This is a genomic window from Saccharothrix ecbatanensis (genome assembly GCF_014205015.1).
Lineage (GTDB): Bacteria > Actinomycetota > Actinomycetes > Mycobacteriales > Pseudonocardiaceae > Actinosynnema > Actinosynnema ecbatanense.
Map to the genome: position 1 here is coordinate 1,489,280 of NZ_JACHMO010000001.1, position 56,992 is coordinate 1,546,271.

Genomic DNA, 56,992 nt, shown 5'->3' on the forward strand with positions numbered 1-56,992 from the left:
GGCGCTGCACCTGTACCCGGTGTTGTGGGCGCGGATGCGGGGCGCTTCGGACCTGGCCGGGGACCGGACTCCGCTCGACGTGGCGCGGCTCGACCGCTTCCTGGTGGACTACGTGCGGCTGATCGGCGGGGACGGCGCACCGTTGGTGCAGGGCCGGAGCCTGATCTACCGGTTCGCGGCGGCGGCGCCGTTGTGGGCGGGTGCGGTGGCGGGCGTCACGTCGACCTCGCCGGGTCTGCTGCGCCGTGCGGCGTCCGGGATGGTGGCGCACTTCGCCGACCGGGGCGCGCCCGACGAACGCGGCTTGCTGACCATCGGCTGGTACGACGAGTGGCTCGCGTTGGCGCAGGCCTACTCGGGGCCGGCCTCGCCGTACTGGGCCGCGAAGGGGATGCTCGGACTCGCGCTCCCCGCCGACCATCCCGTGTGGACGGCGGCCGAGGAGCCCTTGCCGGTGGAGCGCGCGGACGGGACGTGGATCGCGTCCCCACCCGGCTGGCTGATCTCGTCCACCCGTGCCGACGGTCTGGTGCGGGTCGTGAACCACGGCACCGACCACGCTGTCGTCGGCGCGCAGGTCGGCGACTCGCCGCTGTACACACGGCTGGCCTACTCGACCGCCACCGCGCCGCTGTTGTCGGAACGGGCGTGGACGTCGCCGTTGGACCAGTCGGTGGTCCTGCTGGACGCGGCGGGCGTCGCCACACACCGTGCGGGCATGCGGACGCTGTCCGTGTCGCAGGTGGGGGACGCCGTAGTCGGCGCCTCCGTCGCTTGTGCCCACTGGCTCGAGGCGGCACCGGGACAACGCGACCACGGCTCCGGACGTCAGGGCGTGGCGCGGGACGTTGCCATGGTCACCACCGTCTCGATCCTGCGCGGGCCGTGGGAAGTGCGGTGTGTCCGGCTGGACCCCCTACCCGACGCCCCGGACGCGTTGCGTGAAGCGACCGCGCTCCGGATCGGCGGCTGGCCCGTGGCCGGCGATCCCACCGTGACGACTGAGCCGGGCCGGGCCGAGGCACGGTCGGGAGTGCTGCGCTCGGTGCTGGTCCCCGGCCCCGGCCTGCACCGGATCGGCGTCCACACCGAGCCCGACGCGAGCCCTCTGGGCCCGAACACCGCCACCCCGTGGGCGGCAGGCGAGGTGACGCCCGGCAAGTGGACCGCCGTGGCGATCGGCCTCGACGCAGGCGGCCAGCCCGGCACGTCCCCGGCCATCCACCTGGTCCAGGAAGCCGTCACGGTCACCTGGCCGGACAGCACCTCCACCACGACCAACCTGCCGACCGGATAACCCGCGTTCCACTAGCGTGCGGGACGTGGCGCGTGTTCACGACATCGTCTTCGACAGCAGGCACCCGGCGTCACTGGCCCGCTTCTGGGCCGCGGTCCTGGACGGCTACCGCGTGGCGCCGTACGACGACGAGGAGTTGCGCCGCCTGAAGGAGAAGGGGATCGAGGACCCCGAGGACGACCCCACGGTGCTGGTGGAGGCCGGCCCCGGCCGCCCGCGTTATTTCTTCGTGCTGGTGCCCGAGGACAAGATCGCCAAGAACCGCGTCCACCTGGACTTGACCGCCGACGACCCGGCCGCCGAAGTCGCCCGCTTGGTGCAGCTCGGCGCGGTCGCCGTGCGGGAGTACGACGGCTGGGTGCAGATGGCCGATCCCGAGGGCAACGAGTTCTGCGTCCTGCGCTGATACCCGATTGGCCCAGCCCAACGACCCCGGCAGGACCTCCACCGACCATCCACGCCTATTGCGGCCCTCGGAGACGTGCCAAGTTGCCGGTGACCGGCAAGGAACTCGTCGCCGGACCGGCCGGGTGGGCACGTTGTCGCGCCACCGCCAACCGAGGAGCATGGGGATAGGCCCGGAGCGTGGCGTCGAGCGGTCGACTTGCCACGGAGGGAGCGTGCCGTGGACAGCTGGCTGGTGTGGCTGCTGCTGGGATTGTTCCTCGGCGCGGCCGAGTTGTTCGTGTTGACGGCGGCGCTGGGCGTGCTCGGCGGGGCCGCGCTGATCACGTCAGGTGTCGCCGCGGTCGGGCTCCCCGCGCCGGTCCAGTTCGTGGTGTTCACGTTGGCTTCGGTCCTCGGCCTCGTGCTGCTCCGCCCGCTCGCCCGTGACCACCTGCGCAAGCCGCAGACCGTGCGGTTCGGCGTGGACGCCCTGGTGGGCGAGTCCGGCTACGTGGTGAGCGAGGTGTCGCGGCACGGTGGCCGGGTGCGCATCGCCGGGGAGGAGTGGACGGCACGGCCGTTCGACGACAGCCTCGTGATCCCCGAGGGCGCCACCGTCGATGTCATGCGGATCAGCGGCAGCACCGCGTTCGTCTACCCCGGGGAGTGACTCGTGGAATCCTTGATCGCCGGTCTGGTCTTCGCCCTGTTCGTGATCGCCATCGTGCTGATGGCGGTGCGGATCGTCCCGCAGGCGCGAGCCCGCAACGTCGAACGGCTCGGCCGGTTCCAGCGCACGCTCCAACCGGGCCTGAACGTCGTCATCCCGTTCATCGACCGCGTCCACCCGGCCATCGACCTGCGTGAACAGGTCGTCTCCTTCCAGCCGCAACCGGTCATCACCGAGGACAACCTCGTGGTGGAGATCGACACCGTGCTGTACTTCCAGGTCACCGACCCCCGCGCGGCGTTCTACGAGATCGCCAGCTACCTCCAGGCGGTCGAGCAGTTGACCGTCACCACCCTGCGCAACGTGGTCGGCTCGATGGACCTGGAACGCACCCTCACCTCCCGCGACACGATCAACAGCCAGCTGCGCGGCGTGCTCGACGACGCCACCGGTCGCTGGGGCCTGCGCGTCAACCGGGTCGAGATCAAGGCCATCGACCCGCCTCGGTCCATCAAGGACGCGATGGAGAAGCAGATGCGCGCCGAACGGGACAAGCGCGCCGCGATCCTCAACGCCGAGGGCCAGCGGCAGTCGCAGATCCTCACCGCCGAGGGCGACAAGCAGGCGGCCGTGCTGCGCGCGGAGGGGCAGCGGGCGGCGGAGATCCTGAAGGCGGAAGGCCAGTCGCGGGCGATCGACCAGGTGTTCCAGGCGGTCCACCGCAACGACCCCGACCCGAAGCTGCTGGCCTACCAGTACCTCCAGATGCTGCCGCAGTTGGCGCAGGGGCCCGGCAACACGTTCTGGGTGATCCCGAGCGAGGTCACGTCCGCGCTGGAAGGCGTGTCCCGTGCCTTCACCGAGGCGTTGCCGAAGATCGCGCCGACCGCGTCGAGCGCCGCCACCGACGAGGCGGCGGCCAAGGCGGCCGAGGACGCGGCCCGTGCCGCCGCGGCCGCTGCCGAGGCGGTCGCCGACGCCGAGATCGAGGGCAGCGTGCTCGACGGCCGCCCCAGGACCACGATCGTCTGACCATTCCCCGTCACGGGGCGGTTCCCAGTCGGGGGACCGATTCCACCGCACCGGAGCACAGCCCACCGAGGCGTGCTCCGGTGCGTGCTCTCAGCCTTGCTCCAGCTTGCCGGGCTGCTGTTGTTCCTGCTGCCCGGTGGGCAGGTTGTCCGGCGGTTCCACGCTCAGCGCCTTGGCCACCGGCACGTCGGTCGAGGAGTGCAGCACGATCGACAACGCGATCGTGATGGCGACGAGGTCGAACACGTGATCACCCGACGGTATGCCCGCCTGGAGTGCCAGCAGCACGTAGACGACCGACGCGAACCCCTTGGGGCCGAACCACGCCGCGACCCACCGCTCCCGTGGCGGCAAGGTCGTGCGCAGCAGGGAGAGCATCATCGCGGCCGGCCGCACCAGCAGGATCGCGATCAGGGCGACCGCCCAGTCACCCCACGTCAGGTGGGAGATCCGGTCCGGCGTGATGAGCGCCCCGAACACCAGCAACGCGGCGAACTTCGTGGTCTCCGAGAGCAGGTCGCCGAAGTGCTCGAAGCTCTCCGCGGTGACCCGGTCCATCGTCGCCAGGGCCGACCCGGCGGCGAACGCGGCCAGGTAGGGGTTCGCGTGCGTCAGGTGGCAGGTCGCGTAGACGATCACGCCGATCGCCAACGGCCCCAACGCCTGGAGCCGGGGTTCCGCGGTGAGGATCCGCAACCGCCACGCCAACGTCACCGCGGCGGCGATCGCGACGCCGAACACCAACCCGAGGACGAGTTCCAGCCCGATGGTGGCGAAATCCGTGTCCGAGCCGGTCGCGGTGGCCAGGAAGATCAGCACGAACGGCAGCGCGAGACCGTCGTTCAGCCCGGACTCGACGTTGAGCAGGCGGCGCAACCGCATCGGCACATCGGTCCGCCCGACGATCGCCGAGGCGAACACCGGGTCGGTGGGGGAGAGGATCGCGCCGATCAGGAACGACGTGGTCCAGTCGAGACCGGCCAGGTAGTGCGCGGGCAGCGCGATCCCGACCATGGTCAGCGGCATCGCCAGGCCGAGGGCCCGACCCGACAGCCGCCACCCTTCCCGCAACGCCCGCACGTTCGCGCGCTGGCCGTCGGTGAACAGCACGGTGAACAGGGCAAGATCGGCCAGCCCGGTGACGAACACCCCGTCCGACGGGATGTCAACCAGCCCGAAGCCGCCCTGCCCGACCAGCGCTCCCGCCACGAGGAACATCAGCGCTGTGGACAGCACCGTGCGCGCGGCGAGGCCGGAGAGGGACACACTGAGGAGCAACACCAGCCCGAAGGCCAATACGAGCGCCATCTACCCGATCCTGTCGTCGGCGATACGGCCCCCCGCATCGCAAAGGGCGTGCCGACCAGACTTCCCGGCGCTCCGGGCGCAAGGTTGCCGTATCAGAGCCTTTTTCGCAATCCAGCCCGTCGCAAGTGGACGTCGATCACCGGAAGTGCCCGACCGGTAGGCGCAGCCACACGTCGGGCGGACCGGTGATCGCGCGGCCGTCCGCGGGGCCGTACGAGGCCTCCAGCTCACGCCGACCTTCCCGAGATGTCGCCGGACTCCAACCGCGCCACGAACGCGTCCACGTCCGGCGCCGGATCCTGCCGCAGGTCGAACGTGAGGCGTTCGCCGGAGCCGTCGTCGCCGATGATCGCGATGCCGGGATGAGCGGCCACGTTCGCCTCCACCGTCTCCAGTGGCGTGTAGAGGGTGACGAAGGTGTCGCCCAGCCAACCGCTGCGGAACCACGACTCGCCCTGGAGGTAACGCCGCCACGCCACCGGCAGCGGACGGCCGAGTTCGGCCTCCGCACGGTCGAACTCCGCGTCCGCCACCGGACCCCGGTACTCGGCCTCGCACACGATCGGGCCGACGATGTTCGCGTTGAACTCGTCCAGGTCCTCGGCGGGCACCCAGTGCTCCAACACCTCACGCCCGCCGGCCTGCTGCACCGGGTACCGGGCGAGGAAGTCGCGCCGCACGCTGAACCGGGTGACGAACCCGACGCCCTTGGCGGGCACGTTCCACTCGCGCGCGATCTTGGTGGCGTACCAGCGGTTCGCCACCGGGTAGAAGATCGGCTGGTCGGGCAGTCGCGGTGGCCACGCCCGCCACCGCGACGCCGCGACCAGGTCCAGTTCCGCCTGTCCGGTCGGTCGCCAGAGGTCCACCAAGTCCATGGCGGACAGGGTAGGGGGTACCACCGAACAGTCCAGCGCGTTTCGGCTCAGCCCACTTCGACACCCACCGGCATCCCGGTGACGGTCTGCCCGGTGGCGGACGCGATGGCCGCCGCCGCCGGTGGGTAGGCCAGTTCGCCCAGCCCGCCGATCGGCGCGTCCGACGGCACGATCACCACGTCGATGTCCGGCGCACGGTCGATCCGAGCCCACGCGTAGTCGCGGAACGACGACTGCACGACCCGACCGTCCCGCACGGTGATCTGCGCGCCGGACACGGTCGACACCGCGTCCATCACCGCGCCCTCGACCTGGGCCCGCACCCCGGACAGGTGCAGCGCCGGACCCACGTCGACGGCCGCCGTGACCCTGCGGACCCGGCCCTCGGAACTGTCCGCGATCACCGCGATCACGGACCCGTAGTCGTCGTGGCACGCCACTCCACGGCTGAAGCCCGGCCGCACGGAGCCGGCCCGCGCCGCCGCCGCGTCGAGTGCCCGTCGCAGCCGTGAGTCGGCGGGCAGCAGCCGACGCCGCAGGTCGACCTGGTCGAGCCCGGCACGTTGCCCCAACGCGCTGAGGAAGTTCTCCTCGGCGTACTGGAAGTGCCCGGCGTAGACCGCGCGCCAGAAGCCGGTGCGCAACGGCGCCGGCCGCAGGGCCACGTCCAGCTTCCCCGGCACCGAGTACGGGAAGTGGTCGCCGTTGTACTTGACGATGTCCGGGTTCTCGAAGAACGGCAGGACGGTCAGCGGCCAGGTCGCGATCCCGTGCGCCCGCCACGTCGGCACACCCGAAGCGTCCACCACGGCGGACAGCCGGTGCACGGACATCGGCCGGTACGAGTCGTGCCGCATGTCGTCGTCACGGGTCCACAGCACGCTCACCGGCGCGCCCGCTGCCCGGGAACACGCGATCGCCTCCAGCACCGGGTCGAAGTCGATCCGCCGGCCGAACGCGCCGCCGGTCAACGTCGGCTCGACCCGCACGTTCGCCGGGTCGAGCGCCAACTGCCCGGCCAGCACCGTCCGCAGGCTGCCCGGGTCCTGCGTGGGCGTCCACACGGTCAGACCGGTCGCGGTCAGGTGCGCGGTCGAGTTCATCGGTTCCATCGGCGCGTGCGCCAGCAACGGCAGCCGGTAGACGGCCTCGAACGCCACCGGACCGGGCGCCGTCGGCACGGCGGGCAGCGCGGATTCCAACTCGGCCAACCACACCCGGCTGTCTGCGTCCGGCGTGCCGCCACGCCACGTCACGCGCAGCGCCTCGCGCCCCCGCAACGCCTCCGGCATCGACCGCGCGATCACCGCGACACCGCCCTGACCTTCCGTCACCGGGGCGAGCGTCGTCACCGCGACCACACCGGGTACCGCCCGCGCCGCGCTGTCGTCCACCGTGTCGACCACCGCTCCGATCCACTGTGGACGGAGGATCACGGCGACCAGCGCGCCCGCCGGACGGGTGTCGATGCCGTACCGGGCCTTGCCGGTCACGATCGCCTTCGCGTCCACCCGTCCGGCGTGGGAGCGGCCCAGCAGCCGCCACTGCTCGCGAGGGGTCAGCGTCACCGGCACGGTCGCCGGGTCCAACGCCGCCGCGTCCCGCACCAGGCTCCTGTACCGCAACGCCCGACGCCCGTGGCGGACCATGCCGTCCCTCGCGGTGCACTCCGCTACCGGAACACCCCACCGCTTGGCCGCCGCCGCGACGAGCAGGCAGCGGGCGGTCGCGGCGGCCGTGCGGATGGGTTCGGTGAGCTGTCGGGCGGAGAACGAGCTGCCCACGCCCTGCTGCCCGAACCGCTCCGTGTCACCGTGGGCCTGCTCCAACCGGACGTCGTCCAGCCCGACCGCCAGCTCTTCGGCGACCAGCAGGGCCACCATCGTCCGCACGCCCTGACCGGAGTCCGGCTTCGGCACGGTCGCCGTGACCCGGCCGCGGTCGTCCAGCCGCACGAACACGTTGGGCGCGAACTCCCCGGCCGCTTCGGAGGAAGCCGGCAGTGCGATCGGCGCCGACACGACCAACACGCCCCCGAGGAACGTCCGGCGGTTCACTGCCTACCTCGCTTCAATTGTGCGGCGCGCTTCACGGCCGCACGCACCCGCGTGTACGTCCCACACCGGCACACGTTGTCCCGCAAGGCGGCGTCGATCGCCGCGTCGTCCGGATCCGGGTCGACCGCGAGCAGCGCGACCGTCGACATGATCTGACCCGGCTGGCAGTAGCCGCACTGCGCGACGTCCAGCTCCAGCCACGCCTGCTGCACCGGGTGGTCGCCGTCCTCGGACAGCCCTTCGATGGTCGTGACGCGCCTACCCTGGGCCTCGGCCACCGTGGTCACGCAAGGCCGCGCCGCCTGACCGTCCACAAGGGACGTACAGGCCCCGCACGCGCCCACACCGCAGCCGTACTTCGGTCCGAGCAACCCCAGTTGTTCCCGTAACGCCCACAGCAGTGGTGTCTCCGCGGGCAGATCCACCTCGCGCCGCTCGCCGTTGACGTGCAAACGATATCGCCCCACTACGGCCCCCCTCGGTCCGCTCTCATCGTGGCGGACCGGTAGCCGTCCGGCAATCAGTCGTTCATGGGCTCGACGAAGGCACTGGTTCGGCCAACAGGCGGTTGCGACGTGCCGCACGACTCCCGCACGGTCAGGCTCGGCCACAGGGTCACCCGGTGCACCGGCCGGTCCAGCGGATCGGCGACCCGGGCCAGGGCCAACTGCGCGGCCAGCGCGCCGAGCCGGTGCTTCTGCGGCCGGACGGCGGTCAACGGCGGGTCGGACGCGGCGGCCACCTCGTCGTCGTACGACACCACCGCCAGGTCGCCCGGCACGTCCAACCCCCGGTCGCGGGCGCGTTCCAGCAGGCCGATGGCCTCACGGTCGGCGTGCACCAGCAACGCCCGCACTCCCGCCCGCACGCACCGGTCCAACACGTCGTCGCACGCCTCCGCCCACCCCGCCGTCCCGTACGGCGGCACGTCCAGCGCCGGCACCCCGCCCGACGACAGGTCAAGTGACGTCAACGCCGCCGACCACCCGTCCCGGATCGCCGCCCGGTGCGGACTGAGGCGCGACAGCACCAGACCGACATCGCGGTGCCCCAACGTCGCCAGGTGCCGCACGGCCAGTCCCGCGCCCAACGCGTGGTCGGTGACGGCGGCGTCCAGCCCGATCGTCGGCAACTCCGCCGGCGGCATCCGCTCGATCAGCACGACCGGCGCGCTCAACCCGCTCAGCCAGCGCAGCAGGTCGATCCCGGCGGCCCCGGTGGTGCTCGGCGCGACCAGCAGGGCCTGCACACCGCGTTCGAGCAGCTTCACCACCTGCCGCCGGTCCTCGGCCGCGTCGTAGCAGGACGTGCGCAGCGCCAACCGCCCGCCCGCGGCCGTGACGGCGGCCTGCGCGCCCTGGATCACGGCCGGCCAGTAGTACTCCTCGGACGGCGCGACCATGCCCACCAGCGTGTGCGCCGACCTGGGTGAAGGCGGCGGATCGCCGTGGTGCGGCATGGTGATGCCGCCGTGCACCCGGGAGACCAGGCCACGGTCGGCCAGCGCGGTCACGTCCCGGCGGACCGTCACCGCCGTCACGCCCAACTGGTCCACCAGATCCGCCAAACGGACCACCCCGTGCGCCCTCACCGCCGCGAGGATCAGTTCACGCCGCTGCGCCGCCAATCGCATTTTCGGTTCCGATCGACTTTGATCGATTCTGTTTGTTTCGTTGACCCGGAACTATGCCACGGACTGGGGTGGTCCTCATCACTCCACTGGAGGGATAGGCGATGAGGCCGCAGTCGGACGAGGAGAGCTCCATGGACTCACAGGGGAAGGTCACCCGAAGGACGCTGTTCACCGCGGCCGGGGTCACGGTCGCGGCCGGCGCCCTCGGCACCGGTGTGGCGGGGGCCGACGCGACCGTGGGTGTCGACCCGAACGCCGACCAGGGCGCGTGGGAGGGCTGGGGCACGTCGCTCGCGTGGTGGGCCAACGTGTTCGGCGACCGGGACGACTTCGCCGACCTGTTCTTCACCACCAAGACGGTGACGTACAACGGCGTCGCCCTGCCGGGTCTGGGCATGAACATCGCCCGCTACAACCTCGGCGCGTCCAGCTGGAACGCCATCGGCAACGCGCGCATGGTGGCCTCGCCGAACATCCCCCGGTTCAAGCAGATCGAGGGCTTCTGGCAGGACTGGAACAACGAGGACCCGGCCTCGTCCGCGTGGAACTGGAACGCCGACGCCAAGCAGCGCGCCGCCCTCGTCAAGGCGACCCAGCGCGGCGCGATCAGCGAGCTGTTCGCGAACTCTCCGATGTGGTGGATGTGTCTGAACCACAACCCGTCCGGCGCGGCGGACGCGGGCAACAACCTCCAGCCGTGGAACCACCGCCAGCACGCCCTCCACCTGGCCGCCACCGCACGCCGGGCCCGTGACCAGTGGGGCGTGAACTTCCGGACCGTCGACCCGTTCAACGAGCCGTCCTCGCCCTACTGGAAAGCCGATGGCAAGCAGGAGGGCTGCGGCATCGATGCCACCACGCAACGCAGCCTCCTGGCCCACATGCGCACCGAACTGGACCGGCAGGGCTTGGGCGGCGTGATGGTCTCGGCGTCCGACGAGACCAGCTACGACCTCGCCCGCACCACCTGGAACAGCTTCGACTCCGGCACCAAGGCGTTGGTGCGCCAGGTGAACGTGCACGGCTACCAGGGACTCAACGGCCGGCGCGACCTCCTGGGCAACGACGTCCGCGCGGCGGGCAAGATCCTCTGGAACTCCGAGCACGGCGACAGCGACGGTTCCGGCATGAACACGGCCCGCTGCCTGCTGATGGACTTCCGCTGGCTCAAGCCCACGGCCTGGTGCTACTGGCAGGTGATGGACCCGACCGCCGGCTGGGGCCTCATCCGGTACGACGGCAGCACCCTGCGTGCGGGCGCCGTGGAGACGAAGCTGTACGTGCTGGCGCAGTTCACCCGGCACATCCGGCCCGGGATGCGGATCATCAACACCGGTGTGGGCTACGCGGTCGCCGCGTACGACTCCGCCGCCCGGAAGCTCGTGATCGTGGCGGCCAACGTCGGCGCGGCGCAGACGTTGACGTTCGACCTGTCGCGGTTCGGCCAGGTGCCGGACGGCGTGGTGACCCGGTGGTCGACGCTCACGTCGGGCTCGGGGGACCGGTACACGCGGCGTCAGGACCTGCGGACGGCCGGCAAGCTCGTCCGCGTGCCGTTCGCGGCGGGCGCGGTGCAGACCATCGAGATCGAAGGAGTGGTCCGATGAGGGCGTCGTTGGTAGCCGTGGTCGCGCTCGCCGCGTCCCTGATCCAGCCCGGGGTCGCGAACGCGGGGCCGGGCGTCACGCTGCTGTCCGACACGGTGCTGGACCAGTCGGCGCTGTACTTCGTGTCGTATGACGGGCTGGTCAACAACAACGCGTTCCAGGACGCGATGGTGACGTACAACGGCCACCAGTACGCGGCCTGGTACACGTCCAGCCGGAACGCGGTGGTGGCGCGGCGGGCGTTGGGCGGTAGCTGGGAGAAGGCCGTCCTGCCGCACCGGCTGAGCACCAACGACTCGCACAACGTGATCTCGCTGGGGATCTCGCCGCAGGACGGCACGCTGCACGTCGCGATGGACACGCACAACACGCGGCTGTACTACTCGAAGTCCGTCGCAGGGCTCGCGTCGCAGCCGGGTTCGCACCAGTGGTCGTCGTCGGTTTTCGGTTCCGTGCAGCGGACTCTGGGCGGCGTCGAGCTGGGCAACATGACGTACCCCCAGTTCGTCGTGACGCCCGAGGGCGCCTTGCAGTTCAGCTACCGGACCGGCGGGTCGGGCAACGGCGTGAACGAGCTGGCCGAGTACACGGGTGGCGCGTGGCGGCGGCTGGGCGCGTGGTCGTCGGCGACGGGCAACTACCGGGCGCCGAACGGGGTCGTGTCCACGACTCGCAACATGTACCTGCACGGCCTCACCTACGACCGGCGTGGACGGTTGCACGTCGCGTTCACGTGGCGTGAGGGCAACGCGGGAATGCTGTGCAACTCCGGTGGCCTGACCAACCACGAGACCGGTTACGTCTACAGCGATGACCGGGGACGGACCTGGCGCAACGCGGCCGGCAGCGTCGTCGGCAACACCGGTGGCACGAGGGTGTCGGTGAACTCGCCGGGCCTGGTGGCGGACCCGCTGGACCCGAACCACGGTCTGATGAACCAGGAGGGGCAGGCCGCCGACTCCACCGGCACACCGCACGTGGTGATCAGCTACGTGCCGGGCAGGTTCACGCAGTGCGTGTCGAACTACTCGCAGCAGCGCACGCAGTACGGCCGGACGTTCCACGTCGTGCGGAACTCGAACGGCACGTGGACCAAGCGCGAGGTGCCCGTGGCGCCAGGCAGCACCCAGCGCACCAAACTCGTCTTCGACCGCTCCGACAACGCCTACCTGGTGATGCCGCGCGGCCGGATCGTGTCGGCCAGCAAAGCCAGCGGGTGGACCGACTGGACCCTCGTCTTCGACCGGTCGTCGATGAACGCGTTCGGCGAGGTCAACGTCGACACGTCCCGGATGGCGGCCGACGGAGTCCTGTCGGTGCAGTACCAACAACGCTCCAGCGGCACCACACCGTCACCGATCCGGGTAGCCGACTTCCGGCTCGGCTGACGGGACGGGCCGGCCGCGCTGATCCGTCACGAAGGCTCTTCGTCGGGGCGGATCAGCTCGGGCAGCCCGGCCGCGCGCCGTGCCCGCACCACGTACGCGACATGGCGCTCGGGATTCTCCCGGTACTTCCGGCACCGCTCGATCATGTCGAGCCACCAGAGGTTCCAGTCGGCCTGCTCGGCAGGCATGCCGGACGGCCGGTTGAACGGCAACTCGTTCGGCCCCCGGAAGTCCACCTCGTGTGACACCTCGCGGTCCATCTGGCCGGTGAAATCGCGCCAGTTGGACTCGGTGTCGCGCAAGGTCATCCCGCCGTGCTCGTCCCGGCGGACGTCGAGCCCCATCGTGCGGGCGCTCTCCGACCTGTCCACGATCGCCCGGAGCCACGCCCACCTGCCCACGCCGCAAAGGCTAACGGGCCGGGCACGCCGCTGTCACGGTCGTACCGCGGCTCTGCTCCTGTGAGTGGTGGCCGACGAGACGACCTCATCGGCCGGCTGCCCGGTTCTTGATCCTGCCGACGGGGTCCGACAACTCGTCCGCGACGAGGCGCTCCAGCAGTGGCACGGCCGCCGCAGGCTCCGGCAACTGGAGCATCTCCTCCCGCACCCGTTCGGCCGCCTTCCGGTAACCCGGATCGGCCAACACCTCCGTCACCGCCGCACGCACGTCCCGCGGCGTCACGGTGACCGGGTGCAGTTCCTTCCCCACCCCGAGCCGCACGCACTGCTCGGCGTTGTGCGGCTGGTCCGCGCCCATCGGCAGCAGCACCGTCGGCAGCCCGTGCGCCAGCGCGCCGATGACGCTGCCCGACCCGCCGTGCGAGATCACCAGGTCGCAGCGCGGCAGCACCTCGGACTGCGGTAGGTAACGGGCGACGCGCACCCCTGGCCGCTGCTCGCCGAACTCGGCCGGATCGATGTGCCTGCCGACCGTGGCGATCACGTCGACCGGCAGGTCGCTCAGCCCGGCCAGCACGCGGGCGAACAGGTCGCCGGACTCGGTGTTGAACACCGTGCCCAAGGTGAAGTAGACCGTGGGCGACTCCGACCTGGCCCGCGGACCGACCGGCGGGCGGATCGGGAAAGCGGTGTGCGGCAACGGGAACGCGGGATCGCGGAAGCTGGGCGGGAACGGCGAGAGCACCAGGTGCCGGTGCAGCATGGCCAGGTTGGGGTCGGGGGACAGGCCGTGCTCGGCGCGCAACTCGGCGATCGCCTCGCCGATCACCGCCGGCCGCACGAACGAACCCGACGCGATCACCTGCGCGTTCGCGTACGGCAGTCCCAGCTTCTCGGCGGCGAGCACGCTGCCGAAGTCCGTCTCCTCGCAGACCACGACATCCGGCCGCCACTCGCCGAACAGGCCCAGGTACAGCGGCAGGCGGTGGGCGGCCCCGTGGCGGACGAAGCCGTCACGCAGGTCGCGCTCCTCCCGTTCCCGGTCGGGCGCCAGCAGGGGACGGCGTTCCGGGACCTCGTCGCCTCCGTCACCCACCGCGAACGCGGTGAACCCGGCCGCCTCGATCGCCTGCCGCAGAGCCGGACCGGCCGCGAACGCGACCGTGTGACCGGCGGTGGCAACGGCCGACGCGAGCGGGATCAGCGGTTGGAAGTGGCCCAGCCCACCGGCGAACGTCAACAGCACGCGCATCGCGTCACCCTATCGATCCGTCCCGCCGGCTCACATCAGCAGCGTGGCCAGGGTGTCGACCACCTCGGTGATCACGGCCGGCTCGCGCAGGGTGCGTGACCACAGCGCGGACTCCGCAGCCCGCGCCTGCGTCCACCGACGAACCCGTTCACGGTCCACCTCGGCAGCCTCCGCGAACTCCGCGATCCGCCGTTCCACCGCCGTGCTCAGGTCGGCTTCGCCCATGACCGCGAACCAGTCGCCACGCAGGAGGGGGAGCAGTTCGAACGCCGGGTCACCGACCAGCCCGGTCGGATCGACGGCACGCAACCCGTCGTCGTCGCACATGATGTTGCCGAAGTGCAGGTCGCCGTGCACCAGGACGCCCTGATCGACCGTGAGGTCACGGGCATTGGCAACGGCGGCGTCGACCACTCGCGCCGGCAACGGTGAGCCCAGCCGCGCGGCGTGCGCGGGCACGTCCACCGCCCACTCCAGCGCCTTGTCGGCCAACGAAAACACACCGGGCGGCGCGGCGATCGCCAGTCGACGGGCGAGTCGGCCGACCGCGGTGAACGGCGCGGACGGAGGCTCCGCCAAGGGCCGCAACCGCTCCAGCAGCATGGCGGACCGGCTGTCGTCGCGTTCCAGCAGACGCACCGCGCCGTTGCCGTTCCACGCCGCCAGCGCCACCGGTTCCGCCGCGTTGCGGGACAGCGGGAACCCGAGCTTCAGCACGGCCTCGGACCCGTCCGCGCGGACGACCGGGATCACCACGCCGACGAAGCCGTGCATCGTCGGCCCGGACACCGTGCAGGACCACCGGTCCAGGAACTCCGCGGCCGACGCGGGCAGCGACTCGACCCACTCCCGGCCCGCCGCGCCCTCACGGCTGATCGTCGCCTCGGCGAACGCCGCCGGAACGGTCACCCCGCTCATGCCGTGCGCGCGATGCGGAACCCCACATCATCGATCTTGAACGTCGGGTGGCTGCGCCGGCGGACGGACGCGCGGCAGCTCCAGTGCTCGTCGAACCACCCGCCGCCGCGCAGCACCCGGTAGATGCCCTTGACCTCGAAGTCGTGCATGTCCCAGCACCACTCCCACACGTTGCCCAGCATGTCGTGCAGGCCCCACGCGTTGGGCCGCTTCCCGCCGACCTCGTGGACGTGCTCGTCCGAGTTGGCGCGATACCAGCCGATGTCGTCCAGCGGGCCGTAGCGCGGCTCCGTCGTGCCGGCGCGGCACGCGTGCTCCCACTCGGCCTCGGTCGGCAGCCGGTACCCGTCGGCGGACACGTCCCACTCGACGTCGTCGGCATCGACCCGGTACGCGGGCGTCAGACCCTCAAGGCCCGACAGGGCGTTGCAGAACCGGACCGCGTCGAACCACGACACGCCGTCCACGGGCAACCGGTCGCCGTGCGCGGCGCTCGGCCGTTCGCCGGTGACCTCCGCGTAGCGCGTCTGGGTCACCGGGTGGGTGGCGAGGGCGAACGGTGCGACGTCGACCGACCAGGTGCGCTGGGCGCCTCGGTGGGTGAGCGTCACCCGTCCTGGCGGGACGGTGATCATGGCCCGCTCAGTATCCTACGTAACCGCTGCCCTGGCTGATGCCCACGAGGCCGGGGTGGTTGCCGAACCCGCCGTAGCGCGCGTAGGTGTAGCGGACGCCGGCGATGATGTTGTCGACCGGGGCGTAGATGTCGTCGTACCCGGCCAGCTTGTACGCCCGGAACGTCGGGTCGATGCACTGCATCAGGCCCTTGGACGGTGTGCCGCGGGCGGCGTTGGAGTCCCAGGTGTTGACGGCGTTCGGGTTGCCGTTCGACTCCTTGATGATGATCGTGTAGATCTCGTCCATGCTGTCTTCGGTGATCTGCGTGCCGTTGGCCGCCAGAACGCCGATCGCCTCACGGATCCAACCCTCGATCTGACGCTGCTTCGGCGGCTTGCGCGCCTCCGCGGCCTCCCACGCCTCACGCGCGGCCTGCTCCTCGGCCGCCTTGCGCGCCGCGTACCCGTTCTGGGCGACGCCGCTGGCCTGGTTGAACGCCTGCATCGCGGCCAGTTGGTCCTGGCGGATGATCCGGGCGGTCTCCGACCCGAGGTCGACCGCGTGCACGGTCTCGACCTTGCCGATGGGCGCCGAGTGGTCCGGCACACCGCCGAGGTCGGCGCCACCGGCGACGGGGCTGAACTGGCCGGTCATCGCGTGGGCCGCGGCTCCGGCCGCGCCGACGATGCCGACTGCGACCGCCACACCGGCGATGCGTCGCGGGAGTACCCGCTCGGACTCTGCCCGGTGCGCGCCCTTGTAGCCGGGCGGTGGCGGTGGGACCTGGAACGTGGTCTGCTCACGTTTGTTCTTGTGACGGACATGCCGAGCCAACTGTGCAGCCTCCTGCGGTCGGGGAACTCCGTCACCGAACCCGGCGGGGGATCCAGGTGGTCATGGGCCGTTTTCGGGGGATGAGTGGCCCGTGTCCGTTCGGTGATGGAACCGTGATCTGCGGCCGAGAACGTAACCGTTTGTGATTTGGGGTGGCAAGTAAACGCCATTAATGGGTGACGGGCGTCACGTTTGCTGGTGGTCATGACTACGCTGCGTCGTCTGAATCGTCACCGTTGTGTCGGAACGGTCACGAACGAGTGATAGCGCGCAACCCGGGGCGAACCGCGACTCCGCCGCCCCGCCGGCCCGCCGGGTCCCTGGGAACCTTCAAGGACTGACTGCCGGCGAAGGGTGAGGCGACGTGGACGACGCCGAGGAAGGACCGGCCGCGGTGCGCCGCCGGCGGGAGGCGTTGGCGGAGCGCGTCGGCCTGCCGTGGTGGTACCGCGTGGCGTTCGCCGTGACCTGGACCGGTGTGCTGCTGGGGCCGCTGCTGGCACGCGACCACGACCGGCTCGGCCTGCCCGCGTTCCCGTACTGGCTGGTCGCCACCGCACTGCTGGTCGTCCTGCTGCTGGAGTACCGCCGGCGGTCCGCGTTGAGCGTGCTGATGCGCAGCAGGCCGTACCCGGCACTCCGCGCCCACCTCGTGCCCACGGCGGCGGTGATCGTGGGCAGCGTGGTGGTGGTGTGGGGGCTGACCCTGCTCGACCAGCCCTACGCGGCGATCGGCTGCGCGGTGCTCGCCGGCGGCCTGACCGCCCGTCAGGTCTGGCTGGTCAACCGGGCCATCCGTCGTGACGTGGTCGAGAGCGGATGACCACGTCACGACGGATGGCCCGGTGATCCACCCGCGTCCTCGACCGGATGTGCCCGGAGAGCGCCCGGGTCCCGGCGGGCCACCGTAAATTGAGGCCATGAGCAGCGCGAAGGGCAGCGGTCAGCAGCCGCACGTCGTCTCCGGCAGGCAGTCGGAGTTGCTCGGGCTGCTCCGCGACGAGGGCGCGATGTCCCGCGTCGCCCTGGGTGAACGGCTGGACCTGCCCCGCGCCAAGCTGGCCGCCGAGCTGGTCAGGCTGGTGGACGTCGGGCTCGTGCAGATCGGCGGACCGGCGGCCAGCCGGGGCGGTCGGCGGTCCACGCTCGTCCACCTCGCCGACGACCTGCGCGTTCTCGGCGTCGACGTCGGCGCGACTTCGGTGACGGTCGCCGTCACGGACGGCCGCTGTGAGGTGTTGGAGAGCCGCAATGAGGTCTGCGACGTCCGCGACGGCCCCGCGCAGGTGCTGGGCCGGGTCGTCGAGCTGGCCGACACCGTCTACGCCAAGGCTCCGGGCCGGCTCATCGGCGCCGGTATCGGGCTCCCCGGCCCGGTGAGCTTCCGCGACGGCATGCCGGTCGCGCCGCCGATCATGCCCGGCTGGGACCGCTACCCCGTGCGCGACGAACTCGCCGGCCGGTGGGGCTGCCCGGTCACCGTGGACAACGACGTGAACGTCATGGCGCTCGGCGAACGCCACGCGGGCGTCGCCCGGTCGCTCGAAGACCTGATCTTCGTCAAGGTCGGCACCGGCATCGGCTGCGGGATCGTGCTCGGTGGACGCGTCTACCGGGGCGTGGCCGGGACGGCCGGCGACATCGGGCACATCAGGCTGGACGACTACGGCCCGGCGTGCGCGTGCGGCGAGGTCGGGTGCCTGGAGGCGTACTTCGGCGGCGCGGCGCTGGCCCGTGACGCCACCACGCTGGCCCGCAGCGGACGTTCCGTCGCCCTCGCCGCCGCCCTGCGCGACAAGGGCGTGCTCACCGCCGAGGACGTCGGCGCCGCCGCCGCGGCCGGTGACTTCGCCGCCGCGAACCTGGTGCGCGAAGGCGGCCGTCGGCTGGGGCACGCGGTCGCGTCGCTGGTCAGCTTCCTCAACCCGGGCATGGTCGTCATCGGCGGCGGCGTGTCGCGGCTGGGTCACTCCCTGCTCGCCGAGGTGCGCAGCGCCGTCTACCGCCGGTCGCTCCCGCTGGCCACCGGCAACCTGCCGATCGTGCTGTCGGAGCTGGGCGACCTGGCCGGCGTGACCGGCGCCGCCTGGTCCGCGACCGACCGGGCCTTCTCGCCGGCCGGCTGAACCGACCTCACCGCCTACCCGGCCGGAGAAGCCCACCGCCGCAGATTTGCGAAAGCAACGCAACCTTCCGGCAAAATCGGACAGACTTTCGCAACGGTGTGGCAAAAGTCGGCCCAAAATGTTGTGACTCCGTGCGCGGAACTGTCAGGATCGGGCACAACCCGCCCCGGAACGTGACCTGGACCACGATCGACTCCCCTCGACGAAGCCGGAGAGACGATGCAGTCGCAGAAGGAAGGCCGACGCGAGTCGAACCTGCTCAGGATGGCGGGCATCGGCAAGACCTTCCCCGGCGTGCGCGCCCTCGACCAGGTGGACCTCGAAGTGGCCGAAGGCGAGGTGCACTGCCTGCTCGGCCAGAACGGCGCGGGCAAGTCCACCCTGATCAAGGTCCTGTCGGGCGCGCACCAGCCGGACGACGGCGAGATCACCTGGCGCGGCGCCACCACGACCCTCCCGTCCCCGGTGGCCGCACTGCGCCTCGGCATCGCCACCATGTACCAGGAGCTCGACCTCGTGCCGGACATCAGCGTCGCGGAGAACGTCTTCCTCGGCCACGAGCCCGCCAGGTTCGGCTTCACCCGACGCGCGACGGCCCGCGACCGCGCCCGGACCCTGATGGCCCGCCTCGGCCACCCGGAGATCGACCCGGACGGCGAAGTGGGCAGGCTGTCGGCCGCCGGCAAGCAGTTGGTCTCCATGGCCCGCGCCCTGGCCCACGACGCGCGGCTCATCGTGATGGACGAGCCGACCGCCGCCCTGGCCGCCGACGAGGTCGACAACCTGTTCCGCATCGTCGGCGAGCTGACCGACGACGGCGTCTCCGTCCTCTACATCTCGCACCGCCTGGACGAGATCCGCCGCATCGGCACCAGGGTCACCGTCCTCAAGGACGGCCGCACCGTCGCCGCGAACCTCCCCGCGCACACCCCGACCGCCGAGCTGGTCGACCTCATGTCCGGCCGCAAGGTCGAGACCGTCTTCCCGCACCGCGACACCTCCACCGTCGACACCTCCCGCGAGGTCCTGACCGTCACCGGCCTCTCCCGCAAGGGCGAGTTCAAGGACGTCACCTTCCACGTGCACGCGGGGGAGGTGCTGGGCATCGCGGGTCTGGTCGGGGCCGGGCGCAGCGAGATCCTGGAAACCGTGTTCGGCGCCAGGAAACCGGACTCCGGGCACGTGGCCGTCAACGGGAAACCGGTCCGACCGGGCAGCGTCGTCGCGGCCGTCAAAGCGGGCATCGGCCTCGCGCCCGAAGAACGCAAGGCGCAGGGCCTGCTGCTGGACCTCTCGGTCGCGCACAACGTGACGCTGTCCAGCCTCCCGACCTACAGCCGCGCCGGGTTCATGGACCGCGCCCGTGAGCTGAAGGACTCGAAGACCACCCTGGAACGGCTGGACCTGCGTCCCGCCGACCCGCGCCGGCTGGTCGCCGAGTTCTCCGGCGGCAACCAGCAGAAGGCCGTCGTGGCGCGCTGGCTGGTCCGGGGCTGCAAGGTGCTCCTGCTGGACGAGCCGACGCGCGGCGTGGACGTCGGCGCGCGTGCCGAGCTGTACCGGGTGATCCACGAATTGGCGGCGGCCGGCGTGGCCGTGGTGCTGGTGTCCAGCGAGGTCGCCGAGGTGTTGGGCCTGGCCGACCGGGTGCTGGTGCTGCGCGACGGCGAGGTGGTCGCGGACCGGCGGGCCGACGAGCTCACCGAGTCCGCCGTTCTGGACATCGTGATGACCGGCAGCGCCGTCACCGAGAGCCCGATCACCGAGAACACCATCGCCGAGAACGCCGGCACCGAGAACGCCCGCACCGACACCACAGCGGCTGTGACGGAGGAGGAGGTCCAGTGACCGAAGCCCGGGTGCTCGACCCGAAATCGGCGCCGCCCCAGGAGCCGCGCAAGCACCGGCGCCACCTCGACCTCAGGCTCACCGGCCTGCTGGGCGTGCTGGTGGTGCTGTGCGTCGTCGGCTACGCCACCCGACCGGACAGCTTCCTCACCGAGGCCAACATCTCCACCATGCTGCGCCTGGCCGCGGCCATCGGGGTGGTCAGCGTCGGCATGACGTTCGTGATCATCAGCGGCGGCATCGACCTGTCCGTCGGCTCGATCGTGGCGCTGTCGGGCGTGTGGATGACGACGGTCGCCACCCAGTCCTACGGGCCGGTGGTGATGGTGCTGTGCGCGCTGCTCGTCGGCCTGGGCTGCGGCCTGGTCAACGGCGTGCTGATCTCGTACGGGCGGATAGTCCCGTTCATCGCCACCCTCGCCATGTACGCGTCGGCGAAGGGCCTGGCCGAACGGCTGTCCGGTCGCCGCACGCAGGTCGTCACCGAGACCGGGTTCACCACGTTCTTCCGCGGCGACATCCTCGGCGTCCCGGTGCTGATCTGGATGCTGGCCGCCGTGTTCGCGGTCGGCTGGGTGCTGCTCAACCGCACCACGTTCGGCCGCCGCACGTTCGCCGTCGGCGGCAACGCCGAAGCCGCCCGCCTGGCCGGCATCGACGTCCGCCGGCACACCGCGCTCGTCTACGGCATCGCCGGCCTGTGCTGCGGCATCGCCGCGCTCATGGTCGTCGCCCGCACCACCTCGGGCGCGTCCACCAACGGCATGTTCTACGAACTCGACGCCATCGCCGCGGTCGTCATCGGCGGCACGTTGCTCAGCGGCGGCCGGGGCTCGCTGATCGGCACGTTGATCGGCGTCCTGATCTTCACCGTGGTGGGCAACATCTTCACCCAGAACAACCTCGACACCGACATCCAGAACATCGCGAAGGGCGTCATCATCGTCGCCGCGGTGCTCCTCCAGCGCACCACATCCCGCCACCGCGGAGCGCGCACCACCTGACGCACGGCACACCCGCCAATCCGACCCACCGCTCGGGAGTCAGCCATGTCCTCACTCGACCGTCGCCGCTTCCTCTGGGGCACCACCGCCGTCGGCACCGCCGCCCTCCTCGCCGGCTGCACGTCCAACGAGTCCGCGAACACCGCGCCGAACGCCGTCGCGGGCGGATCGGGCCAGAACAGCCAGCCGGGCAAGGCGGTCACCATCGGCTTCTCCGCTCCCGCCGCCGACCACGGCTGGATGGCGGCGATGACGAAGAACGCGAAGGCCCAGGCCGACCGGTTCTCCGACGTGACGTTCAAGGCCACCGAGGGCACCAACGACGTCAACCAGCAGATCGGCCAGGTCGAGACGCTGATCAACGACAAGGTCGACGTGCTGGTGGTGCTGCCGTTCGACGGCAAGGCGCTGACCGAGGTGGGCCGCCAGGCCATGGACGCGGGCATCCCGGTGGTCAACGTCGACCGGATCTTCGACACCCCGCTCGCCTACCGGCTGTGGATCGGCGGCGACAACTACCGGATGGGCGTCAACGCGGGCGAGTACATCGTCGAGCAGATGAAGGCCAGGAACGTCGGCAACCCGATCATCGGCGAGGTCGCGGGCATCGACTCGCTCCCGCTCACCCAGGAGCGCAGCAAGGGCTTCCGGGACGCGTTGGCGCGCGCCGGCTTCTCCGTCGGGCCGCGCGTCTCGGCGTCGTTCACGTCCGAGTCCGGCGAGCAGCAGACCGCCAACCTGCTCCAGTCGGCGGCCAAGCTCGACGCCCTGTGGAACCACGACGACGACCAGGGCATCGGCGTGATGGCGGCCATCGACAGCGCGAGCCGCAAGGAGTTCGTCATGGTCGGCGGCGCGGGGTCGCGCAACATGATGGACCTGATCAAGGCCGACAGCGGCGTGGTCAAGGCGACCGTCCTCTACAGCCCGTCGATGGCGTCCTCGGCGATCGCGCTGGCCCGGCTGCTCGGTCAGACCAAGGGCATCGGCGACATGGCCGAGCACGACGTCCCCGCCTCCATCACCACCTACTCCGCGGTGGTGACCAAGGAGAACGTCGACCAGTACCTCGACGTCGGGTTCGACTCCTGACCCGGCCCTCGGGCTTCTTGGACACCGCTGCTGCTTTGAAGGGTTGCTGATGACAGACGAGATCGGCGTGGGCATGGTCGGCCACGCGTTCATGGGCGCGGTGCACTCGCACGCGTGGCGCAATGTCCACCGGTTCTTCGACGTGCCGCTGACACCACGGCTGGCAGTCCTCGGTGGACGTGACGCGACGCGCGCGAAGGACGCCGCGACCAAGTACGGCTGGGCCGCCGTCGAGACCGACTGGCGCGCGCTCGTCGCCCGGGACGACGTGCAGATCGTCGACATCTGCACGCCGGGGGACACCCACGCCGAGATCGCCCTCGCCGCGCTCGCCGCGGGCAAGCACGTGCTGTGCGAGAAGCCGCTGGCCAACACGGTCGCCGAAGCCGAGGCGATGGCGGCGGCGGCAGAGGAGGCGGCGACGCGGGGCGTCCGGTCGATGGTCGCCTTCAACTACCGCCGCGTGCCCGCGATCGCGTTGGCCCGCAAGCTGGTCGCGGAGGGCCGGATCGGCGACATCCGGCACGTCCGCGCGGTGTACCTCCAGGACTGGCTGTCCGACCCGGAGGCGCCGATGACGTGGCGGCTGCGGCGTGAACTCGCCGGTTCGGGCGCGTTGGGCGACCTCGGCGCGCACATCGTGGACGCCGCCCAGTACGTCACCGGCGACCTGATCACGGGGGTCAGCGGCACCACCGAGACGTTCGTGCGCTCAAGGCCCGACGGCGACGGGCGCGCCGAGGTGACGGTGGACGACGCGGCCGTGTTCATGGCCCGCTTCTCGTCCGGCGCGCTGGGCACGTTCGAGGCGACCCGGTACGCGTTGGGCCGCAAGAACGCCATGCGGTTGGAGGTCAACGGCACGCGCGGCAGCCTGGCGTTCGACTTCGAGGCGATGAACGAGCTGTCCGCGTACTTCGAGGACGACGGGCCGGCGGCCGGGTTCCGGCGGATCCTGGTCACCGAGCCGGACCACCCGTACTTCGGCGCCTGGTGGCCGCCCGGTCACCTGATCGGCTACGAGCACACGTTCACGCACGAGGTGGCGGACTTCCTGACCGCCATCGGCGGTGGCGAAGACCCCGCACCCGGCTTCGCCGACGGCCTGCGCGTCCAGCGGGTCCTGTCGGCGGTGGAGGAGAGCGCCGGACAGCAGTCCGCGTGGACCACGATTGGAGACCCCCGATGAGCCGACCGGTCACCTTGTTCACCGGCCAGTGGGCCGACCTGCCCTTCGAGGAGATGTGCCGACTCGCGTCGGGGTGGGGCTACGACGGGCTGGAGATCGCCTGTTCGGGTGACCACTTCGAGGTGGACAAGGCGTTGGCGGACGACGAGTACGTGCCCGCGAAGCGCGCGATGCTCAAGCAGTACGGGTTGGAGGTGTTCGCCATCTCCAACCACCTGGTCGGCCAGGCCGTGTGCGACGACCCGATCGACTTCCGCCACCAGGCGATCCTGCCCTCGCGGATCTGGGGTGACGGCGAGCCCGAGTCGGTGCGCCGGCGTGCTGCCGCGGAGATGGCGGACACGGCGCGTGCGGCGGCGAAGCTCGGCGTGGACACCGTCGTCGGCTTCACCGGGTCCTCGATCTGGAAGTACGTGGCGATGTTCCCGCCGGTGTCGCAGGCCGTGATCGACGCCGGGTACGAGGACTTCGCCCGGCGCTGGAACCCGATCCTGGACGTGTTCGACGAGGTGGGGGTGCGGTTCGCGCACGAGGTCCACCCGTCGGAGATCGCCTACGACTACTGGACGACGCGGAAGGCGCTGGACGCGGTCGGCAACCGGCCGGCGTTCGGGCTGAACTGGGACCCGTCGCACTTCGTCTGGCAGGACCTCGACCCGGTCGGGTTCATCCTCGACTTCGCCGACCGGATCTACCACGTGGACTGCAAGGACACGAAGAAGCGGTTCGACGGTCGCAACGGGCGGCTGGGCTCGCACCTGGCGTGGGCCGATCCGCGGCGTGGCTGGGACTTCGTGTCGACCGGGCACGGCGACGTGCCGTGGGAGGAGTCGTTCCGGGCGTTGAACGCGATCGGCTACCGCGGGCCGATCTCGGTGGAGTGGGAGGACGCCGGCATGGACCGGCTGCGGGGCGCGGAGGAGGCGGTCGGGTTCATCCGGCGGCACCTGTTCGACCCGCCGACCGCGTCCTTCGACGCCGCCTTCAGCACGGGGGAGTGACCCGGCGCGGCGCCGGTGAGCACGGATCGCGGACCAGTCCGACCGCGATCCGTGCCGTCGTGCCCCGGGTCCGTCACGGCGTGGTCGGCCCACCGGGGATGCCGGCGATCTGAGTGATGAGGAAGTCGAGCCGTTCCGCCTGGCCGGCCGAGGGGATGCGGCCGCTGTCGGACAGCACGGCCATGCCGTGCAACGCGCTCCAGATGACTTCCGCGAACAGTTCGCGCCGGTCGTTGTCCGGCGGGAAGCAGCTGACGAACTCGTCGAAACAGGCTCGCAGCGGGGGCGGTGTCTCGGCGCTGGCGAACTTCAAGTCGGTCGGCAGCACGAACATGGCCTGGTACAGGGCGGGCCGCTCGGTGGCGAAGTCCAGGTAGGCGCGGCAGACGGCGCCCAGGGCCTGCCCCGGCTCTGCGGCAGCCTCCCGCGCGCGGCGCAGGTGGGCGGCGAGTTCGCCGAAGCCGTCGAGCGCGACGGCGGTCACGATGGCGTCCTTGCCGTTGAAGTGGCTGTACAGCACCGGCTGGCTGTACTCGACGCGGTCGGCCAGCCGACGCGTCGTCACCGCTTCCCAGCCTTCGGCTTCCGCGAGTTCGCGCGCGGCCGTGATGATCAGTTGATGACGGTGGGCGCGTTCGCGTTCACGGCGTTCGTGGATGGCGGACATGGCCTCATCCTAGCAACGCTAGACATCCTGTCGCCGAGTGTCTATCGTTGCTATTGTTACTAGCGCCGCCAGAAGAACGCTGCGGCGCTGTTACTGAGAGGGGATGCAACACATGCTCACCACGGTCGCCAGCGTGCTCGCCGGACTGATCGGCGCAGGCATCATCGTCATCGGAGCGCGGGCCTTCTGGGCGCCGCAGGCCGCCGTCGGCTTCGGCATCCCCGGCACCCGGACCGATGACCCGAACTTCCAGGCATGGCTGTCGGTCAAGGCGGTGCGCGACATCGCCTCGGGGCTCTTCATCTTCATCCTGCTGATCGGCGCGACACCCCAGCTGCTGGGCTGGTTCATGCTGGCCGCCACCGGCATTCCCGTCGGCGACGCGCTGATCGTGCTGCGCAGCAAGGGTCCGAAGGCCGCCGCCTACGGTGTCCACGGGGCCACGGCCTTGGTGATGCTGGTGATCAGCGTGCTCCTGCTCGTCGCGTAACCGCACGTCACGCCGCTACCAGAACTCGGAGACCACCATGACATCGGACAGCGTGACATCGGACAGCGTGAACCTACGACCGGTCGCCCACGTGGTCGGCGGGCGCGGTGAGATGGTCGAAGACAACTGGCACGACGTTCGAGCCGTGATCCGGCTGGACGCCGAGTCGTTCACCGCGTCGGCGGTGCTCGGCCTGGAGCACTTCTCCCACATCGAGGTCGTTTTCCTCTTCGACCGGCTCGACCACACCCCAGAGCACAACGAACCCCGGCCCCCGAGGGGAAATCCGGACGCCGAACCCGTCGGGGTCTTCGCCCACCGGGGGCCGTACCGCCCCAACCGCCTCGGCGTCTCGCGCTGCCGGCTGATCGCGGTGGACGGCCTGGACCTGCACGTCGCCGACCTGGACGCGCTGTCGGGCTCGCCGATCCTCGACATCAAGCCCTACCTGGTCGAGTTCGCCCCACGTGAACCCGTCGTCCAGCCGGCCTGGGCCACCAAGCTCATGAGCGACTACTACTGAGAGGCCGGCCGGCCCAGGACGGCGTCAGCGTGTCGAATACTGGTGATCGTCCACCTGCGTGCCGTACACCCCGGTGTTCTTGGGCACCTGCGTCACCACGGTCTCGGCGATGGAGTTCGCGGCGCCGGGCGGGATCTTCGGCATCGCCTTGGCCAGCGCGTCCTTGACCTTCTCCAGGACGGAGAGGAACTTGTCGACCAGCTTGGACAGGCTGCGGATGGTGCTGACGATCTTGTCGACCCACTCCTTGACCTTGTTGGCCCACTTCACCACGACCCGGATGCCGTCGGCGACGATCGCGGGCGTGGCCAGACCGAGGGTGATGGCGGCGGCAGCGGCGGCCCGGATGAGCCACTGCACCAGCTCGCTCATGCCCATGGCGATCAAGTCGCGCACGGTCGTGCGCACCACGGCGACCGCCGCCGCGGCACCGGTCAGCGCGGCGCCCACACCGCTCGCGGCGACCGACGCGGCCTTGATCGCGCCCGCCTGGGCGAAGGCCACCGGACGGTACGCGGTGACCGCGGGCCCCACCCACGACGCGGTGTCGGACTCGACGATCCGCACCATGTCCTCGGACGCCCGGCCCAGGGCATCGGAGACGTTGCCCCAGGTGCCCGCGTTCTGGTTGATCACCCCGGGGTTGCCCGCGAGCGCGTCGAGCATCTCCTTGAGCGGTGAGGTGTTCTCCATGAACCAGGCGAACGCCGAGGTCAGCAAGCTGCCGAAGGGGTCCGCGATGAAGCCGAGCGCGTCGATCGCGGTGGCGCCGACGTTGACGCCCGCCTCCAGCCAGTCCCCGCGCTGCACGGCGAGCACGGCGTCCGTCGCGGGCTCGACCATGCCGATGCCGGTGAGGTGGTCGTAGCCGTCGTTCGCGGTCGGCGGAGCGATCAGCGGGTTGTTCATCGCAGTGACCCCAGCTTTTCGAGAATCTTGGAAATGGCGCCGTCGACGGCGCCGTCGACCGCGTCGTACGTGTCGGCCATGGCGACGATGGACTCCGACGTCGCGGCGACGACGGTGTTCGCCGTGCCGATGGCCGCGTGCCCCATCGCCTCGATCGAACCCATCAACGGCAGCAGCAGGGGGCTGCACAGGATGCCGTAGGCCGTCGTGCCGCTGATGGTGGCCTGCGTGGCGGCGTCCTGCGCCACCCCGATCTGATCGACCACACCGTCCAGCCGGCCCGCGTGCTCCCGCATCGCGTCCGTGTGGACGCCGAAACCGTCGGTCATCGTGTCACCACCCAGTCTTGTCGGTCGGACGGTCGGTGGCCCAGTTGTGGCCGCCGAAGTCGTCGTCGTCATCCGGTCGCGGGGCGCGGGCAGGCGCGGTCGCGTCGGGCTCGGGCGGCGGGGGGAACTTCTCCCGGAACCCGCCCATGATCGCGTCCATGGTCGCCGTGTCGCCGCCGAGGATCGGCGCCATCGCCTCCTGCATCCGGGCGGCGATCTGCGCCTGGGCGGCGCGCATCGTGCCGAGGATCTCCGCGGAGAGCTGCGAGGGCTGCTTGCGCAGCGCGGCGTCGGTCAGGTCGAGCGCGGTGACGTTGCCGCCGCTGTCGACCGTGATGGCGACCGCGCCGTCCTTCGAACGCTCCGTCACGTTGAGCTCGCGTGCCGCCTGCGTGATCTGGTCGGCCTGCTTGAGCTTGGCCTGGATCTGCTGGTCCCAGCTGCGCATCAACGCGTCCGGGTCGCCTGTGGCCGGATTCATCGCACTCACTTCCCTGTTCGTCGTGCCTTGCTCCGGGACAGCGCGGCCCCGAAGATGATCAGTGCCAGCAGGCCTCCCAGGCCGATCCCGGCCAGCAGCGACCCGACCCCGAGCACCGCGCTCGGCTCGAAGTCGGCCCGGTACACCTTCGGCGTTCCCGGCCCGCCACCCTTGTTGCCGAGCACCGTGCGCTGGACCACCGGCACGTCCCGGTCGCGGTCGTCCGGGGTGAACTGCCCCGGCTGCGCCGTCACCCGCTCACGTGCCCCGCCGTCCCACGTGACGTCCGCCCGGCACGTCCACCAGTAGCCGACGCCGAGGCCGCCGATCGGCCCCTCTTCCGCGCAGTCGGCGACCCGGGCCGTGCCGCGGTCCGAGATGTCCACCGTGGCGGCCTGGGGCTGGTAGTGGGTCATGCCCGTCAGACCCAGCATGATCGCGGTCGCCCACACTGCGACGGCGATCAGCCCTGCCACCGCCTTCACGAGCCGTCCACCAGCGTCCTCCCGAGTGCTCCGCCATCCGACGCGAGGATCGCACACCCGGTTCCGCTGTTCTGGCGATCGGCACGCCGGACACCGTCGACCGAACGGCGGAGGCGGGCGGTCGGGGCCGGTTCTACCAGGTGACCGGCAGCGATCGGAGGCCGTAGATCGGGGCGTCGAACTTGAACTCGACCTCCTCGAACGGCACGGCCAGGCGCAGCGTCGGCAGGTCCGTCACCAGCGCCCGCAGCGCCACCCGCATCTCCCACCGCGCCAGCAGGTGGCCGACGCACTGGTGCACCCCGGTGCCGAACGCGAGGTGTGACCTGGCGTTCCGGCGCAGGTCGAGGCGGTCCGGTTCGGGGAACGCGGCCGGGTCGCGGTTCGCGGCGAACAGGGACGCGATCACGCCCTCGCCCGCGCCCAGGACCGTCCCGCCGACCGTCGCCTCACCCGCCACCGCCCGCACCACGCCCTGGTGCACGGGGCTGAGGTAGCGGAGCAGCTCCTCCACCGCGTTGTCCACCAGACCGGGCCTGGCGACCAGGGCTTGCCACTGCGCCCGGTCGCGTTGGAGCGCCAGCACGGACAGCGCGATCGAGTTCGCCGTGGTCTCGTGCCCGCCGACCAGCAGCAGCACGGTCATCCCGACGGCCTCCTCGTCGGTCAACCCCGGCTCCCGCACCAGGCGGCTGACCAGGTCGTCCCGGGGTGACTCGCGACGGGCGCGGATCAGGTCTTCGAGGTAGCCGTGCAGCTCGTCCAACGCCGTCTGCACCTGCTCCGCCGACAGCGTCCGGTCCAGGTGGGCGCGGCTCCGGGTGGAGAAGAACTCCTGGTCCGACACCGGCACGCCGAGCAGCAGGCAGATCACGTCGGACGGCACGGGCAGTGCGAACCCGGTCACGAGATCGGCCGGACGCGGCCCGGAACGCAACGTCGCCAGCCGTTCCCGCGTGATCCGCTCCACCTCGGGCCGCAACGCGTTCATCCGCCGGACGGTGAACTCACCGGTCAACAACCGCCGGTAGCGCGTGTGCTCCGGCGGGTCCGTGACCAGAAAACTCCCCGGCGCCGCCCGCCGATCCACCACCGGCCGCAACTGCGGGAACCCCGCCCGACTCGGATCCGACGAGAACCGCCCGTGATCCCGCAACACCGCCCGCACGTCGGCGTACCGCGTCACCAGGTGCGCCTCCTGACCGTGCCGCAACGACACCGGGCACACAGGGGACTCGTCGCGCATCACCGCGAACTCCGCCGGCGGGTCGAAGCCGGGACGACGCGCGATCGGGTAGTCCATGGTGATCGACCTTACGGCCGACACCCGCGACCGACAGGCCTGAAAAGCCGCACACTGCTTGATATGGACCCTGTGACGGCGCAAGCGTGGACGGCACTCGGCGGCCGACCCGACCTGACCGTGGAGTACCGGACCGCGGGCAACGTGCTCGACGCCCGCCTGCCCGTGCGCGACCTGGCACGCGCCACCGTCGGGGTGTGCGCGCTCGCGGCAGCGGAACTGTCGGCTCAGCGCAACAAGACGCCGATACCGCCGGTCACAGTGGACGAGGGCGGCGTCGCCACCGCGTTCGTCAGCGAACGCCACCTGCGGATCGACGGCCGGACCGGTGCCACGTTCGCACCGCTGTCCAGGTTCTGGCGCACCGCCGACGGCTGGGTCCGCACGCACGCCAACTACCCGCACCACCGGACCCGCCTGCTCGAAGCCCTCGGCGTCGCGGACGACGCGCTCGAACGCGAACTGGCCGGCAGGCAAGCGCTGGAAGTCCAGGAAACCGTCTACAACGCGGGCGGGCTGGCTGTCGCGGTCCGGACCGAAGTCGATCAGACCAGACGCGCGCTGGTCGAAACGACGCGCACCGACACCACGAGCCGACCCCTGCCACCGGCCTCCCGCCCGGCCGAAGGCATCCGCGTCCTCGATCTCACCAGGGTGTTCGCCGGTCCGGTGGCCACCCGCACGCTCGCGTTCCTCGGCGCGGACGTCCTCCGCGTCGACTCGCCGCACCTCCCGGAAGACCCCGACGCCCACACGGACACCGGTATGGGCAAGCGCTCGACTCTGCTGGACCTCGCCGGCCGCCACGACCGGCGGACGTTCGACGACCTCCTCGACCAGGCCGACGTCGTCGTCACCGGCTACCGTCCCGGCGCGCTCGACCGCCACGGCTTCGGAACGCTGCACGAAAGACGCCCCGACCTGGTCATCGCGCAACTCTGCGCCTGGGGCTACACCGGCGAGTGGGCCGACCGGCGCGGGTTCGACAGCCTGGTCCAAGCCGCCACCGGCATCGCGGCCGTCGAAGGCGCGGACGGGACGCCCGGCGTGCTGCCCGCCCAAGCCCTCGACCACGGCACCGGCTACCTGCTCGCCGCCGCCGTCCTGCGCGCCCTCACCGAACGGCGAGGCCACCACGTCCGGCTGTCGCTCGCGGGCACCGCGTCCTGGCTCCTGCACGACATCGAACCCTCACCCGCCCACGGCGAGTACGACCCCGAACCGTGGCTGGTCGAGACACCTTCGCCCTACGGCACGCTCCGCCACGCCCGCCCGCCGATCGCGCGCGACGGAACGTGGGCGCACCCGTCTACGCTCTGGGGCACCGACGAACCGCGCTGGCGCTGACCCCCGCCGTCCATTGAGGACGGTCTGTCGACGCGGTCGGTGCTGTGCTCGTCACAAGCCAAAGTCGACCCGCGTGGTGAGCGGACAAACCCTCCCTGAAGTGTTAACACTGAAACGCACGTTCGATGGGTCACTCGATCGGGTACCCGGCCGTCGCCGGACGTGCGCGCGACGTTGGGAGCACGGGTGGAGGACCGCACTATCGCAGGTCGGTACCGGCTGACCGAGAAGATCGGCACTGGCGGGATGGGGGTGGTGTGGCGGGCCGAGGACCTGAGGCTCCGTCGCATCGTGGCGGTCAAGGAACTGCTGTCCCGCGCCGGTTTCGACCAGGAGTCGATCGACCGCGCGGTCCGGGAGGGGCGCATCGCGGCGAGGTTGCAGCACGCCAACGTGATCGCGCTGTACGACGTGGTGGAGCATGACGGCCACCCGTGGCTGGTGATGGAGTACCTGCCGTCCCGCAGCCTGTCCACGCTGATCAGCGAGCGCGGCGTCCTCCCGCCCGACGAGGTGGCCCGGTTAGGTGTGCAGTTGGCGGCTGGACTGGCCGCCGCGCACCGGGCCGAAGTCGTGCACCGGGACGTGAAGCCGGGCAACGTGCTCGTCACCGAGTTCGGCACGGTCAAGGTCACCGACTTCGGCACGTCGCGCGCGGTGGGCGAGGCGACCGTCACCGCGTCCGGGATGCTCGTCGGCACACCCGCCTACCTGGCCCCCGAGGTGGCGCGCGGTGGGGCGGGCGGTTTCCCGGCCGACGTGTTCGCGCTGGGCTCGACCCTGTACGCGGCGGTGGAGGGCGTGCCGCCGTTCGGTCAGGACGGCAACACGATCGCCCTGCTGCACCGGGTCGCCGACGGCCGGTTCCCGCCGCCCGCCAACGCCGGGCCGTTGACGCCGGTGCTGCTGCGCCTGCTCGACCCGAACCCGGACACCAGGCCGACCATGCCCGAAGCGGTGGACATGCTGCGGGACGTGCGGTTCGACGAGACGCCGGCCGTGGCACCGCCGCCCCCGGCCCCGACACCGACCGCCGTGATGACGGCGCCCGTCGAATCCGCCCCCGTCGACCCGCTGCCCGTCGACCCGCTGCCCACTCCCCAGGAACAGCCCCGACGTGACCGGAAGGCGCTCGTCGCACTCGCCGTCGTGGCCGTGATCGCCGCCGCGCTGATCGGGTACCTGGTCAGCCGGGGTGAAGGCGGTTCACCGTCGGCAGGCGAGAACACCGGCACCACCACCGAACCCGCGCAGACGACCGACGCCGCCACCACCGAACCCGCCGACACGACCTCGGAAGAACCGCCGACCACCACGGAAGCGGAAACCACGACCACGACCACGACCACGTCCGAGCCACCCGCCGAGGTCGGCCCGGACAAGGCCCTGACCGACTACTACGGCCTCCTCCCGAACGACCTGGAAACCGCCTACAGCCGGCTCACCGACCGCTTCAAGGCTCAGCGTGCGCCGAGCTTCGACGCGTACCGGGGGTGGTGGGAGCAGATGAGCGCGGTGAACGTGAACAACGTGCAGGTGGTCGGCCCGGACCAGGTGTCGGCGTCCGTGTCGTACTCGTTCAAGTCGGGCCGCAACGAGGTGGAGCAGCACGTCTACACGCTGGTCAAGGTCGATGGGCAGTGGGCGATCGACGGCCAGCAGTAAGCCCGGTCGCTCCGTCCTCACTCGAGGTACAGGCGGTAACCCCGGGCAACTGCCCGGAAGCCCAGTGACTCGTAGAAGGCATGCGCGGCTTCGCGGCTGTCTCGCGATTGAGCCTGCACGAGTTGTCGTCTCGGCGGACGTGGTGCGTCCCGCAGTACGGCACTGTCGAACGCGTTTTCGCCCGGTTAAGGTCTCCCGATGATCGTCCGGCGGATGTGGGTGGCGGCACTGCTCGCGGTGATCGCCGGGGTGGGTGCGCTGGCGGTGCTGGCGTTCCGACCGCCCGCGCCCGTGGCGGACGCGGCGGCGGGCGAGTTCGCCGCCGGACGTGCCGAGCAGCACTTGGCCGCGATCGCCCAACGACCCCACCCGATCGGGTCGGCCGACAACGCGCGGGTTCGTGAGCACATCGCCGACACCGCCCGCGGCTTCGGCGCCGAGGTGACGGTGGAGTCCGACGACGTCGTGCAGCCGTGGCGCGACGTGGTCCGCGTGGCCACCGCGCACAACGTCGTCGCACGCGTGCCCGGCACGGACCCGTCAGTGAGCGGCGGCAAGGCGTTGATGCTGGTCGCGCACTACGACTCGGTGCCCACCGGTCCGGGCGCGGCGGATGACGGCGCGGCGGTCGCGGCGATGTTGGAGACCTTGCGCGTGCTCCGAACCGCCGACGTGCGCAACGACGTCGTGTTCCTGTTCACGGACGGGGAGGAGTTCGGGACGCTCGGTGCGGAGGCGTACGTGCGGCGGCACGGCGTCGATGGGCTCGGTGCGGTGCTGAACTGGGAGGCGCGGGGGAGCGGCGGGCCGGTGTGGATGTTCCAGACCGGCGCCGACAACGGGCCGCTGGTGGAGGCGTTCGGTGCTTCGAGCAGTCGGCCCATCGCGAACTCGATGGCCTCCGAGGTCTACCGGCGGATGCCCAACTACAGCGATTTCACCGTGTTCCTGAACGCCGGGGCGCGCGGGCTGAACAGCGCGTTCATCGACGACGTGCGCGACTACCACTCGCCCTACGACGACCTGGAGCGGCTCGATCGCGGCAGCCTCCAGCACCACGGCGAGACGATGGTCGGACTGGTCAGGGCGCTGGGGGACCGGGACCTGCGGGCCGGTGATGGCAACGCCGTCTACTTCGACCTGTTCTCCCGTGTGCTGGTGCACTACCCGACGTGGTTGGCGGTGGTGCTTGCCGTTCTGACGGTGGCGGGGCTGGCACTTGGTGTCCGAAGTGGACGGTTGCGGCTGCGGGCCGTGTTCGCGGTCGCCGGGGTGGCGGTCGGGGCGGTGGTCGTGGCCGGCGCCTTGTCGTTCGGGTTGTGGGCGCTGGTGACGGCGGTACGGCCGGGGTTGGCTTTCCTGGCGTTGTCGGAGCCGTACGAGCGTGGCTGGTTCGTCGCCGGGTTCCTGGCGGTAGGGCTGGCGGTGCTGTTCGCGGCGGTCCGGGTGGTGCGGCGGTGGTCGTCGGCCGAGGTGATCGCCGGGGTGTTGGCGCTGACCGCTGTGCTGCTGGTGGCTACGACGGTGGCGGCTCCGGGTGTCGGGTTCTTGTTCCAGTGGACGTTGCTACTCGGCCTGCCCGCGTTGTGGATGCCCCGACTGGCGTTCCTCCCGCCACTCGTCGCCGCCGCGATCTTCCCGCCGTTGGTGGGCACGCTGATGGTGGCGCTGGGGATGCCGTTGAGTGCCGTGGGTGTGGTGTTCGCGCTGCTAGCGGGCGTGCTGCTGATGCCGTTGCTGTCCTCGCTGCCGCGTCCCGGGACTGTTTCGGCCGGGGTCGCCGTGGTGGCGGTGGCGTTGCTGGCGGTGGGCACGGTGCGGTTCGGCTTCGACCCCGACGAGCCGCGCCCCAACTCGCTGATCTACCTGCTGGACACCGGAACGGGCCGGGCCGACTGGCTCTCCGCCGATCCCGCGCCTGATCCGTGGACTTCGCGCGTGCTGGGGGAGAACCCGGAACGGGTGACGTTGACCGACGTCTACCCGATGCTGGACGACCCGCTGATGCGCGCCGCCGCGCCGAGCCTCGCCCTGCCGGCGCCCACCGCGACCGTTGTCGAGGCCACCGAAGGCGACGTGCGCACAGTCCGATTCCGCGTCACGCCCACTGCCTCCGCGTGGCGGACCCAGGTGACGTTGTCGGACCGGCGGGCCTGCCGGTTCGGCGAAGTGGACCTCCCCGGCGCCACGCTGGAGCTGTACGGACCGACGAGCCGTGAGATCACCTGCGACCTGGACCCCGGCACACCGCTGGAGGTGGCCGTAGCCGACCACTGGATCGGCCTGCCCGCCGAGGCGTCGTCCCTGGTCGGCCCACGTCCGGCGGACACCATGCCGGTCCAGTCCGGCAACCGCCCCTACGACGCCGCTTTGGTCCGTGCCACGTTCCGGCTCTAGTCGCGGTCAACAGCCGGCGCGGTCGAGCAGTCGCGTCATCGCCTCGGTCGGCAGGGCGGGGGCAGCGGCTGCGGCCTTCACCACGGTGGGATCGTCGTCGTCCAGCAGGCGTTCGGCGTCCGCCGGCAGCAGGTTCGGGTGCCCTGCCGCCGTGCAGCGAACCCGGACGTCGGGATCCCTGGTCAGCTCGGAGACGATCGGATCGGGCAACGCGGGACTGCCCAGGGTGTACCTGCGCCGCTGTGGGTCCGGGTCGGTGCTCAGCCGGACCAGGGCCTCCGACGGGAAGTTCGGGTGCTCGACCAGCAACGGCCGGTACCTCTCGTTTTCCCCGTGTTCGAGGAGCATCCGTTCGAGCACAGCGCCGGGGGTGTCGGGTCGGAACGTGGCCATCAGGCGGACGCCGGCGTCCTCGTCGCGGTCGAGGACGTCGAACGCCTCGGGCGGCAGGTCGTCGCAGCGCGCGAGCTCGATTCGGAACGCCGGGATCGGCGAGTGGAGGTAGTGCAACCGTTCCGGCACGGGAAGCGCGCGCAGCCAGTCGATCCTGATCTGGATCAACATCGACAGCGCGGTCGACGCCCCGCGGAACGGGCCTTGCTCCTCGGCTTCCGCCTGTAGTCGCCGGTACAGCCGTTCGCGTTCGTCGTCCGTGACGTCCTGCCGCACGATCACCCACGCCCGCACCAACTCGCTGGGATCACGGGCCAGTTCGTCACGCATCGCGGCCGGCAGCGTCGGGTTCAACGCGAGTTCCGCGCGCACCTCTTCGTCGTCCACCGCCATGCACTCGGCCGCGATCTCCGGCGTGAGCACCGCGTACGACAACACGGCTCCTCGCGTGGCGGGATCTGCCAACAGGCGTTCGTGCAGGTCGTCGGGTGCCCGGCCGTGCGGGTATCCCGCCACGGACGCGCGGACGTCCGGGTCGGGGTCGGTCGACAACGCCCGCCGAACGTCCTCGGGCATACCCGCCCATGACCGACCTACCGCGTGACGCAGCCGCGGATCGGGGCTGCGCGCCAACTCCGCCAACCGTGCGTCCTTCGCCGCGTCGGTCAACGCCGCAGACGCCGCCGACCCAGCCGAGCCCGCCGCTCGTGTCCACCCCGCAACCTGGAGGAGCTCGTCAACCGACATGTGCGCAGACCCGTCGAGCATCCGCTCGATGTACCGCCGTCGAGCGTCACGCACCTCAGGATTCCGGTGCTCCGCGATCATCCGCAGCACGGCGTCCGAGACCCTCCCGTAGGCATCGTCCAACGCCAGGGCGACGGTTGAGTCGCCGGTGTCCAGCAGCCGCTCCGCCAACGCGTCCGGCATCACCCGCTGCCGCCACGCCATTACCTTCGCCGCCACGGGCACCGGCACGAGTCGCATCAGCACGTCCAACGGCGCCGACGGGTTCCCCGCCAACCCGACCAACGCTTGTTCCAGCGTCTTGTCCACCCGCGCCGCACCCCCACGTGACCGTCCTGATCACCATGCCAGTCCAGTCCGTTAACGCGGACGCACGGCCCTCATCCACAGGTGCCAGGGGATCGTGTCGTCATTGACCTGCGGTTCCCGAAGGGCCTCGATGAGCAGGCCGGAGTCTTCCAAGGCCGTCGTGTAGGCGCTCAGCGGGTGGTTCCACCCGGTGAACTTCATCCGCATCCCGTCCCGCTCCACCTCCTCCTCGAAGCGGTGACGTCCGAAGTAGGGGCGGTCGAGGACGAACAGGCCGTCCTGGCGGCTGCCGGTGTTGGTGATCGGATGGGTGATCGACAGGCAGAGCCTGCCGCCCGGCTCGAGCACCCGGCCGATCTCGCTGACGGTGCCCGGCAGGTCGTCGACGTCCATCAGCACGTTGTAGGCGATGACGAGGTCGAAGCTGTCGTCCGGGAAGGGGAGGTCGGCCGAATCGGCCGTCAGGTACCGCCCCTCGGAGTCGGCCTGCCGTGCCGCTTCCAGCAGTGTGGGCGACGCGTCGATGCCGGTGACCCGGTGCCCTCGTTCGACGAGGTCGCGCGACACCCGGCCCTCGCCGCAGCCGAGGTCGAGGGTGGCTCGGCCGGCGGTCGGCACCAGCCCGAAGAACGCGTCGCGATAGCGCCAGTACGAGTCGAAGCCGGGTTTGCGCACCCAGGCGATCCAGTTCCGCGCCTGCTCTTCCCAGTCCTGCCCGGCGGCGGTCAGTGCCTTCTCGGTCATCTGCGCTCCTGTCGGTGGATACCCAGGCGTTCACGCCGGGGAGGAAACCGATGCTTTTGCCCGCATTGGCAAGGTTGACTCGCTGGATTGCTAATGTGTAGGGCATGTCGTCGGTGTCGGTGGTGAAGCGGGCGTTCCGGTACCGCTTTTATCCGACCCCGGCGCAGGAAGTGGAGTTGTTGCGCACGTTCGGGTGTGTGCGTCTGGTGTACAACCGGGCGTTGGAGGCCCGCACGGCGGCGTGGTACGGCGAGCGGCGCCGGGTGAACTATGTGCAGACGTCGGCGTTGTTGACGGAGTGGAAGAAGACCGACGGGTTGGGGTTTCTCAACGAGGTGTCGTCGGTGCCGTTGCAGCAGTCGTTGCGGCACTTGCAGTCGGCGTTCGCGGCGTTCTGGGAGAAGCGGTCCCGCTATCCGAGGTTCAAGTCCCGTAAGCGGGGCAGGGCGTCGGCGGAGTACACCCGGTCGGCGTTCCGCTGGCGCGACGGCCGGTTGACGTTGGCGAAGATGGACGGGCCGTTGGACGTCGTGTGGTCGAGGCCGTTGCCCGAGGGTGCCGAGCCGTCCACGGTGACGGTGTCGCGTGACCCGGCCGGACGGTGGCACGTGTCGATCCTGGTCGAGACCACCGTCGCCCACGCCCCACCCGTCGACCGTGTGGTGGGTGTCGACGCCGGGATCACCTCCCTGCTCACTCTCTCGACCGGGGAGAAGATCACCAACCCGGGGCACGAGCGGCGGGATCGGGAACGGCTGGCCCGCGGGCAGCGGGCGTTGGCCCGCAAGGAGAAGGGTTCCGCGAACCGGGTGAAGGCGCGGTTGCGGGTGGCGCGTGTCCATGCCCGTATCGCCGATCGTCGGCGGGATTTGTTGCACAAGTTGACCACTCGACTCGTCCGGGAGAACCAACTGGTCGTGATCGAGGATCTGGCGGTCCGCAACATGCTGCGCAACAGGTCGTTGGCCCGCGCCATTTCCGACGCGGGCTGGTCGGAGTTGCGGTCGATGCTGGAGTACAAGTGCGACTGGTACGGCCGGGACCTGGTCGTGGTGGACCGGTGGTTTCCCTCCAGCAAGACCTGTTCGCACTGCGGGCACCTGCTCGACCTGCTGCCGCTGCGGGTGCGGGAGTGGACGTGCCCCGGTTGCGGGGTTTCGCACGATCGCGATGTGAACGCCGCGCGTAACATCCTGGCCGCCGGGCGGGCGGTCGCAGCCTGTGGAGCCGGGGTAAGACCGACCCGACGCTAGTCGGCGAGGCATTCGGCGAAACCTCCCTTCCGGGGAGAAGAAGCAGGAACTGCCGGGCGCGAGACCGGCGGGGAATCCCCACCCCTTTCAGGGAGGGGAGGTTGTCAATGGCCGCAGGCTAGTGCGGGCCGACTACGAGGCAAACAGATTTGCCGTGTCACCCGTGTCGCCCGTGGCTCAGGAGGCGTCCTCCGACGCGGTAGCGCTGCATCACGACGCCCGTGCCGAACGTCCGGGTCTCGATCAGGTCCAGGTCCGTCCGGCGATCCTCCGGCCCGAACATCGGCCGCCCACGACCGATCAGCACCGGGTGCACGTACAACCGGTACTCGTCGATCAAACCGTGCCGGCGGAAGGCCGACGCCAGGTCCGGCCCGCCGACCACGAGGTCCCCACCCGGCGAGGCCTTCAACGCCAGCACCTCGTCCACCACCACGTCGCGCACGATGGTCGTGTTCCAGCCCGCCGACTCCAGCGTGCTCGAGTACACGATCTTCGGCATCTCCCGCCAGATGCCCGCGAACTCCACCTCCGGCCCCGTGCTCGCCGGATCACGATCCGCGGTCGGCCAGTACTCCGCCATCAGCGCATACGTGCGCCGCCCGCTCAAGAACGCGCCCATCCGCCCCAGCCACGAGTTCATGTGCTGGTGGAGCTCGTCGTCCACGACGTGCCAGTCGATCTCGCCGTCCGGCCCCTCGAAGAAGCCGTCGACGGACACCGACAGAGAGAAGATGATCTTCCGCATGCTCGCTCACCAGTCGTGGAGGGTGCCGTCCGCCAGTCGGTTCACCGGCAGGTACGCGGCACGGTAGGGGAATCTCCCGGCCGCGTCGAGGTCCAGCTCCACCCCCAACCCGGGCGAGTCGGACGGGTGCAGCAGGCCGTCCACGAACGTGTGGGAAGTACGGAACACCTCCAAGGTCTCCGCCGTGTGCGGCATGTACTCCTGGATGCCGAAGTTGTGCACCGCCAGGTCCAGGTGCAACGCGGCGGCCATGCCCACCGGCGAGATGTCCGTCGGCCCGTGCATCCCCGACTTGACCCCGTACACCGCCGCGAAGTCCAGCACCTTCTTCAACGCCGTCACGCCACCGGTGTGCGTCACCGCCGAACGCACGTAGTCGATCAGCCGCTCGCTCAACAACGTGGTGTAGTCGTGGATCGAGTTGAACACCTCACCGATCGCCAACGGCGTCGTGGTGTGCTGCCTGATCAGCCGCAACGCCGCCTGGTCCTCACCGGGCGTGGCGTCCTCCAGCCAGAACAGGTCGTACGGCTCCAACGCCTTGCCCAACCGGGCCGCCTCGATCGGGGTCATCCGGTGGTGGCCGTCGTGCAGCAGCGGCAACGACGGCCCGAACTCCGCCCGCACCGCCTCGAACACGGAAGGCACGTGCCTCAGGTACGCACGCGTGTCCCAGCTCTCCTCCACCGGCAGCACCCCGGCCCGCGCCGGCTCGTAGTCGTACCGATCGCCGCCACCGGCCGCCGACGCCGCCACCCCGTACACCGTGTCCAGCCCCGGAATGCCGGTCTGCACCCGGATCGCCCGGAACCCGAACTCCAGGTGCAGCCGGATCGAGTCGAACAGTTCCGGCAGGTCACGCCCCGACGCGTGCCCGTACGCCAACGCGCCGACCCGGCACGCCCCACCCAGCAACTGGTACAGCGGCATCCCGGCGGCACGGGCTTTGATGTCCCACAACGCGGTGTCGACGGCGGCGATCGCGGCCATCGTCACCGGGCCACGCCGCCAGTACGCGCCCCGGTACAGGTACTGCCAGGTGTCCTCGATGGCCGACGCGTCCCGCCCGATCAGCAGCGGCACGACGTGCTCCCGCAGGTACGCCTCCACCGCCAGCTCACGACCGTTGAGCGTGGCGTCACCCAGACCGGTGATCCCGTCCTCGGTGGTGATCCGGAGCGTGACGAAGTTCCGCCCCGGGCTGGTCACCACCACCTCCACCGCCGCGATCTTCACGAGCGCCCCCTCCGCACTTCCGCCACCAGCACGCCATATGCGTCAAGCTCCACAGTGGACAAGACATCCCCGTCCAACGACACCAAAGACCCGTCCACCAGCGGTTCCACCACGACCGGCGACGCGTGCTGGCTGATGAACCACGCGAACACCCGCCCGTCGGACGAATGCTCCATCAACCCCGTCATCACCAACGGATCATCGACCCGCACCGACGGCGTCACGCCGGCCGAAGCCGCCAACGCCGCGTACAGCCGCCACGTCGGCTCCGGATTCACCCGAGGCGTCATCGCCGCCATGTGCTCCAACGGGTAGGTGCACAGCACCATCCACCCGTCACCGACCCGATGCCGCAGCAACGCCGGCCGACCACGCCCGTCCACCGCGATCACCTCCGCGCCGTCCGGCACCACCGGCAGGAACGCCCGCGAGTTCTCCGTCCCGCCGACCCGGAACACCAACTCCTCGCCCGTCCCGATACCGCCGAAGTCCCGGACGAACACCATCCGCAGCTCGTCGTCCTCGATCGGGTCGACCAACCCGTACCGCAACTGCTTCACCACGCCGAACGTCTCGTCCAGCTTCGGCCACCACGGCCCGCGCTGCGTCCGGTGCTCGCCGACGAAGTACGACGCGTACACCACCGCGCCCGCCGACGCGCGCTCCACCAACGTCCGCCACGTCGGCGCGGTGAGCTGCTTGACCGACGGCACCAGGTGCAGCGCGCAGTCGTCCGGCACACCGTCCAGCTCGCGCACCACGCCCACAGGCAGGTCAGCCTCCCGCGCCGCGATGTACGCCTGCCGGGAGTTGTTCGCCACGCTGGTGGCGTCCTCAGGCTGAGTGAACGGGTACGGAGCCTCCAGGAACGACGACACCAGCAGCGCGATCCGCGTGTCCGGCCGCCGCAACCGCGCGAAATCCGTGCGCCGCAACACTTCCGTGAACGCGTGCACCTCCCGCAGCTGCTGCTTGGGCCGTCCCAGCGAGTCGGTCAACCCGAAGTGCATCTCGAACGGGTGGTGCCGGTACGGGTCCTGGTCGGCCAGGTCGTCGTAGTCGGTGTTGTTCCACGGTATCCAGCCGGTCGCGCCCGCCAGCAGCGTCGTGTGCAGGATCTGCCGGTAGTAGTGCGCGGCGTTGGCCTCGGAGACGTAGTCGGACGTGACCCCGAACTCCTCCATGACCACCGGCTTGCCACCGATGTCGAGCAGCTCGCAGACGAAGGCCGCGCCCAGGTGCAGCCGCAGCTGGTCGTCCTCCATCCGGTACACGTGCGGCCCGTGGAAGTCGATCAACGGCGCCAGGTCGCGGACCCGGAAACCGTTGTCCAGCCCGGTGATCTCCACGCCCCACGCGCCGTCACCGACCGACACGGGCTGCGTCGCCCCGGCCGCCCTGATCTCGCCGATCAACGCCGCCGCCCACGCCGTCACCGCGTCCGCGTCCAGCGTGCCGATGCCGCGCGACTTCCAGTCCGCGTAGATCGGGATCTCGTTGCTCAGCAGCCACCCCGCGACCGCCGGGTGGTCCTTCCAGCGGCCGGTCAGCTCCCGGACGTACCAGCGCTGCCGCTCCAGGAACGACTCGTCGGTGAAGATGTCCCGGCCGTCGCGCCACGCCGGGTCCCAGTTCTGGCCGGACATGTGGCCGACCACGAACGTCGGGATCGTCCGCATCCCCAACGCGAGATGCCGGTCGAGGAAGTCGTCGTACCTGGTCAGCAGCTTCTCGTCCAGCGCGTCCTCGGTGGGCATGAAGTCCGGCCAGTAGAAGAAGCTGCGGGTCAGGCCGATGCCGTGGTCGCGCATCACCCGCAGCTCCTCGTCCACCACGGACGGGTCGTAGTTGCGCCACATCAGCGGGCCGCCGGTGCTCGACCAGTAGTTGACCCCGACCCAGACCAGCGGGGAGCCGTCGGCGTCGGCGAGCTTGGCGGAGTTGCGCTGCATGGCGACAGGTATATCGTTTAACTAGCCATATGTCGAGGCACAGGGACCAGCAGGTGTAACGTTTGCCGGGTGGTGAGACGTGCTCAGGGCAAGCCGACGATCGCCGACGTCGCCGCCCTCGCCGGGGTGTCGGTGGCGGCGGTGTCGAAGGTCGTCAACGGGAAGGGCAGCATCTCCGCGCCCACCCGTGAACGCGTCCTGACCGCCGCGAGCAAGCTCCAGTGGACGCCGTCCGCCGCCGCAGTCGCCCTGCGCTCGGCGAAGACCCGCGCCATCGGCATGGTCGCCAGGCGCTCGCCGGACCTGCTCAGCGCCGACCCGCACTTCACCCTGCTGATCTCCGGCATCGAGAGCGAGCTGTCCCCGCTCGGCTACGGCCTGCTACTGCACATCGTGGGCGAGGAACCGTCCGCCGAGGAGGCCGCCTACCGCAGACTGGCCGACGAACGTCGGGTCGACGGCGTCGTGCTCACCGAGAGCCTCATCGGCGACACCCGGTTCGACCTGCTGCGAACGCTCGGCATGAACACCGTTCTGATCGGCACGCCCTGGCGGGACGACCCGGTGCCCGCCGTGCAGGCGACGGGGCTGGACAGCGGGATCCGGTCGGCCGTCGAACACCTGGTGGCGCACGGGCACCAGCGCGTCGCATACGTGTCCGGCCCCGAGGACCGGGTGCACACCCGCTACCGACGCCGGGTGTTCGAGGAAGCGTTGGCGGCGCACGACCTCACGCCCAGTCACACGATCGTGTCGGACTTCACCGCCGCCGGCGCGGTCGACGCCGTCGGCAGGCTGCTGGCCGACCGCCGCCGCCCGACCGCCGTCCTGTTCGCCAACGACTCGATGGCCGTGGCCGGGATGAGCGCGGCCCGGCGGCTCGGCGTGGACGTGCCCGGCGACCTGTCCGTGATCGGCCACGACGACCTGCCGCTCGGCGAACTCGTCTACCCGCAGCTCACGACCGTGCGGCAGGACCTGGTCGGCCTCGGCCGTGCGGCGGCACGCGTCCTGCTGGCGTCCCTTGGCGAGATCGAGGACGCCACGGTCGACATCCGGCCGCCTGAACTGGTGGTCCGCGAGTCCACCGGTCCGCTGACCAGCCGTGAGCCCGTCCACCCCACGTAAAGCCCCACGTAAAGTGGAGCGCATGCGCACACGGCCGACGTTGAGCTGGACGGCGACCGGCGCCCCGTTGCCGCGCACGACCAGCCTGGACGAGGTCGTGCGGGTGGTCGCGGACGGGCGGGTGCTGGTGCTCAGCGGCGCCGGCCTGTCCACCGAGTCCGGCATCCCGGACTACCGGGGCGCGGCGGGCAGCCTGCGCAAGCACACCCCGATGACGTACGACGAGTTCGTCGGCAGCGTCGAGGGCAGGCGCCGGTACTGGGCCCGCAGCCACCTCGGCTGGCGGACCATCGCCCGTGCCGCACCGAACACCGGCCACCACGCGGTCGCCGAACTGCACGCCCGCGGCCACGTGTCCGGCGTGATCACGCAGAACGTCGACGGCCTGCACCAGGCCGCGGGCACACCCGACGTGGTCGAACTGCACGGCAGCCTGGACCGGGTCGTCTGCCTGGACTGCCGAGCCGTGAGCCCCCGCGAAGACCTGGACCGCCGCCTCCGTGCGGCCAACCCCACGTTCGAGGCGACCGCCACCCGCATCAACCCGGACGGCGACGTGGACCTGGCCGACCACGAGGTCCGCTCGTTCCAGCTCGTGGCCTGCGCCGACTGCGTGACCGGTGTGCTCAAACCGGACGTGGTGTTCTTCGGCGAGAACGTCCCCCGCTCACGCGTGGACCAGTGCTACGGCTTGGTCGACTCCGCCGACGCCCTGCTGGTGCTCGGCTCCTCGCTGACGGTCATGTCCGGCCTGCGTTTCGTCCGCCACGCCGCCACCACCGGCAAACCGGTCCTCATCGTCAACCAGGGCGAGACCCGAGGAGACCCCCACGCCACGGTGCGAGTGGACCTGCCTCTGGGCCAAGCCCTGGCCGAACTACTGACCCACCTGCCCTAACCCCGCCCCGCGCCCTTGCGAGGTCGCGTCGATCGTTCGCGCCCCGTTTTCCGGCGATCACGCCCTTCGATCGTCGGAAAACGGGGCGCGAGCGGTCGACTCCCCAGGCGACCGAGCCGCCATCTGCGAAGCAGGGGCAATCAAACACAGCACGTGGTCTGAGCGGGTGCCCTCTTCGCCGTTGGGGCCGGTCATGTCGCGCTCTACGGTCTCGTCCACCTCGACGGTCCAACGCTGGTCCAGCTTGAGCGACTCCAGCAGTTCGGCGTTGGTGTCGAAGTGGTGGTTGGCGTGCGGGTGGTCGTGTTGCCACGAGGCCCACCCGCCGTGCCCGACGATCAGCAGCACACCGCCCGGCGCCACCGCCTCGGCCGCCCGCGCCAGGATCGCGTGCCGCTCACCGTCCGCCGCCACCGCCGAGTGCAGGAACATCGCCGAGACCAGGTCGTACGTGCCGGTCGGGAACGACCGCGCCAGGTCGTGCTGCTGCCAGTCGATCCGCGCGGCGAGGCCCGCCTCGGTGGCCCGCGCCGCGCCCCGGGCCAACGCCGTGGTCGACACGTCGACGGCGGTGACCGTCCAGCCCCGCGAGGCCAGCCACAGGGCGTCGCCGCCCTCGCCGCAGCCCAGGTCGAGCACGGTGCCGGGGGTGAGCTGCGAGACCTCTCTCTCGAACAGCTCGTTGACCGAGCCGGTCCAGATCTGGCCCTTCTCGCGGTAGAACGTCTCCCAGTGGTCCTCAGTCATGTTCACGTCCGTGTTCATGTCTTCGATCCTCCGAACATACGCCAGTCTTGGCAAACTTTGTTGCCGATCCAGCAACACGCTCCCACTGCGTAGTCGGGGTGATAACTCGAACGAGTGGTGACCTATCGCTCGATCGAGTAGCGAAGATCCGGGTCCTACGCTCGCCCTCCGATATCGGGATCACACCGACCGCGTCCGCGCGCCGGATGTCTCCATGGGAAGAGTCGCGTGACTGGTTACCTCGAACTCGCCGCGTCCGCGGTGCTCTACGCACTGGGCATCGTCGCCCAGTCGGTCGCCTCCCGGCGGGCCGACGAAGGCGGCGGCGGACTCGGGCTGCTCGCCCGGCTCGTCCGGGACCGGCTCTACCTGCTGGGCTTCGCCGGCCAGGTCGGCGGGTTCGCACTGGCCTTCCTCGCCCGCGCCGAACTCCCGCTCTACCTCGTCCAGGCCGGCTCCTCGTGCGCGGTCGGGTTGGCCACGCTCTTCGGCATCGCCGTCCTCGGCTGGCGGGTCCGCACGGTCGAGGTGGTCGTCCTCGTCGTGATGGCGACCGGCCTGGTGCTGCTCGTCGCGGCGGCCACCCCCTCGGCCGCGCACGACGTCCCGCAGGGCCTCGGCATCGTCCTCTTCGGACTCCCGCTGGTCGCCCTCGCCCTGGTCCAACGACGGATCAACGGAGTGGTGCCCCTGTCCGTGGCGGCCGGGCTCACGTTCGCCGTCGTCGCCATGACCAGCCGCACCCTGGCCGACGAACCGTTCCTCACCCTCCCGCTGTACCCGTTGGCGTGGTTGATGATCGCCGCCGCCCTCGTCGGCCAGTCCTACCTCGCCCTGTCCCTGCGCCGCGGCTCGGCCACCTCCACCGTCGCCACCATGGACGCCACCACGGTCGTCATCACCTCCGTCATCGGCATCGCCGCCCTCGGCGACCGGATCACCCCAGGCCGCGAGTTGTGGGTCGTGCTCGGCGTGGGCCTGGTCGTGTCCGGTGTGCTGCTGCTCGGCTCCGCCGACCGGTTCGCCAAGACCACCAAGGACTCGGCACAGGTGTCCGGATGAGCACCGCCAGCGTCTCGCTCGACCTCGACAACCTCTGGGCCTACCTGAAAACACACGGCAACCCCGAGTGGGAACGCCGCCCCAGCTTCCTCCCCACCGCCGTGCCGAGACTGCTGGAAGCCTTCGGCGCCAACGGCCTCACCACCACGGTCTTCGTCGTCGGCGCGGACGTCGAACGTGACGACGGCGCAAAGGCCGTCGCCGACATCACCGCGGCCGGCCACGAGATCGCCAACCACTCCTACGGCCACGAACCCTGGCTGCACCGCTACTCCCGGAGCAGGCTCGAAGCCGAACTCGCCCGCACCGAGCACGCCATCATCACGGCCGGCGCGCCCCGGCCCACGGGCTTCCGCGGGCCGGGCTTCAGCGTCACGCACACCCTGCTGGAACTCCTCGCCGAACGCGGCTACCGCTACGACGCCAGCACCCTGCCCACCTGGATCGGCCCCCTGGCCCGCGCCTACCACAACCGCACCGCGCCGACCGGCGGCGACCGCGACCTGTTCGGCGGCTTCTCCCGCGTCCGCGCCCCGAACGCCGCCTACCGCTGGCGCGTCGGCACGGGCCTGGTCGAACTGCCGGTCACCACCATGCCGCTGCTGCGCGTCCCCATCCACGGCTCCTACCTGCTCCAACTGCACCAGGTCTCACCCCGCCTCGCCCGCGGCTACTTCACCGCCGCGCTGCGACTGTGCCGGGCGCGCGGCGTGCAGCCGTCGTTGTTGCTGCACCCCACGGACGTCCTCGGTGCGGCCGAAGCACCGGGCATGGAGTTCTTCCCCGGCATGGCGGTGCCCGGCGCGCGGAAGGTCGAGTTCCTGGGCTGGGTCCTCGGCGCCCTGCGCGCCCACTTCGACGTCGTCGGCACCGGTGAGCACGTCCGCCGGCTCGAAGCGAGCCTGCCCGAGCAGGACACCGGACTGCTGGCGCGGTGCGGCTGATGACCTGGCGGTTGACCTGGTGCCGCGACGGGCACTGGCTGCTGCGGGCCTTCGCCTGCGTCGCGGTGTTCGCCGCACCGCTGGAGGGTTACCTCCTCCAGGCACACGGCCAACTCGCCAAACTGCCGCCCGCCCTGCTCGTCGTCACGTGGGTCGTGGTGCGGGTGCGTCAACGCCGTGCGCCGGAACCACACCCGGTGCACGCGGTCCTCGCGCTGTTCGCCGTCGTGCTGCTGGTGTCCTCGGCGTTGCACGCGGGCGGCCCGTACGCGGCGGAGTACCTGCTCCGCTGGCTGCCGTTCCTGCTGGTCACCGTGGTCCTGATCGACGTGGTGGCACGCGAGGTGCCGATCCGCGCGATACTCGCGGCCACCGTCGCCGGCGCCGTCGTGGCCGCACTCGGCGGGCTCCACAGCCTCCTCGCGGCGGGCGAGACGCGGGCGACCGGTCCGCTGGAAGACCCGAACGACCTGGCGTACTTCCTGGTCGCCGCACTGCCGCTGTTGGTCGCCCTCCGCCGCGGAGTAGTCGTGGCAGCGGTAGTGCTCGTCGCAGCCGCGGCGGCGACGTTCTCCCGGGGCGGCGCACTCGCCCTCACGGCCGTGGTCGCATGGCTGTTGGCCCGCCGCGCGTTGCCGCTCAAGGCTTTGACGGCCGCCGCGGCGGCGCTGACGGCACTCGGCGTGGCGGCGGTCCTGTTCGCCGGACCGGAGCTGGACCGGGCGATCAGCGAGAAGTCCCACATCGCCGGGACCAATGTGGACACCCGCGAGCTGCGCTGGCAGGCCGCCGCGCGGATGGTCGCCGACCACCCCGGCCTCGGCGTCGGACCGGGCGGGTTCCGCGCCGGGTACCCGGCCGCCTCGCACAACGCCGAGATCGACGAGCAGACCCCGGTCGCGCACAGCATGTACCTGGAGGTCGCGGCGGAACTCGGTGTGCCGGGGTTCGCGCTGTTCGCGGCACTCCTGGCGCTCACCGCCGTCACCAGCGAACGGGTGCGGCGCGTCACGACCGATCCGGTGCCGATGATCGCGGTCCAGGCGTCTCTGATCGCGGTCGTGGTCGCCTCCACCTTCCTGTCCCAGCAGTACTACCTGCCGTTGTGGTCGCTGGTCGCGGTCGTGGCCGCGGCCGACCTGCGCCTGAGGAGGACGAGCGACGTTGCGTGTGCTCCACGTGATCAGTGAGATGGGTACCGGCGGGGCCGAAGCCCTGGTCGCCGGCATGGCCCGATCGGGCACGCAGTTCGGCTGGCAGTCGGCCGTCGCCAGCGGCGGCGGGCACCGGGCCGAGGCGTTGCGCGCGCTCGGCGTGCCGACGTTCACCGTGCCGGTGGCCGAACGCAAGGCGTCCGGCGTGCTGCGCGCGACCACCGCGACCAAAGCCGCGATCCGCACGTTCCGGCCGGAGGTCGTGCTGGCGCACAACGTGTCAGCCAGCCTGGTCGCACGGCTCGCCGTGCTGCCGCGCCGACTGCCGCTGCTGACCGTGTTCCACGGCGTGGCGGAGTCCGACTACACCGGCGCCGCCCGCATCCTCAAACGCACCTCGCGCACGGTCGTCGCGGTGGCCGACGCGACGGCCGACCGACTCCGCGCGGCGGGAGTCGCCGACCCCGTGGTGATCCCGAACGCCGTGTTCCCCCAGGCGGAACGGGTGAACCGGGCGGCGGTCCGGGCCGTGCACGGCGTCGCGCCCGACGTGCCGGTCGCGCTGTGCCCGGCCCGGTTGGAACCGCAGAAGCGGCACGACGTGCTGCTGGACGCGTGGGCGAAGCTCGGCGGCGACGCGGTCCTGTGGCTCGCGGGCGACGGCAGCCGCCGGGACGTGTTGCGCCTGCGTGCGGCCGAGTTGGGCATCCAGGACCGGGTCCGGTTCCTCGGCAACCGCTGCGACGTGCCCGACCTGCTGGCCGCCGCCGACGTCACCGTCCTCACCAGCGACTGGGAGGGCATGCCGATCGCGGTGCTGGAATCGCTGGCCGCCGGACGCCCGGTGGTGGCGACCGATGTGGACGGTGTGCGGCAGGCGCTGGCCGGTGGCGGCGGCATCCTGGTGCCGCGTCGAGACCCGGGCGCGACGGCGGAAGCGTTGCACTCCTTGCTGTTCGACGCCCGCGCACGAGCCGAGCTGGGCGAGGCGGGGCGTGAATCGGTGCGGCGGCAGCACGACCCGCGCCTGCTGATGCGGTCCTACGACGAGCTGCTGCGCACCGCGATCGGAGCGTCATGAGGCTGCCGGGCCTACCGCTGAGAATCAGCCTCGGCGTCGCGCTGCTGGTCGCCGTGGTGGTGCTGATCGTGGTCGAGATGCGTGGCGAGGAGTACCAGAGCCGGGTTGGCCTGCTGGCCGTGGCGAGCGACAACTCCGCCGAATCGGGTCACGCCCGGTACGGCGAGGTCGTCGCCCTCTCGCTGCCCGCGCTGGTCGAGGTGTCGCGCAGCCCGTCCGTGCTGCGCGCTCCGGCGCAGGAGCTGGGCACCACGATCGACGACCTGGCCCGCCGCGTGTCGGTGGAGCTGGTGCCCGCGTCCGGTCTGGCCCGGCTGTCCGTGCGCGCGCCGACCGCTGACGAGGCCGCGCAGGCCGCGACCCGGATCGCGCAGGCCGTGGTGGACGTCGACCTGCTCGCGCCCGCCGCCCGGCTGCGGGTGCTAGACCGACCCGAGACCACGCGGACCGCACCCGACCGGCCGTTGGCGTCCGGTCTCGCACTGGTCGGCGGGGTGATCGCGGGCCTCGCCGCGTACGCCGTCGCCCACCTGCGCCGGACCCGTCCCGCTGACCAGGTCCGGGCGGCGTTGACGGCCGGTGGCGTGCGGCACCCGGTCGCGGTCCTGCCCGACGACGACCCCGGTCTGGCGCAACGGCTCGCGGTGCTGTGCGAGGCGTCGGCACGGCCTGCGCGCGTGGTGGCCGTGGTCCCGGAACTGATCGCACGTGCCGACGAGTTGGCGGCCGAACTGCCGGACAAGACCGGTGAGCCCGGTGACGGTGACGCGGTGATCGCGGTCGTGCCGGCGGACAGCAGGCGACAGGACGAGTTGGCGACCGTGGTCGGCGCGCTGCCGGCCGTGGCGACGGTGGTGGCGGTGGTGATGTGTTGACTTCGGTGAAGCCTCGCTTGGGTAAGCGATCCGGCCTCGCGGCCGTGGTGGCGCTCGTAGGCGCGGTGGCCGCGTGGCGGGCGCTGCGACCGTCGTGGGAGGTGCCGCTGCCGACCCGGGCGAACCTGCCCGAGGAACGAATGCAGGACTTCAGGGACGCGCTGTACTTCCCGATCCGCGAGTTCCTGGCCGGCGGCAACCCGTACCACCCGGCGACGATGTTCGAGCACTGGCCGGTGCGGCAGAACTTCAACCTCTACCAGCCGTACCACCTGCTGCTGCACGCGCCGTTCGCGCTGCCGGGGTACCGGGTGGGCGCGGTGGCGTTCGCGCTGGCGTCGCTGGTGTTGCTGATCGCGCTGGCCGTGCTGGCGGCGGGACGGCTGCGCCCGCACGTGCCGGTGGCGCTCGGCACGGCGGTGATCGCGACGCTGCTGGTGCTCAGCCAGGTCGGCAAGGCGCAGCTGTACGTCGGCCAGGTGAACCCGCTGATCGCGCTCGGCGCGGCGGGTGCGCTGCTGGCCCGGCGGGACGCGCCGAAGTGGGCGGCGATCGCGTTGGCGTTCGCCTGGCTCAAGCCCCAGTTCGGCCTGCCGCTGGCGGTCCTGCTGTTCGTGCGCGGGTCGCGGCGGGTGGCGTTGGCCGGCACGGCGATCGCGGCGGTGGCGAGCCTGGTCGTCGTGGTGCCGCTGATCGTGCGCGGTGGCGGGGTCGGGCCGTTCCTGGACGTGATCGCGGCGAACCTGTCGCACGCCAACCAGACCGCGTACGGCGCGGTGGACTCGATGACCGCGCAGCGGGTCGACTTCGCGGCAGTGTTCTACCGGGTCACCGGGTGGCTGCCGAACGGCGCGGAACTGCTGGCGCTGATCGGTGTGCCGGCGGTGAGCGCGGTGCTCGTGAAGCGGCTGGACCAGATGGGTCAGCCGGCCGCGGCGGACCTGCTGACGTGCCTCGCGGTGGTGGTCGCCGTGGTCCACCAGCCGGGCGACGTGCTGATCGCCGTGCCGTCGTTGGCGGCGGTGGGTGTCGTGTGGTGGAAGCGCCGGTGTGAACGTGACTGGCGGCTCGGGCTGTCCGCGGTGCTGCTCCTGGTTCCCTTTGCGCACTTGCACTTCGTCAACGTGGCGATTCGAGACCTGCTGGGCACGCGGGTCGACGTGACGGTCGACGGTGTCGCGGTCGTGGCGGCGTGGCTGCTGTTGGTGGTTTTCGCGGCTACCCGTCGTTGCTCGCGCGTCGGCACGGTGCGGGTGTGACGGCGGTAGGTCAGCGGGCCGTCCGCGGCTCGCTGTGGCTGTTCCTGGTCAACCTGGTCGGCAAGGGCACCCAGATGGGCGTCACGCTGGTGCTGGCCGCGTTCCTCACGTCCGAGGGCCTGGGGCTGGTGGCGCTCGCGGTGGCGCTGGTGAACATCGGTCAGGTCGTCCAGTCGATGGGCGTCTACGACGTGGTCAGCCGCACGGACCGGGACCCGCGCCGGGTGGCGGGGACGTTGCTCGTGCTCAGCGCGGGTGTCGGTGTGGTGCTGGCCCTGGGTTTGGTGCTCGCGGCGGACGGGATCGCGCGGGCGTTGGACGCTCCCGACGTCGCGCCCATGGTCCGGCTGGCGGCGCTGAGCCTGCCGTTCTCGGCGGTGGCCGGGGTGCAGATGGGGCTGCTGCACCGGGACCTGGACTTCCGCCGTCGCCTGCTGCCGGACGCGGGCGGCGCGGTGCTCGGCGCGATCGTGACGATCGTCCTCGCGGTGGTGGGCGCCGGGCCGTACGCGCTGGTCATCGGTCTGTTGTGCACAGCCGTGGCCCAGCCCGTGCTCGGTGTGGTGGTCGGGGTTCGGGTGCGTCCGGTGTGGGACGCGGGTGCGGCGGCCGAGGCGTTGCGGTGGATCGCGGTGGTCGGGCCGGGCGCGCTGGTGGCCGTGCTGCTGATCAACGTGGACTACCTGGCGATCGCCCGGGTGCACGGGCCGGAGGCGGTCGGCGTGTACTCGTTGGCGTACCGGATCGCGTGGGTGCCGTACATCCTCGTGGCGGTGGTGCTCGGCGGTGTGGTGCTTCCGTTGTGCGCGCGGATGATCCGTGACGGTCAGGAACTGTCCGATGTGGTCGGACGGTTCACGGTGGCCGTGCTGGCGGTGACCGGTGGCCTGTACGCGGTGACGGCGGCGTTGGCGGACCGGGTCGTGGTGTTCGGCGCGCGGTGGTCCGAGGCGGCGGCGCCGTTGGCGCTGCTGTGCCTGTACGGCTTGGGGATCAGCCTGCTGCACGTCTGGTACCAGGTGCTCAAGGCGGCCGGGCACGCCCGCCGTTACCTGGCGTTGGAGGCGACCCACCTGGTGCTGCTGGTCGGCGGGCTGCTGGCGTTCACCCGGCACGGTGTGGTGGCGGTCGCGCTGGTCCAGCTCACGACCGCGTGGGTGGTGGTGCCGTGCACGTGGCGTGCGTTGGCCCGGCGTGGGCTCGGCCCGCCGTTGACGGCGCTGGCGAAGGGTGCGGCGGGGGTGGTGCTGGCGGCGGGGTGTTGTGCGGCGGTGGCGTCGCTGCTCGGTGACGTGTTCGGGCCGCCCGGCTCGGTGGTGGGCGTGCTGGCCGAGGGGGCTGTGTTGGCGGTGGTCTGCGGTGTGGTCGTGCTGGCGGCGAACCGGGAGGTGGTGCGGCGGTGGAGGTCGTGCACGTGAGCCAGCCCGTGACGGCGGGTGTGGCGTCGGTGGTGCTGGAGTTGGCCGAGGCGCAACGGGCGCTGGGGTGGTCGGTGGCCGTCGTGTGCCCGCCCGGTCCGCTCGCCGAACGGGCGCGAGGGCTGGGGGTAGAGGTGCGTGAGTGGCCGGCGGGTCGGCAGCCCGGCATCGGGACGGTCGCGGAGGTGGTGCGGCTGCGGCGGATCCTGCGCGATCTCGCGCCGGACGTCGTGCACCTGCACAGCTCCAAAGCCGGTCTGGTCGGGCGGCTGGCGGTGCGGGGGCGGCGGCCGACGTTGTTCCAGCCGCACCTGTGGTCGTTCCAGACCGCTACCGGCGTGGTGGCGCGTGCGTCCCGGGCGTGGGAACGGCTGGGGTCTCGGTGGACGCACCAGCTCGTGTGCGTGAGCGACGACGAACTGGCGGTCGGACGGGCCGCCGGCGTGGCAGGGCCGGCGGAAGTCGTGTGCAACGGCGTGGACGTCGACCGGCTGCGCCCCTCGGATCGGGTCGCCGCGCGGTGGCGGTTGGGGCTGCCGGACGTGCCCACGGTGGTGTGCGTGGGTCGGCTCGCGCCGCTGAAGGGGCAGGACCAGCTGCTCGCGGCGTGGCCGGAGGTGCGGGCGAACGTGCCGGACGCGCGGTTGGTGCTGGTGGGTGACGGACCGATGGGCGAGCGGTGGCGGGCGGACTGCGACGACGAGTCGGTGCGGTGGTGGGGGCACGACGACGCGGTCGCCGACTTCTACGCCGCCGCCGACGTGGTCGTGCTGCCGTCACGGGCGGAGGGGATGGCGTTGGTGCCGTTGGAGGCGATGGCGTGCGGGCGTTCCGTGGTGGCGTTCGACGTCAGCGGGGTGCGGCAGAGCGTCGGTGAGGCCGGTGCGGTGGTGCCGGACGGTGACGTCACGGCGTTGGCCGACGCGGTCGTGGCGCGGCTCCTCGATCCCGCGCTGGCCGAGCGTGAGGGTGCGCGAGGGCGGCGGCGGGTGGAGCTGTTGTTCGACCGGCGGCAGGTGGCCGACCAGATCGCGACCCTGGTGGACAAGCTCGTGGTGGGTGCCCGGTGACCCGGCTGCGGATCGCGTACCTGCTGACGCAGGACAGCGGGGGACCGGTGGACGTCACCGTCCGGCTGGCGCGGGCGTTGCTGGCGACCGGTGAGGCGGACGTGCGGGTGTTCGGCCCGGTGCCGCGCCGGGGTGCGGAGGCGGTGGCCGGGTACCACGAGCACGTGGAGGTCGGCGACAAGGCGGACGTGCGTGCGGGGCGGCGGGCGAGGACGGCGTTGCGGGCGTGGGAGCCGGACGTCGTGCACGCGCAGGACCGGCGGGCCGGGCTTGTGGTATCGGCGCTTCGTTTGCGGCACAAGGTGATCCAGACCTATCACGGTGTGCCGGATGACGTGGGGGAGGCGTGGTTCCGGGGCGTTCCGGGTGCCGCGCGGCCCTCCGCTTACACGCGGACCGTGCTGGCGGCTGATGCCATGGTGGCGCGTGCCGTGCACCGGACGGTCGTGCCCGCGCGGGAGATGGGCCGGTTCCTGGCGACTCGGCTGCGGGTGCCGTCGAACCGGGTGACGCACATCGACAACTGCGTCGAGCCCGCGCACGTCCACCTGCCGGTCGGTCCGGTGCGGCGGCTGGTGTTCGTCGGCCTGCTGGTGGACCGCAAGGGGTTGGCGACGTTGCTGGCGGCGTTGGCGCGGCCGGGGGTGATGCCGGCGGACGCCACGTTGACCGTTGTGGGTGACGGTCCGGAGCGGGCGAGGGTGGAGGAGCTGGCGCGTGCGTTGGGTGGCCGGGTGACGTTCCTGGGGTTCAGGGCCGATGTGCCGGACTTGCTGCGGCACCACGATGCACTGGTGCTGCCGTCCACGATGGAGCAGCAGCCTTTGGTGGTGGCCGAGGCGATGGCGGCAGGCAAACCGGTCGTGGCGACGGACACCGGTGGGGTGGCCGACATGCTGGGTTATCCGGGTAACGGTGCCGCGCTGGCCGCGCCGGGCGACATCGACCAACTGGCCGCGCGGTTGCGCGAGTTGTTCGCCGACCCGGACCCGGCACTCATTGGAAAGCGGCTCGCCGAACGGGCACAGGAACGCTTCGCCCCGGACGTATGCGCCCGCCACCACCTCACCCTCTACCGCGAACTCACGGGTCGGGGGCCGGCGGTGTAGTGGTGTTGAACGCTGAGGTCCGCCGGCGCAGGGTGTGTCGGATGGGTTGGGCGGGAGCTGGCGGCGCAGGGTGCGTCGAACGCACCTGGGTTCCGGTGGTGCGGGGCGCGCCGAACGCGCAGCGCCGGAGCCAGCGGTCTAGGAGCGCGTCGAACCTACGAGGTGGGGTCCGGAGGTGGGGGCGGGGTCGTTGTGTCCGTCGTGGTCGGCGGTGTGGTGGTGGTTGGAGCTGGTGTGGTGGTGGGAGGGGTCTTGGGCTTGACCAGGATCACGGCGTCCCCTGCCGCCACGTTCATCGTTGCCGGTGCGGCGCCTCCTCCGTCGAAGTTCACCAGGCCCTCCGGCGGCGTCACCGAGGCGTCCTTCCCAGTCGGGTTCACCGCCACGTACCCGCCGGTGAACCGCCGGTCCCACACGCCGGACGGCAGCCGGTTCGCCGTCTCGGTCGCCTCACCCAGCGCGGAGTCCTGGTAACGCGACCAGTCAGGGTTGCGGTAGTCGTGGGTCATCGCCCCCGACCAGCAGGTGAACGGGCCGGCCAGCAGCGCTGCGGTGGCATACCCGACCCGTTGCTCCCGATCGCCCTTGGTCCGTGTGATCAGCAAGAGCCACGACTCGCCGAGCGCGGCCTGTGAGCGCAGTTCCTTCCACTCGTTGCCCTTGAAGGTGAGAAGTTCACCCGTACCGGTGTCACGGAGTCCGAAGTTCTCCTCCATCGCGCCGTCGTACCGCGAGTGCGCCGCCCACCGACCGGCCGTGAGGTGGGACTCGGACACGTTCGGGATGAGGATCTTCCCAGCTTGGTGCAGGGCGTCACCGGCGGTGGTGAGGAACTTGTCCATGCCGTCGCGGATGATCCGGTCCGACTCGGCCGCGTTCGCCGCGCCCTTGAGCACCGCGGACGAGTAGTGCTTCAACGTGCTGAAGTCGTTGTCCGCCAGCACACCGTCCCAGCCCTCGCGCACCACCTCGGCGGTGACCGCGTCGCTCCACGCCTTCTGATAACCCGGTTCCCACACCGTCATCTGCCAGTGCTTCGGGTAGCTCTTCCACTCGATGCGCGAGCCCGACGTGTCCACCGCGAACCACTGCGGGCTCTCCCGCTGGGCCTTGAAGTAGCCGATCCCGGTGGGCAGCAGCGGCGCGTCCTGGTCGCCCTCCACCGCACCGGGGTAGTTGCGCGCGCTGGCGAAATCCTTGTACACCAGCACTTTGATCTGCGGGTTGAGCTGCTTGAGCCGCCGCAGCGACACCGTCTCGGTCGCGTTGAGCACCACCAGGCTGTAGTGCCGCGCCGCGAACGTTATGTCGTCGGGCGTCGGCGGCTCGCCGATGCCGTACCACCAGCCGCACGGCGCCAGCGGCTTCGGCAGCGGTCCGAGCGGGCTGACGGGCGGCACGAACTTGGTCGCGGACGCGTCGACGGCGGTGCACGCCGCGCTCGGCAGCACGAACACGGCGGCGCACAGCAGGCCGAGCACTCGACCGCCAAGGCCATGTCGTCGGTTCAGTGATTCCTTCGGCACAACAGCTCACCCACCGTCTGCAACAGGATTTTGACGTCCAGCCACAACGACCAGTTGGCTATGTAGTAGTTGTCATATCGAGACCTGTCGACAATCGACGTGTCACCCCGCAGCCCGTGCACCTGCGCGAGTCCGGTGAGTCCCGTCGGAACCCGGTGCCTGGCCCAGTACAGCTCGTGGATAGCCGAAAACTCGCGGACGAA

The 56,992-nt window shown here is 71.0% G+C and carries 53 protein-coding genes and 1 pseudogene (2 of these 54 cut by a window edge); 30 read left to right on the forward strand and 24 right to left on the reverse strand.

The genetic code is table 11. From position 1 onward, the window contains the following. From F4560_RS06560 to F4560_RS06575, 4 genes are all read left to right on the forward strand, one after another. Nucleotides 1–1,297, forward strand: the 3' portion of a protein-coding gene (locus F4560_RS06560; RefSeq protein WP_312868633.1) for a DUF2264 domain-containing protein. The gene continues 641 nt to the left of window position 1, outside the view; the window shows 1,297 of its 1,938 coding nt (coding positions 642–1,938); its start codon lies beyond the left edge, outside the window; the stop codon is at nt 1,295–1,297. A 25-nt stretch (nt 1,298–1,322) separates the two neighbouring features. Further along, the gene (locus tag F4560_RS06565; RefSeq protein WP_184917573.1) at nt 1,323–1,703 is read left to right on the forward strand and encodes a VOC family protein; all 381 of its coding nucleotides are present in this window, start codon (nt 1,323–1,325) and stop codon (nt 1,701–1,703) included. 219 nt (nt 1,704–1,922) lie between these two features. Next, nucleotides 1,923–2,354: an NfeD family protein gene (locus F4560_RS06570; protein WP_184917576.1), complete on the forward strand. Its 432-nt coding sequence runs from the start codon at nt 1,923–1,925 to the stop codon at nt 2,352–2,354. 3 nt (nt 2,355–2,357) lie between these two features. After that, nucleotides 2,358–3,386, forward strand: a complete 1,029-nt coding sequence (locus F4560_RS06575; RefSeq protein ID WP_312868637.1) for an SPFH domain-containing protein — start codon at nt 2,358–2,360, stop codon at nt 3,384–3,386. Nucleotides 3,387–3,476: 90 nt separating this feature from the next. Here F4560_RS06575 and F4560_RS06580 read toward each other — a convergent pair whose 3' ends face one another. The 5 genes from F4560_RS06580 to F4560_RS06600 form a co-directional block, all read right to left on the reverse strand. Further along, nucleotides 3,477–4,694, reverse strand: coding sequence for a cation:proton antiporter (locus F4560_RS06580; RefSeq protein WP_184917579.1), 1,218 nt, complete (start codon nt 4,692–4,694; stop codon nt 3,477–3,479). Nucleotides 4,695–4,921: 227 nt separating this feature from the next. Then, on the reverse strand, nt 4,922–5,572 hold the full coding sequence (locus F4560_RS43420) for an SMI1/KNR4 family protein (RefSeq protein WP_221483370.1): 651 nt from the start codon (nt 5,570–5,572) through the stop codon (nt 4,922–4,924). 47 nt (nt 5,573–5,619) lie between these two features. Next, nucleotides 5,620–7,629, reverse strand: coding sequence for a xanthine dehydrogenase family protein molybdopterin-binding subunit (locus tag F4560_RS06590; RefSeq protein ID WP_184917582.1), 2,010 nt, complete (start codon nt 7,627–7,629; stop codon nt 5,620–5,622). Next, a complete protein-coding gene (locus F4560_RS06595) occupies nt 7,626–8,096 on the reverse strand; it encodes a (2Fe-2S)-binding protein (RefSeq protein ID WP_184917584.1) in 471 nt (156 codons plus the stop codon). The genes F4560_RS06590 and F4560_RS06595 overlap by 4 nt, the downstream gene beginning before the upstream one ends. A 53-nt stretch (nt 8,097–8,149) precedes the next feature. Further along, a complete protein-coding gene (locus tag F4560_RS06600; RefSeq protein ID WP_184917587.1) occupies nt 8,150–9,262 on the reverse strand; it encodes a substrate-binding domain-containing protein in 1,113 nt (370 codons plus the stop codon). A gap of 131 nt (nt 9,263–9,393) precedes the next feature. Here F4560_RS06600 and F4560_RS06605 point away from each other — a divergent pair, with 131 nt between their 5' ends. After that, nucleotides 9,394–10,869, forward strand: a complete 1,476-nt coding sequence (locus F4560_RS06605) for a glycoside hydrolase (protein WP_184917590.1) — start codon at nt 9,394–9,396, stop codon at nt 10,867–10,869. Beyond that, nucleotides 10,866–12,257, forward strand: a complete 1,392-nt coding sequence (locus F4560_RS06610; protein WP_184917593.1) for a BNR repeat-containing protein — start codon at nt 10,866–10,868, stop codon at nt 12,255–12,257. The genes F4560_RS06605 and F4560_RS06610 overlap by 4 nt, the downstream gene beginning before the upstream one ends. 26 nt (nt 12,258–12,283) lie before the next feature. On the opposite strand, the gene F4560_RS06615 is transcribed toward F4560_RS06610, so the two are convergent. The 5 genes and pseudogenes from F4560_RS06615 to F4560_RS46525 all read right to left on the reverse strand — a co-directional run. Continuing rightward, the gene (locus tag F4560_RS06615) at nt 12,284–12,658 is read right to left on the reverse strand and encodes a hypothetical protein (protein ID WP_184917596.1); all 375 of its coding nucleotides are present in this window, start codon (nt 12,656–12,658) and stop codon (nt 12,284–12,286) included. 85 nt (nt 12,659–12,743) lie between these two features. Then, nucleotides 12,744–13,910, reverse strand: coding sequence for a glycosyltransferase (locus F4560_RS06620; RefSeq protein WP_184917599.1), 1,167 nt, complete (start codon nt 13,908–13,910; stop codon nt 12,744–12,746). 30 nt (nt 13,911–13,940) lie between these two features. Next, a complete protein-coding gene (locus tag F4560_RS06625; protein ID WP_184917601.1) occupies nt 13,941–14,828 on the reverse strand; it encodes an aminoglycoside phosphotransferase family protein in 888 nt (295 codons plus the stop codon). Next, nucleotides 14,825–15,463 (reverse strand): formylglycine-generating enzyme family protein, encoded by a 639-nt coding sequence (locus F4560_RS06630; RefSeq protein WP_184917604.1) that lies wholly within the window; start codon nt 15,461–15,463, stop codon nt 14,825–14,827. The genes F4560_RS06625 and F4560_RS06630 overlap by 4 nt, the downstream gene beginning before the upstream one ends. A 7-nt stretch (nt 15,464–15,470) precedes the next feature. Beyond that, nucleotides 15,471–15,818: pseudogene (locus tag F4560_RS46525) on the reverse strand (transglycosylase SLT domain-containing protein); the annotation flags it as partial. Between the two features lie 826 nt (nt 15,819–16,644). Here F4560_RS46525 and F4560_RS06640 point away from each other — a divergent pair. From F4560_RS06640 to F4560_RS06670, 7 genes are all read left to right on the forward strand, one after another. After that, nucleotides 16,645–17,103, forward strand: coding sequence for a hypothetical protein (locus F4560_RS06640; RefSeq protein ID WP_184917607.1), 459 nt, complete (start codon nt 16,645–16,647; stop codon nt 17,101–17,103). A 97-nt stretch (nt 17,104–17,200) separates the two neighbouring features. Then, a complete protein-coding gene (locus tag F4560_RS06645) occupies nt 17,201–18,406 on the forward strand; it encodes an ROK family transcriptional regulator (RefSeq protein ID WP_184917610.1) in 1,206 nt (401 codons plus the stop codon). 219 nt (nt 18,407–18,625) lie between these two features. Next, nucleotides 18,626–20,254, forward strand: a complete 1,629-nt coding sequence (locus tag F4560_RS06650) for a sugar ABC transporter ATP-binding protein (RefSeq protein ID WP_246477747.1) — start codon at nt 18,626–18,628, stop codon at nt 20,252–20,254. An 11-nt stretch (nt 20,255–20,265) separates the two neighbouring features. After that, nucleotides 20,266–21,258, forward strand: coding sequence for an ABC transporter permease (locus F4560_RS06655; protein WP_312869839.1), 993 nt, complete (start codon nt 20,266–20,268; stop codon nt 21,256–21,258). A gap of 45 nt (nt 21,259–21,303) precedes the next feature. After that, nucleotides 21,304–22,350: a substrate-binding domain-containing protein gene (locus tag F4560_RS06660; protein WP_184917616.1), complete on the forward strand. Its 1,047-nt coding sequence runs from the start codon at nt 21,304–21,306 to the stop codon at nt 22,348–22,350. A 49-nt stretch (nt 22,351–22,399) separates the two neighbouring features. After that, nucleotides 22,400–23,539, forward strand: coding sequence for a Gfo/Idh/MocA family protein (locus F4560_RS06665; RefSeq protein WP_184917618.1), 1,140 nt, complete (start codon nt 22,400–22,402; stop codon nt 23,537–23,539). Beyond that, on the forward strand, nt 23,536–24,540 hold the full coding sequence (locus F4560_RS06670) for a sugar phosphate isomerase/epimerase family protein (RefSeq protein ID WP_184917620.1): 1,005 nt from the start codon (nt 23,536–23,538) through the stop codon (nt 24,538–24,540). The genes F4560_RS06665 and F4560_RS06670 overlap by 4 nt, the downstream gene beginning before the upstream one ends. A 73-nt stretch (nt 24,541–24,613) precedes the next feature. Here F4560_RS06670 and F4560_RS06675 read toward each other — a convergent pair whose 3' ends face one another. Further along, nucleotides 24,614–25,207 carry a TetR/AcrR family transcriptional regulator gene (locus F4560_RS06675; protein WP_184917622.1) on the reverse strand — a complete coding sequence of 198 codons (594 nt, stop codon included), beginning with the start codon at nt 25,205–25,207 and terminating at the stop codon, nt 24,614–24,616. Nucleotides 25,208–25,319: 112 nt separating this feature from the next. Between F4560_RS06675 and F4560_RS06680 the strand changes: the two genes are divergently transcribed. Together F4560_RS06680 and F4560_RS06685 are read left to right on the forward strand one after the other, a co-directional pair. Beyond that, on the forward strand, nt 25,320–25,697 hold the full coding sequence (locus tag F4560_RS06680) for a DUF4267 domain-containing protein (RefSeq protein ID WP_184917623.1): 378 nt from the start codon (nt 25,320–25,322) through the stop codon (nt 25,695–25,697). Between the two features lie 37 nt (nt 25,698–25,734). Further along, nucleotides 25,735–26,220 carry an SAM-dependent methyltransferase gene (locus F4560_RS06685; RefSeq protein ID WP_184917625.1) on the forward strand — a complete coding sequence of 162 codons (486 nt, stop codon included), beginning with the start codon at nt 25,735–25,737 and terminating at the stop codon, nt 26,218–26,220. A gap of 24 nt (nt 26,221–26,244) precedes the next feature. On the opposite strand, the gene F4560_RS06690 is transcribed toward F4560_RS06685, so the two are convergent. The 5 genes from F4560_RS06690 to F4560_RS06710 form a co-directional block, all read right to left on the reverse strand. Further along, the gene (locus tag F4560_RS06690; RefSeq protein WP_184917627.1) at nt 26,245–27,129 is read right to left on the reverse strand and encodes a hypothetical protein; all 885 of its coding nucleotides are present in this window, start codon (nt 27,127–27,129) and stop codon (nt 26,245–26,247) included. After that, a complete protein-coding gene (locus tag F4560_RS06695; protein WP_184917629.1) occupies nt 27,126–27,458 on the reverse strand; it encodes a type VII secretion target in 333 nt (110 codons plus the stop codon). The genes F4560_RS06690 and F4560_RS06695 overlap by 4 nt, the downstream gene beginning before the upstream one ends. Before the next feature lie 4 nt (nt 27,459–27,462). Next, entirely contained in the window at nt 27,463–27,939 is a 477-nt protein-coding gene (locus F4560_RS06700; RefSeq protein ID WP_184917631.1) for a YbaB/EbfC family nucleoid-associated protein, read from the reverse strand. Between the two features lie 5 nt (nt 27,940–27,944). After that, nucleotides 27,945–28,424 carry a DUF6346 domain-containing protein gene (locus F4560_RS06705; protein ID WP_184917633.1) on the reverse strand — a complete coding sequence of 160 codons (480 nt, stop codon included), beginning with the start codon at nt 28,422–28,424 and terminating at the stop codon, nt 27,945–27,947. Nucleotides 28,425–28,557: 133 nt separating this feature from the next. Further along, on the reverse strand, nt 28,558–29,727 hold the full coding sequence (locus F4560_RS06710; protein WP_184917635.1) for a cytochrome P450: 1,170 nt from the start codon (nt 29,725–29,727) through the stop codon (nt 28,558–28,560). Between the two features lie 63 nt (nt 29,728–29,790). Between F4560_RS06710 and F4560_RS06715 the strand changes: the two genes are divergently transcribed. From F4560_RS06715 to F4560_RS06725, 3 genes are all read left to right on the forward strand, one after another. Further along, complete coding sequence (locus F4560_RS06715) at nt 29,791–31,074, forward strand: CoA transferase (protein ID WP_184917637.1); 1,284 nt, start codon at nt 29,791–29,793, stop codon at nt 31,072–31,074. Nucleotides 31,075–31,260: 186 nt separating this feature from the next. After that, nucleotides 31,261–32,739, forward strand: coding sequence for a serine/threonine-protein kinase (locus F4560_RS06720; RefSeq protein ID WP_184917639.1), 1,479 nt, complete (start codon nt 31,261–31,263; stop codon nt 32,737–32,739). A gap of 198 nt (nt 32,740–32,937) precedes the next feature. Beyond that, the gene (locus F4560_RS06725) at nt 32,938–35,136 is read left to right on the forward strand and encodes a M20/M25/M40 family metallo-hydrolase (RefSeq protein WP_184917641.1); all 2,199 of its coding nucleotides are present in this window, start codon (nt 32,938–32,940) and stop codon (nt 35,134–35,136) included. 6 nt (nt 35,137–35,142) lie between these two features. Here F4560_RS06725 and F4560_RS06730 read toward each other — a convergent pair whose 3' ends face one another. Together F4560_RS06730 and F4560_RS06735 are read right to left on the reverse strand one after the other, a co-directional pair. After that, nucleotides 35,143–36,585: a hypothetical protein gene (locus F4560_RS06730; RefSeq protein WP_184917643.1), complete on the reverse strand. Its 1,443-nt coding sequence runs from the start codon at nt 36,583–36,585 to the stop codon at nt 35,143–35,145. Nucleotides 36,586–36,636: 51 nt separating this feature from the next. Next, nucleotides 36,637–37,329, reverse strand: coding sequence for a class I SAM-dependent methyltransferase (locus F4560_RS06735; RefSeq protein WP_184917645.1), 693 nt, complete (start codon nt 37,327–37,329; stop codon nt 36,637–36,639). Nucleotides 37,330–37,433: 104 nt separating this feature from the next. Between F4560_RS06735 and F4560_RS06740 the strand changes: the two genes are divergently transcribed. Beyond that, entirely contained in the window at nt 37,434–38,582 is a 1,149-nt protein-coding gene (locus tag F4560_RS06740) for an RNA-guided endonuclease InsQ/TnpB family protein (protein ID WP_184917648.1), read from the forward strand. A 157-nt stretch (nt 38,583–38,739) separates the two neighbouring features. Here F4560_RS06740 and F4560_RS06745 read toward each other — a convergent pair whose 3' ends face one another. The 3 genes from F4560_RS06745 to F4560_RS06755 are packed head-to-tail and all read right to left on the reverse strand — an operon-like array spanning nt 38,740 to nt 42,518. Continuing rightward, the gene (locus F4560_RS06745) at nt 38,740–39,330 is read right to left on the reverse strand and encodes a dihydrofolate reductase family protein (protein ID WP_184917651.1); all 591 of its coding nucleotides are present in this window, start codon (nt 39,328–39,330) and stop codon (nt 38,740–38,742) included. A 6-nt stretch (nt 39,331–39,336) separates the two neighbouring features. Beyond that, complete coding sequence (gene manD, locus F4560_RS06750) at nt 39,337–40,566, reverse strand: D-mannonate dehydratase ManD (RefSeq protein ID WP_184917654.1); 1,230 nt, start codon at nt 40,564–40,566, stop codon at nt 39,337–39,339. After that, nucleotides 40,563–42,518, reverse strand: coding sequence for a glycoside hydrolase 5 family protein (locus tag F4560_RS06755; protein WP_184917657.1), 1,956 nt, complete (start codon nt 42,516–42,518; stop codon nt 40,563–40,565). Before F4560_RS06755 ends, manD begins: the two co-directional genes overlap by 4 nt. A 69-nt stretch (nt 42,519–42,587) precedes the next feature. Between F4560_RS06755 and F4560_RS06760 the strand changes: the two genes are divergently transcribed. Together F4560_RS06760 and F4560_RS06765 are read left to right on the forward strand one after the other, a co-directional pair. After that, entirely contained in the window at nt 42,588–43,646 is a 1,059-nt protein-coding gene (locus F4560_RS06760; RefSeq protein ID WP_184917660.1) for a LacI family DNA-binding transcriptional regulator, read from the forward strand. Nucleotides 43,647–43,668: 22 nt separating this feature from the next. Beyond that, nucleotides 43,669–44,544: an NAD-dependent protein deacetylase gene (locus tag F4560_RS06765; RefSeq protein WP_184917663.1), complete on the forward strand. Its 876-nt coding sequence runs from the start codon at nt 43,669–43,671 to the stop codon at nt 44,542–44,544. 57 nt (nt 44,545–44,601) lie between these two features. Here the strand turns inward: F4560_RS06765 and F4560_RS06770 are convergent, their stop codons facing one another. Further along, complete coding sequence (locus F4560_RS06770; RefSeq protein ID WP_221483371.1) at nt 44,602–45,309, reverse strand: SAM-dependent methyltransferase; 708 nt, start codon at nt 45,307–45,309, stop codon at nt 44,602–44,604. Between the two features lie 210 nt (nt 45,310–45,519). Here F4560_RS06770 and F4560_RS06775 point away from each other — a divergent pair, with 210 nt between their 5' ends. The 9 genes from F4560_RS06775 to F4560_RS06815 are packed head-to-tail and all read left to right on the forward strand — an operon-like array spanning nt 45,520 to nt 55,263. Beyond that, nucleotides 45,520–46,353 carry a DMT family protein gene (locus tag F4560_RS06775; protein WP_184917666.1) on the forward strand — a complete coding sequence of 278 codons (834 nt, stop codon included), beginning with the start codon at nt 45,520–45,522 and terminating at the stop codon, nt 46,351–46,353. Beyond that, on the forward strand, nt 46,350–47,297 hold the full coding sequence (locus F4560_RS06780; RefSeq protein WP_184917669.1) for a polysaccharide deacetylase family protein: 948 nt from the start codon (nt 46,350–46,352) through the stop codon (nt 47,295–47,297). The genes F4560_RS06775 and F4560_RS06780 overlap by 4 nt, the downstream gene beginning before the upstream one ends. Then, entirely contained in the window at nt 47,297–48,487 is a 1,191-nt protein-coding gene (locus F4560_RS06785; RefSeq protein ID WP_184917672.1) for an O-antigen ligase family protein, read from the forward strand. Before F4560_RS06780 ends, F4560_RS06785 begins: the two co-directional genes overlap by 1 nt. A gap of 1 nt (nt 48,488) precedes the next feature. Beyond that, entirely contained in the window at nt 48,489–49,532 is a 1,044-nt protein-coding gene (locus F4560_RS06790; RefSeq protein WP_184917675.1) for a glycosyltransferase, read from the forward strand. Then, nucleotides 49,529–50,407: a YveK family protein gene (locus F4560_RS06795; RefSeq protein WP_184917678.1), complete on the forward strand. Its 879-nt coding sequence runs from the start codon at nt 49,529–49,531 to the stop codon at nt 50,405–50,407. Before F4560_RS06790 ends, F4560_RS06795 begins: the two co-directional genes overlap by 4 nt. 17 nt (nt 50,408–50,424) lie before the next feature. Then, on the forward strand, nt 50,425–51,666 hold the full coding sequence (locus F4560_RS06800; RefSeq protein ID WP_221483372.1) for a glycosyltransferase family 87 protein: 1,242 nt from the start codon (nt 50,425–50,427) through the stop codon (nt 51,664–51,666). Continuing rightward, complete coding sequence (locus F4560_RS06805; RefSeq protein WP_312868659.1) at nt 51,663–53,084, forward strand: oligosaccharide flippase family protein; 1,422 nt, start codon at nt 51,663–51,665, stop codon at nt 53,082–53,084. Before F4560_RS06800 ends, F4560_RS06805 begins: the two co-directional genes overlap by 4 nt. Next, complete coding sequence (locus F4560_RS06810) at nt 53,081–54,154, forward strand: glycosyltransferase (protein ID WP_312868661.1); 1,074 nt, start codon at nt 53,081–53,083, stop codon at nt 54,152–54,154. Before F4560_RS06805 ends, F4560_RS06810 begins: the two co-directional genes overlap by 4 nt. Then, nucleotides 54,151–55,263, forward strand: a complete 1,113-nt coding sequence (locus tag F4560_RS06815; RefSeq protein WP_312868662.1) for a glycosyltransferase family 4 protein — start codon at nt 54,151–54,153, stop codon at nt 55,261–55,263. Before F4560_RS06810 ends, F4560_RS06815 begins: the two co-directional genes overlap by 4 nt. Before the next feature lie 155 nt (nt 55,264–55,418). Here F4560_RS06815 and F4560_RS06820 read toward each other — a convergent pair whose 3' ends face one another. Both F4560_RS06820 and F4560_RS06825 read right to left on the reverse strand, forming a co-directional pair. Continuing rightward, entirely contained in the window at nt 55,419–56,744 is a 1,326-nt protein-coding gene (locus F4560_RS06820; protein ID WP_312868664.1) for a putative glycoside hydrolase family 15 protein, read from the reverse strand. 26 nt (nt 56,745–56,770) lie between these two features. Continuing rightward, a protein-coding gene (locus tag F4560_RS06825; RefSeq protein WP_312868666.1) for a sugar transferase crosses the window boundary here: on the reverse strand, nt 56,771–56,992 show its final stretch. Its footprint extends 1,185 nt past the window's final position; only the last 222 of its 1,407 coding nucleotides appear in the window; its start codon lies beyond the right edge, outside the window; it ends in the stop codon at nt 56,771–56,773.

Bases quoted from the DNA above. Each gene is read 5' to 3' on its own strand.
- F4560_RS06580 (WP_184917579.1), bottom strand. From the start codon at position 4,694: ATGGCGCTCGTATTGGCCTTCGGGCTGGTGTTGCTCCTCAGTGTGTCC.
- F4560_RS43420 (WP_221483370.1), bottom strand. From the start codon at position 5,572: ATGGACTTGGTGGACCTCTGGCGACCGACCGGACAGGCGGAACTGGAC.
- F4560_RS06600 (WP_184917587.1), bottom strand. From the start codon at position 9,262: ATGCGATTGGCGGCGCAGCGGCGTGAACTGATCCTCGCGGCGGTGAGG.
- F4560_RS06605 (WP_184917590.1), top strand. From the start codon at position 9,394: ATGGACTCACAGGGGAAGGTCACCCGAAGGACGCTGTTCACCGCGGCC.
- F4560_RS06610 (WP_184917593.1), top strand. From the start codon at position 10,866: ATGAGGGCGTCGTTGGTAGCCGTGGTCGCGCTCGCCGCGTCCCTGATC.
- F4560_RS06620 (WP_184917599.1), bottom strand. From the start codon at position 13,910: ATGCGCGTGCTGTTGACGTTCGCCGGTGGGCTGGGCCACTTCCAACCG.
- F4560_RS06625 (WP_184917601.1), bottom strand. From the start codon at position 14,828: ATGAGCGGGGTGACCGTTCCGGCGGCGTTCGCCGAGGCGACGATCAGC.
- F4560_RS06630 (WP_184917604.1), bottom strand. From the start codon at position 15,463: ATGATCACCGTCCCGCCAGGACGGGTGACGCTCACCCACCGAGGCGCC.
- F4560_RS06645 (WP_184917610.1), top strand. From the start codon at position 17,201: ATGAGCAGCGCGAAGGGCAGCGGTCAGCAGCCGCACGTCGTCTCCGGC.
- F4560_RS06650 (WP_246477747.1), top strand. From the start codon at position 18,626: ATGCAGTCGCAGAAGGAAGGCCGACGCGAGTCGAACCTGCTCAGGATG.
- F4560_RS06660 (WP_184917616.1), top strand. From the start codon at position 21,304: ATGTCCTCACTCGACCGTCGCCGCTTCCTCTGGGGCACCACCGCCGTC.
- F4560_RS06665 (WP_184917618.1), top strand. From the start codon at position 22,400: ATGACAGACGAGATCGGCGTGGGCATGGTCGGCCACGCGTTCATGGGC.
- F4560_RS06670 (WP_184917620.1), top strand. From the start codon at position 23,536: ATGAGCCGACCGGTCACCTTGTTCACCGGCCAGTGGGCCGACCTGCCC.
- F4560_RS06675 (WP_184917622.1), bottom strand. From the start codon at position 25,207: ATGTCCGCCATCCACGAACGCCGTGAACGCGAACGCGCCCACCGTCAT.
- F4560_RS06680 (WP_184917623.1), top strand. From the start codon at position 25,320: ATGCTCACCACGGTCGCCAGCGTGCTCGCCGGACTGATCGGCGCAGGC.
- F4560_RS06685 (WP_184917625.1), top strand. From the start codon at position 25,735: ATGACATCGGACAGCGTGACATCGGACAGCGTGAACCTACGACCGGTC.
- F4560_RS06690 (WP_184917627.1), bottom strand. From the start codon at position 27,129: ATGAACAACCCGCTGATCGCTCCGCCGACCGCGAACGACGGCTACGAC.
- F4560_RS06695 (WP_184917629.1), bottom strand. From the start codon at position 27,458: ATGACCGACGGTTTCGGCGTCCACACGGACGCGATGCGGGAGCACGCG.
- F4560_RS06700 (WP_184917631.1), bottom strand. From the start codon at position 27,939: ATGAATCCGGCCACAGGCGACCCGGACGCGTTGATGCGCAGCTGGGAC.
- F4560_RS06710 (WP_184917635.1), bottom strand. From the start codon at position 29,727: ATGGACTACCCGATCGCGCGTCGTCCCGGCTTCGACCCGCCGGCGGAG.
- F4560_RS06715 (WP_184917637.1), top strand. From the start codon at position 29,791: ATGGACCCTGTGACGGCGCAAGCGTGGACGGCACTCGGCGGCCGACCC.
- F4560_RS06725 (WP_184917641.1), top strand. From the start codon at position 32,938: ATGATCGTCCGGCGGATGTGGGTGGCGGCACTGCTCGCGGTGATCGCC.
- F4560_RS06735 (WP_184917645.1), bottom strand. From the start codon at position 37,329: ATGACCGAGAAGGCACTGACCGCCGCCGGGCAGGACTGGGAAGAGCAG.
- F4560_RS06740 (WP_184917648.1), top strand. From the start codon at position 37,434: ATGTCGTCGGTGTCGGTGGTGAAGCGGGCGTTCCGGTACCGCTTTTAT.
- F4560_RS06745 (WP_184917651.1), bottom strand. From the start codon at position 39,330: ATGCGGAAGATCATCTTCTCTCTGTCGGTGTCCGTCGACGGCTTCTTC.
- F4560_RS06755 (WP_184917657.1), bottom strand. From the start codon at position 42,518: ATGCAGCGCAACTCCGCCAAGCTCGCCGACGCCGACGGCTCCCCGCTG.
- F4560_RS06765 (WP_184917663.1), top strand. From the start codon at position 43,669: ATGCGCACACGGCCGACGTTGAGCTGGACGGCGACCGGCGCCCCGTTG.
- F4560_RS06770 (WP_221483371.1), bottom strand. From the start codon at position 45,309: ATGAACACGGACGTGAACATGACTGAGGACCACTGGGAGACGTTCTAC.
- F4560_RS06780 (WP_184917669.1), top strand. From the start codon at position 46,350: ATGAGCACCGCCAGCGTCTCGCTCGACCTCGACAACCTCTGGGCCTAC.
- F4560_RS06785 (WP_184917672.1), top strand. From the start codon at position 47,297: ATGACCTGGCGGTTGACCTGGTGCCGCGACGGGCACTGGCTGCTGCGG.
- F4560_RS06790 (WP_184917675.1), top strand. From the start codon at position 48,489: ATGGGTACCGGCGGGGCCGAAGCCCTGGTCGCCGGCATGGCCCGATCG.
- F4560_RS06795 (WP_184917678.1), top strand. From the start codon at position 49,529: ATGAGGCTGCCGGGCCTACCGCTGAGAATCAGCCTCGGCGTCGCGCTG.